Origin of the sequence: Nocardia sp. NPDC051750, assembly GCF_044453135.1 — a bacterium.
In the GTDB taxonomy this organism is placed as follows: domain Bacteria; phylum Actinomycetota; class Actinomycetes; order Mycobacteriales; family Mycobacteriaceae; genus Nocardia.
This window is the reverse complement of record NZ_JBITCK010000007.1, coordinates 555,463-613,133: the sequence shown is the minus strand read 5'-3', so window position 1 is coordinate 613,133 and position 57,671 is coordinate 555,463. Positions and strand designations below refer to the sequence as shown.

General features: G+C 68.1%; 45 protein-coding genes and 1 tRNA gene (2 of these 46 only partly in view). 23 read left to right on the top strand and 23 right to left on the bottom strand.

Going from position 1 to position 57,671, the window contains the following annotated elements:
- The 3 genes from ftsX to ACIA75_RS30660 form a co-directional block, all read left to right on the top strand.
- On the top strand, positions 1 to 554 hold the 3' portion of the coding sequence (gene ftsX, locus ACIA75_RS30670; protein WP_397110176.1) for a permease-like cell division protein FtsX. The gene continues 352 nt to the left of window position 1, outside the view; only the last 554 of its 906 coding nucleotides appear in the window; the start codon falls outside the window, past its left edge; it ends in the stop codon at positions 552 to 554.
- A 191-nt stretch (positions 555 to 745) separates the two neighbouring features.
- Entirely contained in the window at positions 746 to 2,155 is a 1,410-nt protein-coding gene (locus ACIA75_RS30665; RefSeq protein ID WP_397110174.1) for an acyl-CoA dehydrogenase family protein, read from the top strand.
- A 39-nt stretch (positions 2,156 to 2,194) separates the two neighbouring features.
- On the top strand, positions 2,195 to 3,421 hold the full coding sequence (locus tag ACIA75_RS30660; RefSeq protein WP_397110172.1) for an acyl-CoA dehydrogenase family protein: 1,227 nt from the start codon (positions 2,195 to 2,197) through the stop codon (positions 3,419 to 3,421).
- Positions 3,422 to 3,614: 193 nt separating this feature from the next.
- Here ACIA75_RS30660 and ACIA75_RS30655 read toward each other — a convergent pair whose 3' ends face one another.
- A complete protein-coding gene (locus tag ACIA75_RS30655; protein WP_397110170.1) occupies positions 3,615 to 4,970 on the bottom strand; it encodes a DUF1254 domain-containing protein in 1,356 nt (451 codons plus the stop codon).
- A 521-nt stretch (positions 4,971 to 5,491) separates the two neighbouring features.
- Here ACIA75_RS30655 and ACIA75_RS30650 point away from each other — a divergent pair.
- The 5 genes from ACIA75_RS30650 to ACIA75_RS30630 all read left to right on the top strand — a co-directional run bounded on the left by ACIA75_RS30650 (position 5,492) and on the right by ACIA75_RS30630 (position 12,068).
- Positions 5,492 to 6,127 carry a hypothetical protein gene (locus tag ACIA75_RS30650; RefSeq protein WP_397110168.1) on the top strand — a complete coding sequence of 212 codons (636 nt, stop codon included), beginning with the start codon at positions 5,492 to 5,494 and terminating at the stop codon, positions 6,125 to 6,127.
- A gap of 209 nt (positions 6,128 to 6,336) precedes the next feature.
- Positions 6,337 to 7,956, top strand: coding sequence for an acyl-CoA synthetase (locus ACIA75_RS30645; protein WP_397110166.1), 1,620 nt, complete (start codon positions 6,337 to 6,339; stop codon positions 7,954 to 7,956).
- Positions 7,957 to 8,129: 173 nt separating this feature from the next.
- Entirely contained in the window at positions 8,130 to 9,776 is a 1,647-nt protein-coding gene (locus tag ACIA75_RS30640) for an acyl-CoA synthetase (RefSeq protein ID WP_397110164.1), read from the top strand.
- Positions 9,777 to 9,906: 130 nt separating this feature from the next.
- Positions 9,907 to 10,470: a hypothetical protein gene (locus ACIA75_RS30635; RefSeq protein ID WP_397110162.1), complete on the top strand. Its 564-nt coding sequence runs from the start codon at positions 9,907 to 9,909 to the stop codon at positions 10,468 to 10,470.
- 152 nt (positions 10,471 to 10,622) lie between these two features.
- Complete coding sequence (locus ACIA75_RS30630) at positions 10,623 to 12,068, top strand: PepSY-associated TM helix domain-containing protein (RefSeq protein ID WP_397110160.1); 1,446 nt, start codon at positions 10,623 to 10,625, stop codon at positions 12,066 to 12,068.
- 165 nt (positions 12,069 to 12,233) lie between these two features.
- Here ACIA75_RS30630 and galK read toward each other — a convergent pair whose 3' ends face one another.
- On the bottom strand, positions 12,234 to 13,379 hold the full coding sequence (galK, locus tag ACIA75_RS30625) for a galactokinase (protein WP_397110158.1): 1,146 nt from the start codon (positions 13,377 to 13,379) through the stop codon (positions 12,234 to 12,236).
- Between the two features lie 384 nt (positions 13,380 to 13,763).
- Between galK and ACIA75_RS30620 the strand changes: the two genes are divergently transcribed.
- Positions 13,764 to 15,191, top strand: coding sequence for a diguanylate cyclase (locus ACIA75_RS30620; RefSeq protein WP_397110156.1), 1,428 nt, complete (start codon positions 13,764 to 13,766; stop codon positions 15,189 to 15,191).
- A 10-nt stretch (positions 15,192 to 15,201) separates the two neighbouring features.
- Here ACIA75_RS30620 and ACIA75_RS30615 read toward each other — a convergent pair whose 3' ends face one another.
- Positions 15,202 to 15,951 (bottom strand): DUF6319 family protein, encoded by a 750-nt coding sequence (locus ACIA75_RS30615; RefSeq protein ID WP_397110154.1) that lies wholly within the window; start codon positions 15,949 to 15,951, stop codon positions 15,202 to 15,204.
- Positions 15,952 to 16,110: 159 nt separating this feature from the next.
- Here ACIA75_RS30615 and ACIA75_RS30610 point away from each other — a divergent pair, with 159 nt between their 5' ends.
- Together ACIA75_RS30610 and ACIA75_RS30605 are read left to right on the top strand one after the other, a co-directional pair.
- Positions 16,111 to 16,920 carry a nuclear transport factor 2 family protein gene (locus ACIA75_RS30610; protein WP_397110152.1) on the top strand — a complete coding sequence of 270 codons (810 nt, stop codon included), beginning with the start codon at positions 16,111 to 16,113 and terminating at the stop codon, positions 16,918 to 16,920.
- A gap of 202 nt (positions 16,921 to 17,122) precedes the next feature.
- Entirely contained in the window at positions 17,123 to 18,124 is a 1,002-nt protein-coding gene (locus ACIA75_RS30605; protein WP_397110150.1) for a diiron oxygenase, read from the top strand.
- Positions 18,125 to 18,164: 40 nt separating this feature from the next.
- Here ACIA75_RS30605 and ACIA75_RS30600 read toward each other — a convergent pair whose 3' ends face one another.
- On the bottom strand, positions 18,165 to 18,893 hold the full coding sequence (locus ACIA75_RS30600; RefSeq protein WP_397110148.1) for a TetR/AcrR family transcriptional regulator: 729 nt from the start codon (positions 18,891 to 18,893) through the stop codon (positions 18,165 to 18,167).
- A gap of 537 nt (positions 18,894 to 19,430) precedes the next feature.
- Between ACIA75_RS30600 and ACIA75_RS30595 the strand changes: the two genes are divergently transcribed.
- Positions 19,431 to 19,613 (top strand): hypothetical protein, encoded by a 183-nt coding sequence (locus ACIA75_RS30595; RefSeq protein WP_397110146.1) that lies wholly within the window; start codon positions 19,431 to 19,433, stop codon positions 19,611 to 19,613.
- 54 nt (positions 19,614 to 19,667) lie between these two features.
- Here ACIA75_RS30595 and ACIA75_RS30590 read toward each other — a convergent pair whose 3' ends face one another.
- Positions 19,668 to 20,147, bottom strand: a complete 480-nt coding sequence (locus tag ACIA75_RS30590) for a hypothetical protein (protein WP_397110144.1) — start codon at positions 20,145 to 20,147, stop codon at positions 19,668 to 19,670.
- A 164-nt stretch (positions 20,148 to 20,311) separates the two neighbouring features.
- Here ACIA75_RS30590 and ACIA75_RS30585 point away from each other — a divergent pair, with 164 nt between their 5' ends.
- Positions 20,312 to 21,223 (top strand): helix-turn-helix transcriptional regulator, encoded by a 912-nt coding sequence (locus ACIA75_RS30585; protein ID WP_397110142.1) that lies wholly within the window; start codon positions 20,312 to 20,314, stop codon positions 21,221 to 21,223.
- Between the two features lie 36 nt (positions 21,224 to 21,259).
- Here ACIA75_RS30585 and ACIA75_RS30580 read toward each other — a convergent pair whose 3' ends face one another.
- A complete protein-coding gene (locus ACIA75_RS30580) occupies positions 21,260 to 21,700 on the bottom strand; it encodes a nitroreductase/quinone reductase family protein (RefSeq protein WP_397110140.1) in 441 nt (146 codons plus the stop codon).
- A 249-nt stretch (positions 21,701 to 21,949) separates the two neighbouring features.
- On the opposite strand from ACIA75_RS30580, the gene ACIA75_RS30575 reads away from it, so the two are divergent.
- Entirely contained in the window at positions 21,950 to 22,318 is a 369-nt protein-coding gene (locus ACIA75_RS30575; protein WP_397110138.1) for a hypothetical protein, read from the top strand.
- Between the two features lie 93 nt (positions 22,319 to 22,411).
- Here the strand turns inward: ACIA75_RS30575 and ACIA75_RS30570 are convergent.
- Positions 22,412 to 22,485: transfer RNA gene (locus tag ACIA75_RS30570), tRNA-Met, on the bottom strand.
- Between the two features lie 544 nt (positions 22,486 to 23,029).
- Here ACIA75_RS30570 and ACIA75_RS30565 point away from each other — a divergent pair.
- Positions 23,030 to 23,365: a transglycosylase family protein gene (locus ACIA75_RS30565; RefSeq protein ID WP_397110136.1), complete on the top strand. Its 336-nt coding sequence runs from the start codon at positions 23,030 to 23,032 to the stop codon at positions 23,363 to 23,365.
- Between the two features lie 119 nt (positions 23,366 to 23,484).
- Here the strand turns inward: ACIA75_RS30565 and ACIA75_RS30560 are convergent, their stop codons facing one another.
- Positions 23,485 to 26,481 carry a UPF0182 family protein gene (locus ACIA75_RS30560; RefSeq protein WP_397110134.1) on the bottom strand — a complete coding sequence of 999 codons (2,997 nt, stop codon included), beginning with the start codon at positions 26,479 to 26,481 and terminating at the stop codon, positions 23,485 to 23,487.
- A gap of 179 nt (positions 26,482 to 26,660) precedes the next feature.
- On the opposite strand from ACIA75_RS30560, the gene ACIA75_RS30555 reads away from it, so the two are divergent.
- Entirely contained in the window at positions 26,661 to 27,269 is a 609-nt protein-coding gene (locus ACIA75_RS30555) for a PPA1309 family protein (protein ID WP_397110131.1), read from the top strand.
- A 24-nt stretch (positions 27,270 to 27,293) separates the two neighbouring features.
- On the opposite strand, the gene ACIA75_RS30550 is transcribed toward ACIA75_RS30555, so the two are convergent.
- A complete protein-coding gene (locus ACIA75_RS30550) occupies positions 27,294 to 28,319 on the bottom strand; it encodes a PDZ domain-containing protein (RefSeq protein WP_397110129.1) in 1,026 nt (341 codons plus the stop codon).
- A 102-nt stretch (positions 28,320 to 28,421) separates the two neighbouring features.
- Positions 28,422 to 28,652 carry a mycoredoxin gene (locus tag ACIA75_RS30545; RefSeq protein WP_397110366.1) on the bottom strand — a complete coding sequence of 77 codons (231 nt, stop codon included), beginning with the start codon at positions 28,650 to 28,652 and terminating at the stop codon, positions 28,422 to 28,424.
- A gap of 143 nt (positions 28,653 to 28,795) precedes the next feature.
- Here ACIA75_RS30545 and ACIA75_RS30540 point away from each other — a divergent pair, with 143 nt between their 5' ends.
- Together ACIA75_RS30540 and ACIA75_RS30535 are read left to right on the top strand one after the other, a co-directional pair.
- Positions 28,796 to 30,925: an ATP-dependent DNA helicase UvrD2 gene (locus ACIA75_RS30540; RefSeq protein ID WP_397110127.1), complete on the top strand. Its 2,130-nt coding sequence runs from the start codon at positions 28,796 to 28,798 to the stop codon at positions 30,923 to 30,925.
- A 646-nt stretch (positions 30,926 to 31,571) separates the two neighbouring features.
- Positions 31,572 to 31,853, top strand: a complete 282-nt coding sequence (locus ACIA75_RS30535; RefSeq protein ID WP_397110363.1) for a WhiB family transcriptional regulator — start codon at positions 31,572 to 31,574, stop codon at positions 31,851 to 31,853.
- A gap of 122 nt (positions 31,854 to 31,975) precedes the next feature.
- Here ACIA75_RS30535 and ACIA75_RS30530 read toward each other — a convergent pair whose 3' ends face one another.
- The 5 genes from ACIA75_RS30530 to ACIA75_RS30510 form a co-directional block, all read right to left on the bottom strand.
- Entirely contained in the window at positions 31,976 to 33,295 is a 1,320-nt protein-coding gene (locus tag ACIA75_RS30530) for an ABC1 kinase family protein (RefSeq protein WP_397110361.1), read from the bottom strand.
- A 107-nt stretch (positions 33,296 to 33,402) separates the two neighbouring features.
- Positions 33,403 to 34,266 (bottom strand): TOMM precursor leader peptide-binding protein, encoded by an 864-nt coding sequence (locus ACIA75_RS30525; protein WP_397110125.1) that lies wholly within the window; start codon positions 34,264 to 34,266, stop codon positions 33,403 to 33,405.
- Positions 34,267 to 34,686: 420 nt separating this feature from the next.
- Positions 34,687 to 36,111 (bottom strand): zinc-dependent metalloprotease, encoded by a 1,425-nt coding sequence (locus ACIA75_RS30520; RefSeq protein ID WP_397110123.1) that lies wholly within the window; start codon positions 36,109 to 36,111, stop codon positions 34,687 to 34,689.
- Between the two features lie 209 nt (positions 36,112 to 36,320).
- A complete protein-coding gene (gene nudC / locus ACIA75_RS30515; RefSeq protein WP_397110120.1) occupies positions 36,321 to 37,271 on the bottom strand; it encodes an NAD(+) diphosphatase in 951 nt (316 codons plus the stop codon).
- A gap of 40 nt (positions 37,272 to 37,311) precedes the next feature.
- The gene (locus tag ACIA75_RS30510) at positions 37,312 to 38,382 is read right to left on the bottom strand and encodes a potassium channel family protein (RefSeq protein ID WP_397110118.1); all 1,071 of its coding nucleotides are present in this window, start codon (positions 38,380 to 38,382) and stop codon (positions 37,312 to 37,314) included.
- A 290-nt stretch (positions 38,383 to 38,672) separates the two neighbouring features.
- On the opposite strand from ACIA75_RS30510, the gene ACIA75_RS30505 reads away from it, so the two are divergent.
- Positions 38,673 to 39,086: a hypothetical protein gene (locus ACIA75_RS30505; RefSeq protein WP_397110116.1), complete on the top strand. Its 414-nt coding sequence runs from the start codon at positions 38,673 to 38,675 to the stop codon at positions 39,084 to 39,086.
- A gap of 153 nt (positions 39,087 to 39,239) precedes the next feature.
- On the opposite strand, the gene ACIA75_RS30500 is transcribed toward ACIA75_RS30505, so the two are convergent.
- Both ACIA75_RS30500 and ACIA75_RS30495 read right to left on the bottom strand, forming a co-directional pair.
- Positions 39,240 to 42,647: a UvrD-helicase domain-containing protein gene (locus tag ACIA75_RS30500; protein WP_397110114.1), complete on the bottom strand. Its 3,408-nt coding sequence runs from the start codon at positions 42,645 to 42,647 to the stop codon at positions 39,240 to 39,242.
- Entirely contained in the window at positions 42,644 to 46,843 is a 4,200-nt protein-coding gene (locus ACIA75_RS30495) for a PD-(D/E)XK nuclease family protein (RefSeq protein ID WP_397110359.1), read from the bottom strand. The genes ACIA75_RS30500 and ACIA75_RS30495 overlap by 4 nt, the downstream gene beginning before the upstream one ends.
- 171 nt (positions 46,844 to 47,014) lie before the next feature.
- Here ACIA75_RS30495 and ACIA75_RS30490 point away from each other — a divergent pair, with 171 nt between their 5' ends.
- From ACIA75_RS30490 to ACIA75_RS30475, 4 genes are all read left to right on the top strand, one after another.
- On the top strand, positions 47,015 to 47,782 hold the full coding sequence (locus ACIA75_RS30490) for an alpha/beta fold hydrolase (protein WP_397110112.1): 768 nt from the start codon (positions 47,015 to 47,017) through the stop codon (positions 47,780 to 47,782).
- 7 nt (positions 47,783 to 47,789) lie between these two features.
- Positions 47,790 to 48,086 (top strand): MGMT family protein, encoded by a 297-nt coding sequence (locus tag ACIA75_RS30485; protein ID WP_397110110.1) that lies wholly within the window; start codon positions 47,790 to 47,792, stop codon positions 48,084 to 48,086.
- A gap of 51 nt (positions 48,087 to 48,137) precedes the next feature.
- Positions 48,138 to 50,021, top strand: a complete 1,884-nt coding sequence (locus tag ACIA75_RS30480; RefSeq protein ID WP_397110108.1) for an NTP transferase domain-containing protein — start codon at positions 48,138 to 48,140, stop codon at positions 50,019 to 50,021.
- Between the two features lie 132 nt (positions 50,022 to 50,153).
- The gene (locus ACIA75_RS30475; protein ID WP_397110106.1) at positions 50,154 to 50,879 is read left to right on the top strand and encodes a MerR family transcriptional regulator; all 726 of its coding nucleotides are present in this window, start codon (positions 50,154 to 50,156) and stop codon (positions 50,877 to 50,879) included.
- A gap of 112 nt (positions 50,880 to 50,991) precedes the next feature.
- On the opposite strand, the gene ACIA75_RS30470 is transcribed toward ACIA75_RS30475, so the two are convergent.
- From ACIA75_RS30470 to ACIA75_RS30445, 6 genes are all read right to left on the bottom strand, one after another.
- The gene (locus ACIA75_RS30470; RefSeq protein WP_397110104.1) at positions 50,992 to 51,420 is read right to left on the bottom strand and encodes a type II toxin-antitoxin system VapC family toxin; all 429 of its coding nucleotides are present in this window, start codon (positions 51,418 to 51,420) and stop codon (positions 50,992 to 50,994) included.
- Positions 51,417 to 51,677, bottom strand: coding sequence for a CopG family transcriptional regulator (locus tag ACIA75_RS30465; RefSeq protein ID WP_397110102.1), 261 nt, complete (start codon positions 51,675 to 51,677; stop codon positions 51,417 to 51,419). The genes ACIA75_RS30470 and ACIA75_RS30465 overlap by 4 nt, the downstream gene beginning before the upstream one ends.
- A gap of 128 nt (positions 51,678 to 51,805) precedes the next feature.
- Positions 51,806 to 52,546, bottom strand: coding sequence for a respiratory nitrate reductase subunit gamma (gene narI / locus ACIA75_RS30460; protein WP_397110100.1), 741 nt, complete (start codon positions 52,544 to 52,546; stop codon positions 51,806 to 51,808).
- Positions 52,547 to 52,610: 64 nt separating this feature from the next.
- The gene (gene narJ, locus ACIA75_RS30455) at positions 52,611 to 53,291 is read right to left on the bottom strand and encodes a nitrate reductase molybdenum cofactor assembly chaperone (protein ID WP_397110098.1); all 681 of its coding nucleotides are present in this window, start codon (positions 53,289 to 53,291) and stop codon (positions 52,611 to 52,613) included.
- A gap of 31 nt (positions 53,292 to 53,322) precedes the next feature.
- Complete coding sequence (narH, locus tag ACIA75_RS30450; RefSeq protein ID WP_397110096.1) at positions 53,323 to 55,158, bottom strand: nitrate reductase subunit beta; 1,836 nt, start codon at positions 55,156 to 55,158, stop codon at positions 53,323 to 53,325.
- 241 nt (positions 55,159 to 55,399) lie between these two features.
- On the bottom strand, positions 55,400 to 57,671 hold the 3' portion of the coding sequence (locus ACIA75_RS30445) for a nitrate reductase subunit alpha (RefSeq protein WP_397110094.1). The gene runs 1,466 nt beyond the window's last position; 2,272 of the gene's 3,738 nt are visible here — the last part of the coding sequence; the start codon falls outside the window, past its right edge; it ends in the stop codon at positions 55,400 to 55,402.

Sequence of the window (57,671 nt, the reverse complement as noted above, 5' to 3'; positions counted from 1 at the left end):
CCGAATACGTGAGCGAGACCCCGCTCCCGGCCTCGCTGCGGGTCAAGATGACCGATGCGTCGCTGTACCCGACCATCTACGAACAGTTCTACGACCGTCCCGGCGTCGGCATGGTGCGCAATGACAAGGACATCGTGGACCGGCTGGTCAGCCTGTTCGACGGATTGCGGAACGCGGCGTTCGGTATGGCGCTGCTGCAGGCCGTGGCGGCGTTGTTGCTGATCGCGAACATGGTCCAGATCGCGGCCTTCACCCGCCGCACCGAGGTGCACATCATGCGCCTCGTCGGGGCGACCCGCTGGTATACCCAGTTGCCGTTCCTGCTGGAGGCCGTCGTCGCCGCGCTGGCCGGTGGCCTGCTCGCCACCATCGGCCTGGTCCTGGCCCGGCCCCTGGTCATCGACAGCGCCCTGGGTGACCTGTTCGCGAGCAATGTCTTCCCGCGGATCACCTACGACGACATCTTCACCACCGCGCTGATGGTGGTGCCGGTGGGCGTGGCGTTCGCCGGACTCACCGCCTACGCCACGCTGCGCTGGTACGTCCGGGAGTAACAGCCCGACCGGTTGAGCCTCGTCGACCGCCCGCCCCGGATCTCGGGGCGGGCGGTTCGGCCGTTCGGCCCGCGGCGTATCCGCTCACCAGGACGAAATCGCGACTCGACGCCGTTCTTACTCCGCAGTAAGATAGCCTTACTCCGCAGTAAGAAGCTGGGGCCAGACCCTCACCCCGCGCGAGAAAACAGGTGATGATGAGCATTCGAGACAGCGCTACCAAGCGGCGTCCGGACCACGGCGTCCGCCAGGAGAACGGGGTGGGCCTGCACCAACCCAAACGGGATTGGATGGGCGCCGCCATGCGGGTCATGTCGACGATCACCGGCTCGGAACTCGCCGAAAAGTACAACCTGCGCAAACAGATCGACCGGGTCACCTACGAGAGCACCAAAACCGGATTCCGGACCCTGGGTGCCGCGACCCGCGCGTTCAACAAGGTCGCCGGGGGCGGCGCGCCCAAACGCCTACCCGACAACGAGTCGAAGACCAAGGACTACTTCGATCTCACACCCACCGACGAACAGCAGATGATCGTCGAAACCGTGCGTGAGTTCGCGGCCGAGATCCTGCGCCCGGCCGCGCACGACGCCGACGAGGCCGCGGCCGCGCCGAAGGACCTGCTGGGCCGCGCCGCGGAGCTGGGCATCACCTTGATCAATGTGCCCGAGGAACTCGAGGGCGCGGCCACCGAACGCGGGGCCGCCACCAATGTGATGGTGGCCGAGGCCCTCGCGCACGGCGATATGGGTCTGGCCCTGCCGCTGCTGGCGCCCAGCGGTGTCGCGGTCGCGCTGTCCCAGTGGGGCACCGACGCCCAGCAGCAGACCTATCTGCCCGCGTTCACCGGCGAGAATGTGCCGCAGGCGTCCGTGGTGATCAGCGAGCCGCGCGCGCTGTTCGATCCGTTCACCCTGCAGACCAAGGCCGTCCGCTCCCCCAGCGGCTACCGGCTCAACGGGGTGAAGAGCCTGGTCCCGGCCGCGGCCGATGCCGAGATCTTCGTGGTCGGCGCCGAACTCGACGGCCGCCCGGCGCTGTTCATCGTCGAATCCGATGCCAAGGGCCTGTCGGTGGAAGCCGATCCGAGCATGGGCCTGCGCGCGGCCGGTCTGGGCCGGCTGGTCCTGGACGATGTGGCCGTCGGCACCGACGCGATCCTCGGCGAAGGCGACGCGAAGCAGCATGCCGCCGACTACCGCGACGCGGTCCAGCTGGCCCGCCTGGGCTGGGCGGCGCTGGCCGCCGGCACCGGTCAGGCCGTGCTCGACTATGTGATCCCGTACGTCAACGAACGGGAAGCGTTCGGCGAGCCGGTCAGCCATCGGCAGGCGGTCGCCTTCATGGTCGCCGATATCGCCATCGAACTCGACGGCCTGCGGCTCGTCACCCTGCGCGGTGCCGCCCGCGCCGAACAGGGCCTGACCTTCGCCCGCGAGGCCGCCCTGGCCAAGAAGCTGGCGACAGACAAGGGAATGCGGTTCGGCCTGGACGGCGTGCAGCTGCTCGGTGGCCACGGGTTCACCAAGGAACACCCGGTCGAACGCTGGTACCGCGACCTGCGCGGCATCGGCATCGCCGAAGGCATCGTGCTGGTGTAGTTCCCGGCCGCGGATTCATACCTTCCCAGGAGACTTCTCATGATCAATCTCGAACTTCCCAAGAAGCTGCGGGCCAGCGCCAATCAGGCGCATCAGGTGGCCGCGCAGATCTTCCGGCCCATCTCCCGCAAATACGATCTCGCCGAGCACGAGTACCCGGTGGAGCTCGACACCATGGCCGCCATGGTGGACGGTCTCAGTGACTCGGGCACCCAGAAGATCAGCGGCGCGGCCGGCGGCCGGTCGGACGAGGCCGAGGCGGCGCCCACCCCCGATACCGTCCCCAACGCCAACGGCGGCAATATGTCCGCCCTGCTCAATGCCCTGGAAACCTCCTGGGGCGATGTCGGGCTGATGCTTTCCATCCCGTATCAGGGTCTGGGCAATGCGGCGATTGCCGCGGTCGCCACCGATGAGCAGCTGGAACGCTTCGGCAAGGTGTGGGCCTCCATGGCCATCACCGAACCGAGCTTCGGCTCCGATTCCGCCGCCGTCACCACCACCGCCGTCCTGGACGGCGACGAATGGGTGCTCAACGGCGAGAAGATCTTCGTCACCGCCGGTGAACGCTCCACCCATATCGTGGTCTGGGCCTCGGTGGACCGCAGCCTCGGTCGCGCGGCCATCAAATCGTTCGTGGTCCCGCGCGACGCTCCCGGCCTGTCGGTGGCCCGGCTCGAGCACAAGCTCGGGATCAAGGCCTCCGATACCGCGGTGCTGCTGCTGCAGGACTGCCGGATCCCGAAGGACAATATCCTCGGCAGTCCGGAAGTGAACGTGGAAAAGGGTTTCGCCGGGGTCATGCAGACCTTCGACAACACCCGCCCGATGGTCGCCGCGATGGCGATCGGCGTCACCCGGGCCGCGCTGGAGGAACTGCGCACCATCCTCACCGGCGCGGGGATCGAGATCTCCTACGACACCCCGGCGAACAGTCAACATGCCGCGGCGGCCGAATTCCTGCGGATGGAGGCCGATTACGAGTCCGCCTACCTGCTGGCGCTGCGCGCGGCCTGGATGGCCGACAACAAGAAGCCGAATTCGCTCGAGGCCTCGATGTCGAAGGCGAAGGCGGGCCGCACCGGCACCGATGTGACCCTCAAGTCCGTCGAGCTGAGCGGCGCCCTCGGCTACTCCCAGCGGCTGCTGCTGGAGAAGTGGGGTCGCGATTCCAAGATCCTGGATATCTTCGAGGGCACCCAGCAGATCCAGCAGCTCATCGTCGCCCGCCGGGTCCTGAACAAGACCAGCGCCGAGTTGAAGTAAGCAGGTCAGACACGTAAACCGGTGTGGTCCGCAGAGGGGATCACACCGGTTTCGTGCTCTCGACGGGGAGCGTTCGTCGCCCTCATCAGCTCTCGTGCCGCCGGTAGGCCGTCATCGGAGGGAAGCTCCCATATGGTGGCAGCATCGTCGACGGCCTGGCGCCGTCCGCCCGGTCTGCGCCCGACTGCACGTGTCATCTGAGCACGGGGGGCGGTTCCCAGGTTCCGTCGAGGATGCTCTGCTCGGGCCAGTAGGCACGCAGGAAGAGGGCGAACTCGTCGTCGGGTGCGGGCAGCCAATTGTCGAGCAGATGCTGTTCGGTGGGACCGGTTCCCCCGACTGTCAGAGTGAGGGAGCCGTCGTCCCCGTAGGACAGGTCCTGATTCTTGGTGCCCAGCGAGTAGCGGTCCAGTTCGTGGGGATGGAAGAAATGGTGCTTGTTGTAGACCGTGAGCGACCAGAACCCGCGCACCGGCGGTAGACGACCGGCCGGGAACCGCACCGTATAGGTGTTCGTACCGTGCAGGCGCTTACCTGTGGCATCGAGATCCTGGTAGTAGTAGGCGGTTTCGTTGACGGTGTTGACGAAGATATTCGACTTGCCGATCGCGGTGCGCGACAGATAGTCGGTGCCGAAAGCCGCCCCGTTGCGCTGGGTCGTCCAGTTGTGGGCCACCGGGATGCCGATATTGCGGAATTCGAACAGTTCGGTGACCACGGCATCTGCTTCCTGCGCCGTCTGCCTTAATGCCTCGGCGACGTCCTCGTCGTGCTCAGCAGCGGCCAGCAGCGACCGGAACCAGTCGTACAGGGCCTCCTCGCCGGGCCTGGGCGGCACCTCGTCGAGGACTTCGCCGAGGGCGGCGAAGTACGTCTCCGGGTCCACCCACTGTGTTTCCCCCTGGTCACCGGTCGCGGCGTCACCGCCGAAGGACGGCGCGTGCGTCCAGTCGAAAACCTTCGCCGCGCCGTCGAACTCCGTCAGCGGATACATCCCGATCCGGTCGACCAGCGGGCCGATCTCCGCCCGATCGGCAGCGGTGTCGTCGAGGAATACACGCGGTATCACGACACCTGAGCGCGTGTCGTAGCGGAACACGCCGGTGATCCCGGCGGGCACATCACCGTCCCAGGACTCGTGCGCAAGCAGATAGAACCCGGGCGGTGTCCCGTACATCTTGCCGATCCGGACGAAGGAATCGGTGCGCTGATCGACCACCTGATACACCCAGAACCGGTCACCGAAATCGGGTACCTGCACCACCGAGGGTCCGCGTTCGGCGTCCAGGACACCGAAGCCGTAGACGACGTCCTGGTTCGGGCAGGCGACCACCCGTTCTTCCGGCCGGATGTAGTCGCGCAGCATCCCGAGGGTTCCCGGCGGCCCGGCCGGCACGATCCCCGCCAGTAACCCCGGCGCGGGCAGTTGCTCCATGAACACGCGCCGGTTGTGCATATTCACCAGCGGCCAGCCCCAGAGATAGGCGGCGCGGCCCACCGCCCGCGCATAGTCCGGTGTCATCATCTGATCGGCGAAACCACTGGACATCGGCGGCTCCCTCGCTGGCGGTCTCCGGTGACGGTCCGGGCCGACGATAGGCGCCCGGCGCACCCCGCTGCCTCATCCGAACTGGGTGAACCACCCGATTCCCGGCGTCTCGCCCTCCGGAAACCGGCCGAAACTATCAGGGAACCCTCGGCCGCGGCGCGGTTCTGTGGCCGCCGGTGTTCCCTGGAGCCGGCCGACGCCGGCGCGTGGTCGCGATCCGGATGCCGGACTACCCGGGCACCGAGGCAGTACGACAGTGCACGCCCATCCCGGCCGGCAGACGTCCGGGGCCCGGACCGGACGGGCTGAACCCGAGATTCGATGCCCGGCCCCCGCGCGGCGTTCTGGACAGGGTGCCGACCGGGTGACATGTTGGTGACGACCGATTTTCCGGTTGTTCGGCCGGCCGGGTTCGTACCCGCTCGACGCCCGGACCCGCCGGTACGTGTTCCACCATCTCCACCCCGCTGACCCGCCCCGGGCGACGTACCCCGGACAACGTATCTGCAAGGAGACTGGTTATGCGCACAATGGGCTTCGCCCGTCGGCTCCTCACCGCGCTGGCCGCGACGGCCGCGGCCACCACGCTGTTCACCGGACATGCCACCGCCGAGCCCGCACAGGTCGACTGGGTCTCGGCGACCCAGCAACTGCGCGCGGCCGCCACCGGCAACCCCGGCGCCGAGCGCGCCGTCGATACGCTGCTCGGCGACCCGCGGGTCGCCGACGCCGCGCGGGAGACCGCCTTGCCCGCGCAGCCGTTCCAGATTCCGGCCGAATCCAACGTCGGCCGTGGCGGCGGGCCGGGTATGTACGGGTCGGGCGTGGCGCTGAATATCGATGGTTTCCGGTTCGCCTTCTTCGGCGGCCCCGGCACCATCGCCCCCAATCAGACCGGGGCACGGCTGGACGTGGTCTGGCTGAATCTGTCCAACGGCCGCAGCGGGATGGAACCGCTCACCGAACATCTCGACATCATCGCCGACACCACCATTCGCACCCGGGTGATCGATCCCGGCCCCGGAATGGTCGTGGCCGCGGTATACGGCACCCTGTGGCATCGGTGGCCGGTTCCGGTGAGCCCGGAGCATCCCGATGGGTTCCAGTACGTGCGCGGCGAGATCACGTTCCCCTCGCTGGGCTCGATCTACAACTGAGCCGGTCGGCACAGCTCAGCGAAGGGGCACGCGTCGAATATTCGACGCGTGCCCCTTCGACAGGAGGTGGGAGCCACCGCGGCGGTGTCGTTTTTGTCCGGTGCGTACGTTGTGAGCAGACGCACTTTCACTGCTACGGTGAGCCCCGATATGCCGTTCGGAATCGCTAGGTCGAGTGCCGACGCGAGAATCTGTGGAGGTGTTCGAGGGTGAACCTGGCGCATGTGCTGGAGACTGTCAAGGCATACGGGCTGCTGCAGTCCAGTGGATTCATCGATCTGAAGAATCCGGGGGAAACCCTGCGGACACTGAAAGATTCCAAGACCTACATTCCGCAGGCCACACTGATCATGCATTCCGCCCGGATCGCACCGGAGGCGCCGGGTCTCGTCGACGAGCGCGGGCAGCTGACCTATCGCGAGCTCGACGAGCAGAGCACCAAGATCGCCAACGGCCTGCGCAAGGCCGGCCTCACCGAGGGCACCGTCATCGGCATCCTGGCCCGCGACCACCGCGGCCTGATCCTGTCCATGGCCGCCGCCGGCAAACTCGGCGTGAAGATCGCCCTGATGAACACCGGTTTCGCCAAACCACAGTTCGCCGAGGTCTGCGAACGGGAAAAGGTCAAGGCCGTCCTGCACGACAGCGAATTCCTGGGCCTGCTCGACGCCCTGCCGGCCGAGATGCCGCGATTCCTGACCTGGATCGACGAGGGCACCGAACTGCCCGAAGGCGCGAAGAGCCTCGACGACCTGATCGGTGAGAACGGTCTCGACGCACTGCCGGTCCCCAGCAAACCGGGCGGTTTCATCATCCTGACCAGCGGCACCACCGGCCTGCCCAAGGGCGCGCCCCGCGAGAAGGCGACCCCGGTGGCCACCGCGCAGTTCCTGGATCGGATGCCGTTCCCCAAGCGCGGCACCGTGGTCATCGTGTCGCCGATCTTCCACAGCACCGGCCTGGGCACCTGGCTGGTCAGTACCGGATTGACCAACAAGATCGTCATGCGCCGCCGGTTCGACGCCGAGGCCACCCTGAAGATGGTCTCCGACCACAAGGCCGAACTGCTCGTCGCGGTGCCGACCATGCTGCACCGCATGGTGGAACTGCCCGAGGAGGTCCGGGCGAAGTACGACACGTCCTCGCTGAAGGGGATCGTGCTGGCCGGATCGGCGCTCTCGCCGGAGCTCAGCATCCGCGCCGCCGAGGTCTTCGGACCCGTCGTCCACAACCTCTACGGTTCCACCGAGGTCGCCATCGCCACCGTGGCGCAGCCGGCCGATCTGGCCAAGGCTCCCGGTACCGTCGGCCGGCCCCCGCTGACCTGTGATGTGCGGTTGTACGACGACAACGACAAGCAGGTCACCGGCAGCGACGTCACCGGCCGGATCTTCGTGCGCAGCGGCGCCCCCTTCGAGGGCTACACCGACGGCCGGCACAAGCAGATCATCGACGGCTATATGTCCAGCGGCGATGTCGGCCATTTCACCGCGGACGGCCTGCTCATGGTCGACGGCCGCGACGACGACATGATCGTCTCCGGCGGTGAGAACGTCTTCCCGCAGGAGGTCGAGAACCTGCTCCTCGAACGCGAGGACATCTTCGATGCCGCCGTGGTCGGCGTCGATGATGTCGAGTTCGGCAAACGGCTGCGCGCGTTCGTCGTCCCCGAACCGGGCCACACTCCGACCGAGGACGAGATCAAGACCTACGTGAAAGAGAACCTGGCCCGATACAAGGTTCCTCGTGAAGTCGTCTTCCTCGACGATCTGCCGCGCAACCCGACCGGCAAACTGCTGCGCCGCGTCCTGGTGGAATACGAGGCCTGACAACACCTTCGGGCACCGAAACCGGGACATCCCACAAGGATGGACCCGGTTTCATTACTGTCCGAGACAATGTCGGCGCGCCGGCGGGCAGGGTTGCTAGGGTTGGCACAGCACTGGAGCTCGAAGAGGTAGACCGCCGGTCCCGGCGGTTACGCCGCGGAAGGTTGTCGCCGATGACACTATCGCTGCCCGGACCCGTTCGCAGGGCCGGCGATATCGCACTGGCCGTGAACGTGATGCGCAAACGCGGCCTGTTCGATCCGCTGCGGCTCGATCATGCGGCCCGGTCGATGATCAACGCGGGCAAGTACGGCCCGTTCGCCGGGGTGGTGATGCACGCCGCGTCGACCCGGCCCGACTCCCCCGCCATCGTCGACGAGAAAGGCGAACTCACCTTCCGCGAACTCGACGAACAGTCGAATGCCTTCGCCCGCGGACTCGTCGAGCGCGAGCTGCGGGCCGGCGATGTGGTGGCCATCCTGGCCCGCGACCATCGCGGCATGGTCCTGAGCATGCTCACCGCCGGCAAGCTGGGCCTGCGCGCGGTGCTGATGAACACCGGGTTCGCCAAACCCCAGTTCGCCGATGTGGCCGAACGCGAGAAGGTCAAGGCCGTCCTGCACGACAGCGAATTCTTCGACCTGATGAGCGCGATCCCGGCGACGATCCCGCGCATCCTGACCTGGGTCGACGACGGCGATAATGCCGACCCGTCGGTTCCGACGGTCGAATCGGTATCCGCCGGCCGGTCCACCGCGGCACTCGCCGCGCCCCGCACACCCGGCGGGATGGTCATCCTGACCAGCGGCACCACCGGCACCCCGAAGGGCGCCCCCCGCGACAAGGTGAGCCCCTTCATCTCAGCGCAGTTCATCGACCGGGTGCCGCTGCCCAGCAACGGCACCATGGTGATGGCGGCACCGATCTTCCACGGCACCGGACTGTCCCAGTTCAGCCTGGGCCTGGGCCTGGGCAACCGGGTGATCTTCCAGCAGCGGCGCTTCGACCCCGAACTCACCCTGGCCAATATCGAGCGCTACCGGGCGGATTCGCTGATCGTGGTGCCGACCATGCTGCAGCGCATCCTCGACCAGCCGCGCGAAATACTGGACCGCTACGACGTGTCCTCACTGCGGGTGATCTTCGCGGCCGGTTCGGCGATCCCGCCGGATGTGGTAACACGCACCGGCGAGTACTTCGGCGATGTGCTCTACAACCTCTACGGTTCCACCGAATGCGCGGTGATCACCGTCGCCACCCCACAGGAACTGCGGGCGGAACCGACCACGGCGGGCCGGCCCCCGGTCGGGGTGCGGATCGCGTTGTACGACGAGAACCGCACCCGGATCACCCGGCCCGGCGTCACCGGCACGATCTTCATCGACAACCCGCACGCCTTCAAGGGCTACACCGACGGCCGCACCAAGGAAAAGGTCGACGGGCTGATGTCCACCGGCGATGTCGGGCACCTGGACCGGAACGGTCTGCTGTTCATCGACGGCCGCGACGACGACATGATCGTCTCGGGCGGGGAGAACGTCTTCCCGCAGGAGGTCGAACACCTCATCGCCAACCGCCCCGACGTCCTCGAGGCCGCGGTGGTCGGCGTGGACGATCGCGAGTACGGCAAACGATTGCGCGCCGTGGTGGTCCCGGGCCCCGATTCGGCACGGGACCCGCAGGAGATCAAGGACTACGTCAAGGCGAATCTCGCCCGCTACAAGGTCCCCCGCGAAGTGATCTTCCTCGACGAACTCCCCCGCAATGCCACCGGCAAACTGCTCCGCAAACCGTTGACGGAACTGGACACCGGTAAATAGCCCCGGCCGCCAGGCTTCACAGTCCGGCCCACCTGGCCACCCGCGCGACAAGCCCATCGCCGGCCTTTCCGGACTGCACCGCACATCACCTTCACGAACCGCGCGCCGAAAACACAGATATCATCACCCGGTGCATATCAGGTTCGGCTCCACCCGTCCGGTGGACCATCGGGACGCCGCCCGCGTCCGCGGTGCCGTAGCCGGCCTGATCTCGGGCACCGTCGCGGTGGCCGCGCACGGCTGGGCCGCGCCCACCGCGGTGCCGGACAGTACGGCGATCATGCTGCTCGGTGCGACCTCCGCTGTCCTGGGTGCCCTGGTCGCCGGGTTGCGTCCACTGCGCACCGGCGCCGCCGGGCTCACTGCCGCCTTGGCTGCCGGTCAGTTGCTGGGCCATATCTGTCTCGGCTGGGGCTCCGGCCACCTCCATCACGGTGACCTGCAACTGACGCCCGCGATGATCGCGGCGCACATTTCGGCCGCCTGGGCAGCCGGTCTGCTGGTTCGGGGTGCCGAAGCCGCCTACCGAGGCGCCGCGGCAGCGCTCGCACGGGTGATCCCGCTGCTACCCCGGATACCTGCGGTCGCCGGACCGGTATCGCTGCGGATCGCACACAGGGACCGAGCGATACCGCGCATCATCGTCGTTGCTTCCGGCGGTACCCGGGCCCCACCTGTCGCCCTCCTGGCCTGATTTCCCTTCCGGCTGCGGTCCTCGCGCACTGTCGCGCCCTGTTCCGCGCCGGATTCCCACCCACCTCGGCAGCCCCTTCAGCGGACGCCGAGGTCTGCGCGTAGCCGCACTCTGCCGGCTGCGCCGAGCCAGCACAGGACGTAGGTAGAACCTTGAGCACCACCGAGGTCGCCGCGGCGCAGGAAACTGCTGCCCCGGTGACGAACACATCCGTGCCGGGTAAGGGCGCATTCCGTGCGCTCGCGCTCCGGCTGCACTTCTACGCCGGCCTCTTCGTCGGCCCGTTTCTCTTGATCGCGGCGTTGACCGGCGCGCTCTATGCCGTCTCCCCGACCATCGAATCCTTCGTCGACCGGGATCTGCTGTACACGCAGTCCCAGGGACCGGAGCGCCCCCTGTCCGAGCAGGTGGCCGCGGGAGTGGCGGTCCGGCCGGATCTCACACCGGTCGCGGTCGCTCCGGCCCCGGCACCGGGCGAAACGACCCGCGTTCTCTTCAGTGAACCCGGCCTCGGGGAATCCGACCGCCGGGCGGTCTTCGTCGATCCGGTCACCGCGCAGCCGGTCGGTGACTCGGTGGTGTACGGAAGTTCCGGGGCGCTGCCGCTGCGCGCCTGGATCTCGCAGGCCCACCGGCATCTGCACCTGGGTGAACCGGGCCGGCTGTATTCCGAACTGGCCGCCTCGTGGCTGTGGCTGATCGCCCTGGCCGGGCTGGTGCTGTGGGTGCGCCGGGTGCGGGCCCACCGGCAGCGCAATTCGGCGGCATGGCTCTTCGCACCCAACCTCACACAGAATGCGCGGGAGCGCCGGCTGAACTGGCACGGCGCGGTGGGCGTGTGGATCCTGCCCGTAGTGCTCCTGCTGTCGGCGACCGGGCTCACCTGGTCGACCTACGCCGGCGCCAATATCGAACAGTTACGCGAGAAGCTCAGCTGGACTACTCCGGCGGTCGAAACAGCCCTGCCGAATGCCGGGGCTCCGGCACATTCGGACCATGCCGGCCATCACGGCGGACCCGCGGCCACGCACACCGTCTCCGCGGACCGGATCCGGCAACTGGACGCGGTGTACGCGGCCGCCCGCGAGGCCGGCGTCACGCAGCCCGCCGAGATCACGATCCCGGCCGACGACGCCACCGCCTTTTCGGTCAAGGAACGGCGGGCATCCGGGACTCTCACCGTCGACGCGGTCGCGGTGGACGGGAGCAACGGCGCTGTCACCGACCGGTTGCCCTATTCCGAGTGGTCACTCATGGCCAAACTCGCGAACTGGGGTATCCAGCTGCATATGGGCCTGATGTTCGGGCTGCTCAACCAACTGCTGCTCCTGGCGGCCATGGCCGGACTCGGCACCGTGATCGTGCGCGGCTACCTGATGTGGTGGCGCCGCCGGCCGGTCGGTGCCGGAACCTGGCTCGCCGCGGGCCGGCCACCGCGGCGCGGCGCCCTGCGCCGATCGGCGAAACTCGCGATACCGACGCTGGCGGTCGCGGCGCTGATCGGCTGGTTCGCACCGGTCTTCGGCCTGAGCCTGCTCGCCTTCGTGCTGCTGGACATCGTCCTGGGTCAGGCCCGGCGACTCCGGGCAGCCACCTGATCCCACCCGAACGACCCACGCCGGGGCCGGCGACATGCTCCGGCCGGCCCCGCCCCGGCCCTACCTCCGAACAACGGTGCCGCCCGGCACCAACGACCGGTCCGGCCACACGGCACCAACGCGCCCGCAGCGTCTTCAGCGACCGGGCCGGTCGCCGGACGATAGTCACGCAACCGGCCCGGCTCCCGGAGCCGCGATCGCCTCGAAGGTCCGGGAGCGGGGAAAACCCATATCGGCGAGACGTTGTCGTACCGCCTCCTCGACCTGCCCCGCATCCGTGGTATCGACCAGCGCGATGATGCTGCCCCCGAATCCGCCTCCCACCATCCGCGACCCGTGGGCACCGGTTTCCTGTGCCGTATCCACGGCCGCGTCCAGTACCTCGGTGGATACCTCGAAATCGTTGCGCAGGGAGGCATGACCGGCACTCAGCAGTGGCCCGATCGCCCGTGGATCCTTGCCCTCGCGGAGCAATCCGGCGACTTCGCGCACCCGATCGTTCTCACTCACCACATGGTGTGCGCGCCGGTAGAGCACGGGGTCGGACAGCGCGGACAGTTCGTCGACGCTGCCGATATCTCGGAGCGAGGCCACACCGAGGGCGGTGGCGGCAGCGGCGCATTCGGCCCGGCGAGCGCCGTAGCCGCCGGCCGCGTGCTCATGGGTTTGCCCGGTATCGATGACCAGCAGGCGCAGGCCGGCCCCCGCCAGATCGAACGGGATCTGGTCGAAACCACCGGTTTCCGAACTCTGGAAAGCGCGGACATCCAGGAAGAGCGCATGTCCGGCGGTACACAGGATGGAGGCGGAGTGGTCGAGAATCCCGGTGGGGGCGCCCACGTAGTCGTTCTCGGCGGCCCGGGCGATATCGATCAGCTCCCGATCGCCGACTCCCGGCGCACACAGGTCCCGGACCGCCACCGCGGTGGCGCAGCACAGCGCCGCCGAGGAGGACAGGCCGGCGCCGGCCGGCACCGCGCCGTCGAACTCGAGTTCCAGCCCTTCGATCCGGTGCCCGCGGCGCCGGAACTCGGCGAGGACCCCGAGCGGGTACCGGGCCCAGCCAGGTACCCGCTCACGCTCGGCGGCCAGGGCCGCGGCCGGTAGTCGCACCGGTTCGCCCGGGCGCTGCCGGGAATCGACCCGGACGAGCTCGTCGGCGTGCCGGGCACCCTGGCAGGTGACGACCAGGGGTATCGCGATCGGCAGGACGAATCCGTCGTTGTAATCGGTGTGCTCGCCGATCAGGTTGACCCGGCCGGGCGCCGACCAGGCGCCGCTCGTATCGGTCCGCTCCGCGTGTGCTGTCACCGGACCACCGTACGAGCCCGGACCGGCCCCGGCGGATGCGCCGCCCCGGTACAAAACACCCGTTACGACGTTGTTGCGCCAAGACAGCGACAAATTCGGCCACTGCATGTCATCATCGGATCAATGGTCCAGTTTGGTGGCCGAACGCCCTGGCGCTCGGCTCGGACATCCCCTCGTACAGGAAGACTCGGTTTCGTCAGCCGCCGCTCGTTGGGCAGGTAGAGCACGACAGACAAGGATTTTCCGACCTGAAACGCGGCTCGATCTCACCGGGAATGGAGCGACCGACAAGGGGGGCTGATGATCATCAGCGATCCACAGCGTGCAGGACGGTACGGTTTTCGCGGGATAGGTTGCTGGGCAGTTCTTTCGGTGGCCGCGGGTTTGCCCATCACGATCGCCCTGGTCGTCGAGTCCCGGCTGCTGTCGTTGCTCGTGGCCGTTTCGCTCGCACTGGGTACCGCGGTAGCGATCGGTATCGGTGTCCGGCGGCACCGGCCGGCCGCACCGTGGCCGTGGTATCTGGTGGCGGCGGCGACCGTCCCGTTCGCCCTCGGCACCGTGGTGCGCGAACTGACGCCCGCCGTGTCCACCCCTCTCGACGAGATGTGCACCCTCACCGGCTATGTCGCCAGCGCGCTGGCGGCGGTGCTGTGGTTGCGGCCCCGCCGGGCCCGCGCGCATCCGGATATCCTGCTGGATTCGGGGTTGATCGGCCTCGGTGCGCTCCTGGCTTCCTGGATTTTCCTCATCGCGCCGGTTCTGCACTCCGGCGATGCCATGAATACGCTGACCGCTGTTGTTTTCCCGGTCTTCGATGCCCTGATGCTCACCCTGCTCGCCCATTCGCTGGCCACCTCCAGCCGTTCGGAAACCTCGCTGTGGCTCCTGCATCTCGGTGTGGCGGGCACCTTGCTGACCGATATCGGCTTCCGGCTGGCCGCCGCCGGTGCGGTGTCGGTGGATCCGGATGTGTTGCTGCTGCCGTTGCTCGGCGCCTATCTCGCGGTGGGCGCCGCGGCGCTGCACCCCACCATGTCGGCGCTGAGTACCCCGCGGGCTATCCGGCTGCACCATTCGCGCCAGCGGGCCAGCGTGATCGCGGTGGCACTGGTGGTTTCGTCGCTCGTCCCGGTGGCTCGAGCGCCGCTGCACCCGCTCGACCAGGTGATCGTCTCGATTGTGCTGGCACTGCTGCTGATCGGGCTGTTGATCCGCAGCGAGCGCGCCATCGGCCGCAGCGCGCGCAGCGAACGGCGCGCGCAGTACCAGGCCGACCATGATCCGCTCACCGGGCTGCTGAACCGTTCCGCGCTGCTCCGCGTCCTGCACCGCGACCACCGCGACTGGGCGGAACGCTCGCTGTGCCTGCTGTTCATCGACCTGGACGAGTTCAAGGCGATCAACGACAGTTACGGCCACACCGTCGGTGACGAATTGATCGCCGAGGCGGCGGGCCGGATCCGCGCCGCCGTGCGCCGCGACGATGTGGTGGCCCGGTACGGCGGTGACGAATTCATCGTGCTGGCGCCGCTGGACCGCGACGAGGCGACCACGATGGCCGAGCGCCTGCTGGGGATCTTCATGAAACCGTTCCTGCTCAGTATCGGCGAGGTGCCGCTCACCGCGAGTATCGGGCTGGCCTGCGGCGGGCCCCGCGAGATCGACGCCACCGTCGACGACCTCATCCGCGATGCGGACGCGGCCATGTACCTGGCCAAGCGCCGCGGATTCGGCTACATGTTCCACGACGCCATGCGGCATACCCCCGCGGAACCGATCGGCTGGAAGCCGCGGGAGACGGCCGTCTGAGCGAGCCGGCTCAGTCCGTGAGCTCCTCCAGCAGTTTGCGGGCCTGCTCCAATTCGGCCTGCAACTGCTGGACTTTGGCTTCCTGTGCGCCGCGCACCGACTCGAGCAGGCCCTCCACCACCTCGGCCACTTCGGGATGCAACAGTTTCGCCGCCTGGGCCACCGCCGGCCCCCCGACCGGGAGGGCACGCCCGGCGCGTTTCTTGCCGCTGGTCACATCGACGGTCCACTCCCCTTCGGCAGTGCCGTTAATGGTGACCGTGACCTCCGGCAACTTGGCCTTGCGGGCGGCCGGCGCCTTGGCTGCCTTGGCCGGAGCGGCCGTTCGTGGCGCCGTCGCCGGTTTCGCTTCGGCGACGGTCTTGTTCGCGGTGGCGGCCGAGGAATCGGGAGCCGGTTTCTTGTCCACGGCGGTGGGCGCGGGCTGGGACGCGGCGGTGGGCACGGGCGCTTCCTTCTGGTCGAGTGCGGATTTCGGCGCGGAGGCCGGCCGATCACGCGGTGGTTTGGTCAGTGTCACCTCGGTGGGCCCGAAGGACAGTACATCCTTGGAGCCGGTCGGGCGGATCTGCAGGAAATCGCCGTCGGCCGGATCACCGAGCGAGACGACCTTGCCGGAACGCCCCTCGGTGACCCCTACCGCGACGGCGGTGAACCACACCATCGGCGGACGTCCCGCCTCGATCTCGCTGGCGATCTGGTCGAGGTCGTTGTCGGACAGGGGTTTCGGCTTCGCGTTCGATGGTGTTCGCGACGGCATGGCGCACTCCGGGCAATCTCACTGTTTCGTCGAATAACTGCGTGCACAGATGATGCCGCACGGCACCGACATCTTCACACGCAGGCAGGGTGATACCTTCCGACGCCGATAGAACGTGTTCTATTATGGCCGCAATCCGGACACCCCCGAGGAGGCATCGTGCCGCTGGACCCGACCGCCACCGAGCTGCGGGATGCCGTACTGGCCTCCCCACGCGCGGTGGCCGCGCACGACCGGGCCGCCTGGGTCGGGCTATTCGCCCGCGACGCCGTGGTCAACGACCCGGTCGGCTCCGCCCCCCACACCGGGCACGACGCGATCACCTCGTTCTACGAGACCTTCATCGCCCCCAACGACATCGTCTTCGATGTGGCGCACGATTTCGCCGGACCCGCGACCGTACTGCGCGACCTCACCATCACCATCACCATGTCGACGGGCGCCCGGGTCCACGTCCCCATGCATCTGCGCTACGAGCTCACCGAGGAAAACGGCGCACTCCGTATCGAACATCTGGCGGCCTACTGGGAGCTGCTGCCGATGATCGGCCGGCTCATGGGAACCGGAATCGCGGGCCTCCGCGCCGGCACCCGCCTGGGCGGCCTGCTGCTGCGCAACCAGGGCGTGCGCGGGCTCACCGGTATGGCCCAGGCCTGTACGGGCATCGGGCGGACCGGTAAGCAGATCGCACATCGACTGTGCACGGCCGCGGCCGCGGGCGATACGACGACCGTGAACGAACTGGCCGGTGGCCCCGGCACCGTGCGGTTGTGGTCGGGGGAATCCGTCACACCCGCGGAACTCACGGCACGAGCGCGCGGCCTGCGTCAGGGGAAGACACTGGCGGCGGGCCGATCGGTCACGGTCAGCGGCGTTACCCCGGACGGTCCGGTGCTACTGATATTCGAATTCCAACCGGCTGCCCCCCGGATCGAAACAATCCGCGCATACACCGACACCGTGGGCTGACTCGGCAGCTCCGCCGGTTCCCACACCGGCACCGTCACCGCAGAACCGGTACCGAGTTCCCGGCCCGGCAATCGAGCGGCGCACCATCCCCCATGCTCAGAGCACGATTCTGCAGCTATCCGACGCCCGGCTATTTACTGAGACGCTGAGTCCCGGTAAATTTCCGTAGAGAGACATATGCCATATGCACGAGGAGGCACCGATGACGCCGTCGACTCTGCCGCGGACTCCGAAGCTGGACGCCCGGTACCGCGAGATGCTGGAAACGCTGTCCGAGGGCTCGGTGCACCGCCGGTTCGACCCCTATCTCGATATCGATTGGGACGCACCCGAATTTGCCCTCGACCCCGACGACCCCCGGTGGATCCTCTCCCCCGAGTACGACCCACTCGGGGCCACCCGCTGGTACCGGGAACTGCCGACCGAGAAACAGATCGAAATCGGCCGCTGGCGAGTCGCCAACGCCATCAAGGTGGGCGCGGCCTTCGAAACCGTGCTGATCCGCGGCATGATGCAGTACATCGCGAAACTCCCCAACGGTTCACCGGAGTTCCGCTACTGCCTGCACGAGATGACCGAAGAGTGCAATCACATCCAGATGTTCCAGGAGCTGGTGAACCGGATCGGCGACGACGTGCCGGGAATGCGGCCCATTTTCCGGGCGCTCTCCCCGTTCATCGGCGTAGCGGGCGGTTACGCCCATGTCATCCTGTTCCTCGGCATCCTGGGTGGTGAGGAACCGATCGACCACTATCAGAAGGCGATGATCCGCAACGGCGCCGATCTGCCACCGCTGGTGGTGCGGGCGATGGAGATCCATATCGCCGAGGAGGCCCGGCACATATCCTTCGCGGGCGAATTCCTGCGCGCGCATATCGCGAAACTCGATCCGATCTCGACCGCGCTGTGCGGGATCTCCTTTCCGCTCGCACTGCGCTGGCTGGCCGGGGAGATCATGGCACCGCCGCCGGAGTTCGCGCGCCGGTTCGATATCCCCCGCGCGGTCATCAAGGAGGCGTTCTGGCGCAGCCCGCACGCCCGCGGGATCCTGTCCGGCTACTTCGGCGATATGCGCACCCTCGCCGATGAGCTCGGGCTGATGAATCCGGTCACGACCCGGCTGTGGCGGGCGCTGGGTATCGACGGCGACCGGTCGCGCTACCGCAGCGAACCAGAACGCCGGATCCGGCCCGCAGTGGCCTGATGCGGTGAGCCGGACCGGCCGACGATGTCCGGTCCGGCGCTCACCCGGCGCCGGCCAGGTCGGCGACCACATCCGAAAGCTCTCGGTCGGGATCCACCGTAATCCCGACCGCGCGGGCGGCGCCGTCGAGCACATACCAGGCATAGCCGGCCAGATCATCGACCATTTCGGCCCGGGTACGACTGGGCCGGGGATCGGCAACCCAGGCAGCGAGAACCCCTTCGACCATGGTGACCACGGCGAAGGGCACGGGCTCCAGCGCCGCCGCATCGACTCCCACGATCTCACCGATCGCCTCGATCAGCTCACCCGACCGCGCCGATATCCGGCTCTTCAGGCTGCTGATCGCGTCGACCGCATCCGGGCCACCGGCCGGTGGCCCGGTACGCGCGAAGGCCGCCAGATTGGGATGGTCCCCCATCCAGTCCGCCACCGCCCGGACCGTGCGAGTGATGATCTCGCGGACCGAGCCCGCGGAGACATCGAGTTGCGCATCCAGAACGGCCCCGAGATCGTCGATCAGATACGACCGGATCCGCCGGTCCAAGTCTTCGCGACCACTGAACTGCCGGTACACGACCGATTTGGCCACCCCGGCCCGCTTCGCGATCTGAACCACCGGAATATCCGCGCCGAGCGGCTTCTCCTCGAGCAGTTCGACCGCGGCCCGCAGGATCGTGCGCTGCCGTTCGGTGTTGTGCTGCTCCCAGCGCGCCTCGTAGCCATTGACCGCCCCCTGGGTCCGCGACCGCGGCGAAGCCACCGACATGCCTGGCAGTGTACCCAGCAGGGTCGGCCCGTCGTCGGCGACCGAGAAACCACGCGACCCGTCGCCCGCGGGCGCGCCGCGGCCACTTCTTAACTGCGATTTCATCTGCTCCGCGTCCGTGCACCGGCAAATGAAAGAACATTTACGCATACATTAATGGCGGATTTCCCGCGCACATCCCGTAATACCCTCGGCATATTCTACAAACCGGTCGTTTTGTCGTTCATGATCATAATTGCAGCGTCGCGATACGACGGAATCCGTTCTCGCACAGATCTATCCACATTACCGTGCGTATGCCGGCGAACACCCGGCTTCGAATCACCGAAACCGGTGCAGCACGAATCCGTGTGCAATGTGATCGAAAAAGGCTAGAATTGCGGCACATTGGTACCGGGCGGGTCCGGCGATCTGCTGCCACAACGTTGCTCGGTCGCGGGAATTTCCGGCGAACCGGTTTCAGGGGGTGGCGAAAAGTCGAAGCAGCGTGTCCACACGCGGCGACCCGCCGGCGCACCACGCGTACAGGAGGCAAGGATGCCCGACAACACCGGCCCCGAGGAGAACGACGTGGAAACGACAGCCGAGCACACCCCCGTGATCTGGCCCGAACCCAGCAGGCTGGATTCCTGGTGGCGAGACATCATGACTGATCCCGGATCGGCGAGCCCGGCCGGCGAACCGGAACCGGCCCCGCCGACCCTCACCCGCAACGCCTGACCGCGCCTGTCCGGCACAGCCGGGCGTCGAGCGATCGCCCAGGCGCAGGCCCGCCTACCTCATCGGTCGAACCCAGCGCCGCAGGGCGTCGATTGTCGTTTCGGGTTCAGTGTTGAAACAGAACTTGATCCCCGGGGCCAGTTCGTTCACCACGTTCAGCAACCGCTCGAACAGAAGTGTGTGCTCCTCGGCCATGCGCACACCCGCCCCGATCATCGCCACCCCGAAGGTCTGCCCGTCCAGACAGTCCCGGACGGCGGCCTCGGCCGCGTCCGGCTCGGCGGCGACCTGGCAGCTGACGATATCGAAACCCGCGTCCCGCAGCGCCGCCTCCCCACGCGCGATCGCCGCCGCGAGCAGCTCTTCGGTCACCGTCGGATACTTATCGAAATCGACTGCACTCGGATGCAGCCCGACCGAGAGCACTCGGTCGCTGCGGGCAGACCCTGTCGTCATATCGACATCCCGTCCTTCGTTCGAGATCCACGCCGCCGCCGCGGCCACGACCGTCAGTGCCGCAAGCACCGCAGCCATGACTACCGCTTTCCGTGGATACCGGCTCGCAGAGGCTCCCGAGCCGTCCGGATTTCCGTTCACCCCCGCACTATCACCGAGCCCCAAGGTATTCGACCAGGACCGGTCAGGGGTAGGACCGGCAGTATCACCCCGTATCGGGCGCACCACGGCAGGATGGAGGAATGGACAGAGCCGAATTCGGCGCGGTGCTGCGGGCGGCGCGGGCCCGGATCATCCCCGCCGAGGTGGGTCTACCGGCGGGCAGCCGCCGGCAGGTGCCCGGTCTGCGACGGGAAGAGGTGGCGCAGCTGGCCGGGATCAGCGTCGCCTATCTGACCCGCCTGGAACAGGGCCGCGGACCCATTCCCTCGATCCAGGTCCTGGGTGCGCTCGCTACGGCGCTGCGCCTCGATACCGACGATCGTGAGCTGATATTCCACCTCGCCGGCTCCGTACCCCCGCCCGCAGCCCTCGTCCCGCGGCGGATTACACCGAGCGTACGAACCCTGCTGGAGCATCTGGCGGATCTTCCGGTGCTCGTACTGTCGGCCGCCGGCGATATCCTCGCCTGGAATCGGCTCACGACCGAGCTGCTCGGCGATTTCGCCCTGTTACCACCTGATCAGCGCAATATCCTCCGGCTGCGATTCCTGGGTTCCGGACTGCCCCGAATGACCACGGAATCGATGCGGGCGATCCCCGCAGAACACTGCGTCGGCAGCCTGCGCGGCGCCGGTGCCCGCTACTCGGCCGACCGCGAGCTGGCTCGACTGATCTCCGAACTGCGTGGCGGCAGCGACGAATTCCGGCAGATCTGGCGGGCGGGCAGCGCGCGCACCCGGCGATCCGGCGTGGTAACGATCGAGCATCCGGATTTCGGCCCACTGACCGTGCAGGGTGACACCCTGCGTCTCCCGGACACCGATCAGACCGTGATCATCTACACCCCCGCACCGGACAGCAAGGCCGCCGCCGTGTTCCGGCATTGGCGCGAAAATACGGAAATACCGGAGGTTCCGGCCTCCGGCAGAAACCCCGAGCCGGCTCCCCACCCCCGCCTCCGGGCCTTCGGATCGGTCCTCGAAGTCAACTGAGCATGCCGCCGAGGCCGGCCCGTATCCTTCAGGTGGCTACCCCGGATCGCTCGCGGGAGTGAGGCGAACCAGCGGGATCTCCCGGGTTGTTCGCTGCTCGTATTCGCCGTAGACCGGATAGTTCGCCACGATCCGGGTCCACAGCGGCGCGCGCTGCTCCGTCGACAGAACCTGCGCGGTCATCGGCCTCCGTGGCCCGTTGCGGAACGACACCTCGACCGCGGGGTTGTCCCGGAGATTCCAGTACCACGCGGGATTCGCCGGATCGCCGGCCCGGGAAGCGACGATGATGTATTCGTCGCCGTCGACGATCGGCGCGGTCAGCATCACCGATCGCGGCCGGCCGGACTTCCGGCCGATGGTGGTCAGCTCGAGTGCCGGCATCCCGAAGTACTCGGTACCCAGACGCCCGAAACTGAGGCGCAACAGCGCCCGGTGCACCGTATTGACGGCTCTCAGCGTGAAATTCGACGGCATGTCAGCTCATCCTCCGGGTCGCGGGCAGCGCGTCCAGCAAACCAGCTCGGGTCACCGTCCGGCAACGCTCGCGGTCCATCGTGACACTCGCTCGACGTCCGCACGCGATGGTCGCCGGGTGCCCTGCGGGGTGAGCCTCGGACCGAATCGCCGAACCCGTTCTCCCCGTGTGCGGTTCGCATCGGCACCGCCCTGCCACCACCGACAGAGCATTTTCGAACCGGCTCCAGGCGCAGGCGAATTACACCGATGCAATTCAGGAAGTTATTTCCGCTGCGGCCGAAACCGCTTGATCTCTTTTATTTCTCGATCCCGATTTCCGAAATACATCGCCACCGCCGCCACATAGCCACCTCGACCGAAGGTCGATTAGCTGTACATTTGCCCCCGCATGAGGCCTCCGAATCTCATCATCAGGCGGTAAAGCTCAGCCGACCGCGACTCGGCACAGGCGTACTCGATTTCGCGAGCGCGGCCGAGACCTCGCCGGCCGACCACAGACTCCACAACCGCGAGACATCCACGAAGACCGACCACACCCTGCCGTTTCAGTTGCCGGAAATCTCCACAGGAGCCGTCGAGCGCCGGAGGGTCCACGTCGCGAACTCCGCACCGTGAACGCAGGGATCATCGGGTGTATCGCGCCACGCGGAGGCGTGAACACAAGAAAAGGCCCCGGAGAGGACATCCTCTCCGGGGCCTTCCCGGTAGTAGCGGGGACAGGATTTGAACCTGCGACCTCTGGGTTATGAGCCCAGCGAGCTACCGAGCTGCTCCACCCCGCGTTGGGTGAACACAACATTACACACGGCCTCACGAATATGACAAATCACCAGGTCATCGACCTTTTCTTGTCTTTCGAACCCGCGCCCGGACCCGTCGGTGGCACATATCCACAACAAACCAGGGATCCACCGGCAACACGACACATCGAGCCCCCGCAACAGCGAGACCAAACGTTAACGGAGTGATTGCCCCCGATCTCGAACGCGATACGCGTGACACGAATTACGATTTTTCGGTGATCCCCGTCACATTTCGGCATGATCACGAGAGCGACCGGGTAGCGGAAATCGGGATTATGACCAGCAGTTTTCCACATATTCCCGGTTCTCGCCAATCCACATATTGATAGTTATCGATACGTGATCTGAGGAGATTTCTCCGTTACGGTCATTTGCAGGCCCCGACCAGACCGGGACGGGCCGGCCGAACCGGAGAACACCGGCAACCCTGTCCCACGGTTCGGATCAAACCCCGACACATCACCTGGGGACAGGGGCACGCAGCTTCCACGCGCTGCCGGTGGGCACAGGGAGGGATTCGCATATGACCAAGACCCGAAAGTTCAGCACCCGCGCCCTCGGCCTGACCGCTATCGCCGGGGCTCTCGTTGCCGTACCGTTCGGTCTTTCCACCGCCACCGCCTCTGCCGACTCGGGCAACTGGGACGCAGTCGCCCAGTGCGAGAGCAGCGGCGACTGGTCCACGAACACCGGCAACGGCTTCTACGGCGGCCTGCAGTTCACCCAGAGCACCTGGGAGGCCAACGGCGGCTCCGGTAGTGCGGCCAACGCCAGCCGTGAAGAGCAGATCCGCGTCGCGGAGAACGTGCTCGCGACCCAGGGACCCGGCGCGTGGCCGGTGTGCGGTTCGTACCTGTGATACGGCCCGGCGCGTAATCGAGCGCCGGTAACCCGCGCGTATAACGAAGAGGCGCTGTCATCCATCCGGATGACAGCGCCTCTTCGCGTTATCGGGGGGCCGCGGACCGGCCCGACCCGTTATCTACCGGCGTCCTGGTAGGCCTTGACCGCGGCCTCAAGTTCGTCGAGAGCCCGGCCGAACTCCTCGAAGTTTCCGGTGCGCATCGCGGTGCGCACCGCCTCGATCTTGCGGTTCAGCTCCGTCGCGGCGGCGTCCTGGGCCGCCGAGCCCGTACCCGCCGGGGGTGCGCTGCCGTTGGGGGTCCCGGTGCCCTGGTTCTCGGGCTGCTCCTCGGGTTCGGCCTGCGGTGGCGCGGCACCCGGGCTCGGCCGGGTGGCCGGATCACCGCCCGACGGCGTCGCCAGGGCACCGGCCCCGGGAAGCACCTGGTTCAGGGCGTCGGCCAGGGTCGAGCCGTACCCGACCTTCACGCTGCCGGCCTGGTCGCGATAACTCACCAGCACGCGCAGCAGCTGCGGGAACGTCGCCGTGTTCTGCCCCGTATTGCGCTCGTTGTAGAACGGTTCGACGTACAGGATCCCGCCGTCGGCGACCGGCAGCGTGAGCAGATTGCCGTATCTGATCTTGTTCGAGTTGGACAGCAGTGTCTTCTCCTGGGAGACCTGCGGCGCCGTCGTCATCGTGTTCTGTGTCTGTTGCGGGCCCTGCGTCTGGGTATCTGTCGGCAATTGCAGGATCCGGAACTTGCCGTAACCCTCCGGATCGGAGCGCACCGAGATATAGGAGGACAGGAACTGCCGGTTGTAACCCACCATCGCGCTGGTCAGGTTGAACACCGGCTTACCGGTCTCCGGATCGCCCAGCAGTACGTAGTACGGCGGCTGGCTGGCCGACACGCCCTCGACCGTCGGGTCGGCGGGCACCGACCAGAACGCGTTGTTGGTGAAGAACTCGCGCGGATCGTCCACGTGGTACTTGGTGAGCATCTCCCGCTGGACCTTGAACAGATCTTCCGGATAGCGGAAGTGCGCACGCAGCTCGGGGCTGATCTCGCTCTCCGGATTCACCGCGTCCGGGAACACTCCGCGCCAGGCCTTCAGGACCGGATCGGAGGGGTCGGTCTCGTAGAGCTCGACGGAGCCGTCGTACGCGTCGACGGTGGCCTTCACCGAGTTGCGGATATAGCTGACCTCTTTGCGCGGGAGCAGCCGGCCGGTCCGCTGGTCGATACTGTCCTCGAGCGCCCCCTCGAGCGAGGTTTTCTGGGCGTACGGGTAGTTGTCCAGCGTGGTGTAGGCGTCCACGATCCACTTGACGCGACCGTCCACGACCGCCGGATAGGCGTTGCCGTCCGGGGTGAGCCAGGGCGCTACCTTCTGCACCCGCTCCCGCGGCGAGCGGTTGTACAGGATCTTCGAGTCGCCACTGATCGCCGAGGAGAAGAGGATATTGCGCTCGGCGTACTTGGCAGCGAAGGCCAGCCGGTTGAACCAGTTGCCGATCGGCACGCCACCGGAACCGTCATAGGTGAACCGTGCCTGGTCGGTGTCGTACTCGCGCGGTTCCCCGCCCTCCGTGTTACCGACGATGGCGTAGTCGGGGTCGGACTGCGAGATCAGCTCACCGTAGTAGATCCGCGGCTGATCGACCTTGATCCGCTGCTGATCCTTCGGCGTGAACAGATCGCTGACCAGGAAGATCGGGTATCCGGAGTCGCTGCTTCCCCCCGCGGCGTTGGCGTCCTCGGACTGCGGCCGGTTCACCCGGTTGGCGGGGGCGGCGACGAAACCGTTGCCGTGGGTGTAGACGGTGTGCTTGTTGATCCAGTCGGTCTGGTTACCGCTCAGGGTGGCGGGGGACAACTCGCGCGCCGCGACGATGTAATCCTGGACCTGGCCGTTCAGCTCGTACCGGTCGATATCGAGCTCCTCGGGGAACCCGTAGAAGTTCTTCAGCTGCCGGAGCTGGGTGAACGTCGGCGACAGAATGTTCGGGTCGAGCAGCCGGGCGTTGCCGATGGTGGCATGGTCCACCGGCACGTTCACCGGGTTCTTGCTGCTTTCGCCCTTGTAGTCGACGTACTCGATCTTGTCGTCGGTGATTCCGTAGGCGTCCCGGGTGGCATCGATATTGCGCTCGATGTACTCGCTTTCCTTCTCCGCCGCGTTCGGGCGCACCGAGAACTGCTCGACCATGAGCGGCCATACCGCCCCGACCAACACCGACGACAACACCAGCAGCGCCGCCGCCATCGCGGGCACCCGCAGATCACGCAGCACGATCCCGGCGAAGAAGGCCACCGCGCAGATGATCGCGATGGACATCAGAATCAGTTTGGCCGGCAGCACCGCGTTGATATCGGTGAAGGAGCCGCCGTTGAAGGTGGGTTCCTTACGACTGCTCATCAGCAGCTGATACCGATCGAACCAGTACGCCACGGCCTTGAGCAGAACGAAGATTCCGGCCAGCGCCGCGAGCTGGATCCGCGCGGGTGTGGTGAGCACACCTTCGCGTCCGGTCAGCCGCAGGCCCCCGAAGATGTAGTGCGTCACCAGATTCGCGAAGAACGCGATCACGACGGCGACGAACAGCCAATTCAGTATCATCCGGTAGAACGGCAGATCGAAGGCGTAGAAACCGACGTCCAAACCGAACTGCGGCTCCGTCTGCCCGAACGATCCGCCGTGCAGGAACAGTTGCACGGTGACCCAGTTCGACTGCGCCACCAGACCCGACAGCACGCCGAGCAGGCCCGGGATCCCGAGGCCGAACAACTTCAACCGGGTCAGCACCGTGGTGCGGTAGCGGGCGATCGGATCGCCGGCACCGGAGGTGGGCACGAACACCGGCCGGGACCGGTAGGCCAGCAGCAGCGCCAGCCAGACGATCGCGCCGACAAGGACCGCGACCGCCACGAAGATCGCGAACCGGGTCAGCAACACGGTCGTGTAGACGTCGCGGAATTCGACCTCCCCGAACCACAACCAGTTCGTATAGGTGTCGATGAGCCGGGGCCCTACCAACAGCAGTGCGGCCAGCACCACCGCCGCCACCAGCAGCGAACGGCTGCGCCGGGACAGCGAGGGTAAACCGGCTTGGGGGCGCATGCCCACGATGCCACTCTCCAGGGTCCGGCGGCGGGCCAACCGGTGACGCCACCGGCCGCTGCGCCGCAGTCCGAATTGTTGCGGTCGGGTCCGTACGGACCTTCAGCGCCCACTTTACGGAAAACGGACATCTTCGCGACCGCAGGGTTCGGCGGTGTCGCGGCGGCGGATGCGAGGATGGATCGGTGAGCGCCGACCTGCATGCCGAAATCGTCCTTGCCCGTTCCGTCCACGAGGTCGCCGAGTTCGTGGACGCCGAAGGCTGGGGCAGAGCTCCGCAGATGTTCGCGCTGGTGCGAACCGCCGATCTGGTCGTTGCCGAACCGGCGCTCATCGACGAGGTCGACACCGCGAACGAACTGACCCCGGTCGCGCAGGACCCGCTGCCCGACGAAGTCACCGCCGGGACGATGCCGCTGGACGAATTCCTGGCGACCACCAGTTGGCCCCCCGCGGTGGCCGGCTGCATCCTGGTTCAGGAGATCGTCGTCCTGCCACCGGATGCCGAGGAGGATCTCGACGACGCCCTCACCCCGCTGCTGGCCGACGCCGACGCGGCCGATGCCGCCGGCCGGGCCGCCGCCCACGCTCATCCGGGCCGGCGCGATGCCCGCCTTTTCGCCGCCGCACTGCGTACCGGAAACAGCCTGTGCCTGCTACAGCTGCGGCCCGAGGACGAGGACGAATCCGGCGCCGAAGCCGATCTGGACCTGCGCACGTATCCGAATCTTGCGCCGAATCTGATCGAGGCGCTGCGGCATACGCTGGACGAGTCGGAGGACTCCGAGTACTGACAACCGGAGCGGAGGCGGAGCTTCTTACCCGCAGCTCGGTGCCGCACCGCCCGCCGAGATGTCTTCGAGTGCCTGCACGGCACCGGCCAGCGTCTCCACCCGTACCAGGCGCAGCCCTTCGGGGACCCGCTGGATCGCCTCGGCGCAGTTGCCCGCGGGCACCAGGAACGTTTCCGCACCCGCGTCCCGGGCGGCCATCATCTTGTACTGGATCCCGCCGATGGCGCCGACCTTGCCGTTCTCGTCGATGGTGCCGGTGCCGGCGACGAACGAACCGCCGTCCAGATCGCCTGGACTCAGCTTCTCGACCAGCGCCAGACTGAACATCAGCCCGGCGGAGGGCCCGCCGATATCGGGGAGGTAGAACTCGACCTGCATCGGCGGTGCCGCGGCTTCGGTGGTCGTCAGGCCGAGATAGCCCTTGGTCTCGTCGTCGGGCCGCGCGCCGAGCGTGACGTTCACGGTCTGTTCGGCACCGTCGCGCCGGATGACCATCGACAGCACCGTGCCCGGCGCCTTGTTCGATACTTCCGCCACCACATCCTGCGGGGTGGAAATCGGCGTGCCGTTCACGCTGACGATCTGGTCGTCGGGGCGCAGTACCTCATGGGCCGGCGCCTTGTCCCCCACCTCGTGTACCAGCACCGCGGTAGGCAGGTTCAGCTGGCGCATCGCCGCGACCTCGGCATTGCTCTCCGAGGTCGAGAACTCCTCCTCATTCGACTTGTCGACTTCCTCGCGGGTCAGCCCGGGGGGATACACCTCGGCGCGCGGCACGATCCCGTGCCGCCCACTGACCCAGAAGCCGAGCGCCTCGAACAGTGTCAGCCCGTCACGCATCGCGATCGTGGTCATATTGAGGTGACCCGCGGTGCGGTCCACCTCGGCGCCGGTCACCCCGACTATCTCGCGACCCTCGTATTCGCCCAGCGTGTCATGGGTGGGCCCGGGACCGAGCGCAACAAACGGCACGGTGTACACGCTGCCGATCACGCCGAGCAACACAACGGGAACCAGAGCGACCAGGAGCGTGATGATCCGACGATTCACTCGGTCAACACTAGCGATCCGGACCCGCCCGGTGCGGACAGGCACGCGCGTGGCGCCCCGCACGACTGCCCGGCGCCCCGCTCGAACGGCACCGCGGTGACCTCACGCCAAACGCGCGAGTGCCTGCTTCACATCGGCCAGCGACGGGTTCGTCGCGGTCGAACCGTCGGCGAACTTCACCGTCGGGACCACATGGTTTCCGTTGTTCACACTGCCCACGAACTCCGCCGAGGCCGGATCCTCCTCGATATCGATCTCCACCCAGCTGATCCCCGCCTCTTTGAGCTGGGTCTTCAACCGGCGGCAGTAGCCGCACCAGGTGGTGGAGTACATGGTCAGATCGGGTGTCGAATCACTCACGAAAGAAAGCAACGCCGCCACAGCGTCCGGTGTTCCGCGTCGAGCCGGCATTGTCCTCCGGACCGTCGCGGCACACGGCTCGGAGGGCGCGAACCCCACCTGTGCACAATGGACGGGTGACCGCCGTCGATCTCTCCGCGCTGGATCCGGAGCAGGCCGCCGCGGTCCGTGCACCACGCGGGCCGGTATGCGTGCTGGCCGGGGCCGGCACGGGCAAGACGCGCACCATCACCTACCGCATCGCGCATCTGGTGGCGGCCGGACAGGTCCGTGCCGACCAGGTGCTGGCCGTCACCTTCACCGCGCGCGCCGCGGGAGAACTGCGGGCCCGGCTGCGCACTTTCGGACTGGGTGAGACAGCGAACACAGTTCAGGCCCGCACGTTTCACGCGGCCGCGTTGCGCCAGCTGCGGTACTTCTGGCCGCAGGTGGTCGGCGAGGTGCCGTGGCGGATGCTGGACAGCAAATTCCCGGTGGTCGCACAGGCCGCGAATCAAGTAGGGCTCGCTTCCGGCACCGAAAGCGTGAAAGACCTGCTGGGCGAGATCGAATGGGCCAAGTCCGCACTGATCGCGCCCGAGGATTACGCCACGGCAGCCGCTACCCACCACCGGGACATCCCCTTTCCGGCAGCGCGAATCGGGGAGGTCTACGCGGCCTACGAATCGGTCAAGACCACCCCGGAGGGCCTGCTCCTCGACTTCGACGACCTGCTGCTGCACACCGCCGCCGCGCTCGAGGGCTATCCGGCGGTCGCGGACGAATTCCGCGAACGCTACCGCTGTTTCGTGGTCGACGAATACCAGGACGTCACACCCCTGCAGCAGCGGGTACTCGATGCCTGGCTGGGCGACCGGGACGATCTCACGGTGGTCGGCGACGCCAATCAGACCATCTACTCGTTCACCGGGGCCAGCCCCGCGTACCTGCTGGAGTTCTCCCGCCGCTATCCGGACGCGACCGTGGTGCGGCTGGAACGCGACTACCGGTCCACCCCCCAGGTCGTCGATCTCGCCAACCGGGTGATCGGCATGGCGAAGGGCCGGATCGCCGGGACGCGCCTGCAGCTGATCGGACAGCGCGCCGACGGCCCGGATCCGGAGTTCGCCGAATACGCCGACCTCCGCGAGGAGGCCGCGGCGGTGGCACGGCGCATCGAAGAACTGCTGGCCGGCGGTACCGCCGCCGCGGAGATCGCCGTGCTGTATCGGATCAACGCCCAGTCGGAAGCCTATGAACAGGCGCTGACCGAACGCGGTATCGCCTATCAGATCCGCGGCGGTGAGGGTTTCTTCCAGCGGCCGGAGGTCCGGCAGGCGGTTCAGGAACTACGCAAGACGGCCGCCCGGGACGACCTTCCCAACTCATCGCGGCAGGGAAAACAGCTGGTCACCCTGGTGAAGGCGGCGCTGGCGCAGATCGGGCTCACCGCCGCCGAACCGGCCGGGGCGCAGGCTCGGCAGCGCTGGGAATCGCTGGTCGCGCTGGTACGGCTCACCGAGGAACTGGTCGATCAGGACCCCGGGCTGGACCCGGCCGGCCTGCTGCGCGAACTCGCCGCGCGGGCCGAGGCGCGTCACCCTCCGACGGTGCAGGGCATAACCCTGGCCTCACTGCACGCCGCCAAGGGGCTGGAATGGGACGCGGTGTTCCTGGTGGGCCTCACCGACGGCACACTGCCGATCACTTATGTGCTGAACGGCGACGGATCGGTCGCCGACCAGGCCGCGCTCGAGGAAGAACGTCGGCTGCTCTACGTGGGAGTGACGCGCGCCCGGATCCATCTGCGGATGTCCTGGGCCTTGTCCCGCGGTGACGGAGACCGCCGCAACCGCCGCCGCTCCCGGTTCCTCGCCGGCCTCGTGCCCGAGGAGTCCCCGGCGTCCCGGATCGCCGCGCCGGCCCGGCCGGGGGGCGATGCGGCGCGTCCGGTGTGCCGCGTCTGCGGACGAGTGCTGCTCGATCCGGAAACTGTTCTGCTGCGCCGATGCAAGAACTGCGTGGGCGAGCCGGACCTGGAACTCCTTGGCGCGCTCCAGGATTGGCGCCGGGAGAAGGCCGCGGAACTGGCAATGGATCCGCGCGGGATCCTCGGGGTGAACACGCTCACCGCGATCGCCGAACAACTCCCGGAGGACGAAGCGGGACTGGCCGCGCTCGGCGTGGGCGAGAGCAAGGTGCGGCAGTACGGCGCGGAGGTTCTGGCGATCATCCGGTCCCGGCGCCGCGCCATCTTTCGACCGTAGCGCAAAACCGCAGGTAGAAAATAGGTTGTCGACTCCGGCGAGATTGCATAAGGTGGGAATCGCGCTCGGGAGGGTACATCCACGCGCATCATTGGAATTCGGATCACGAGTACAGGAGGGAGGCAGACAGATGAACGGCACAACGAATTACGGAATCGTCACCGTAATCCCGAATACGCGCTTGTCGGCTGCTTCCCGGGGGTTCCTCGCTCTGCAGGGGACCGGCCTGTCCTGCATCGATCGTTTCGGTGCGCAGCCGCGCATGCGCTATTCGCATCAGCCGAACATCGTCGAACCGCAGGACCAGTCCATCGCGATCTGGCACCCGGCAGCTGCCTTCGCAGCTGGCGGCTCCCTCGTCATCGATCCCGCCGCAGCACCCGCGGTGGAGACCGATAAGCGAGCGGAAAGCCTCCGCAAAGGACACCAAGCGACCGTGAACAGGCGGCCCAACCGCCGACCAGGTTAGGGGAACCACCCCACACCTCCTGGCCACGGGTCGCAGATGCGAAACCGTGGCCATTTTTCTGGCCTTCAGCTCACAAGGCATCGGTTTCGCAGCACGAACACCGAACCGCTGCACAACAAGCTGAAGGAGAACGACGTGGTCACCACCACCCAGAGCTGGCCGACGGCCACCACTGATGTGGCGTGTCGCACCGTGACGACCGATCCCGGAGCTCAGCCACTGACCACCCTGCCCTGCCGGGCGGGTGACCCGGATCTGTGGTTCGCCGAGAGCCCGATCCAGCTGGAGCAGGCCAAGGCGCTGTGCGCCTCCTGCCCGATCCGTAAGGGCTGCCTGACCGCAGCCATCGATCGGCGGGAGCCGTGGGGTGTCTGGGGTGGCGAGATCTTCGATCAGGGGGTCGTCATCGCCCGCAAGCGCCCGCGGGGACGGCCGCGCAAAGTCGCCAGCTGTGTCTGACCGGGGCCGCGCGTCCCACCCACCCGAGGATGCGCACCGGCACCGGAAACGAGCCGCTCATCGCTTCGCCGATGAGCGGCTCGTTCGCGTTCGGGGTGGGAATTGTTGTGCTGAAAGAGTTTTCAGGCGCTATCGCGTTCTTCCCGGAAGCCGGGCAGCCAGGTCGCGGCCAACTGCATGAACGGAACCTCGGCGTCGAGCTGGGCACAGATGCCGATCGATCCACCCAGCACCCGGAAGATCATCACGTATTCGGCGGGCAACATCATCGCCCGCGCGGTTTTCATCTCCGGCGCGGAGTAGTCGGTGGCCTTGCCGGCGACCCGCTGCATCCAGCGACGGGTGAAATGAAACGATTCGGTGCGGATGGGATCGGTGAACGGACGCAGATATTCCTCGATCTCCTGCTCGGTGAGGGTGCGTCCGGGCAGGACCCAGCCGTTGGCATGCAGCATTTCGGTGAGTTCGCCGTACTCTTCGGCCACCGCCAGCGCGAGGATCCGGCCCAGGAGTTCGGGAAAGCCGCCCGGCAGCGGTGCGCACGCACCGTAGTCGATCACCGCGAGCTTGCCTTCCGGGGTGATCATGAAATTGCCCGGATGCGGATCCGCGTGCAGCAGACCCGCCGTATCGGGAGCGGAGAAATGGAAGCGGCCCATCAGTCCGGCCACCCGGTTACGCAGTACCCGGGTGCCCTCGGGATCGGCCTGACCGGCCGCGATAATGGCGGAAACCGGTGTGCCGTCGAGCCATTCGCTGACAATGACCTTCGGCGCGCTGGCCACCACATGGGGCACCACGAACTCGGGATGCCCCTCGTAGGCCTTGCTGAAGGCCCGCTGATTCGCCGCCTCGTTGCGGTAGTCGAGTTCCTCTTCGGTGCGTTCGGTGATCTCGGCGAGCAGCGGTTTCACATCGGCGCCGGGGATTACTTTCGCGAACAGGCCCGTCATCCGATTCAGGGTCCGCAGGTCGGCGCGCAGCGCTTCGTCCGCGCCCGGATACTGGACCTTCACCGCGACCGAGCGGCCGTCCGACCACACCGCCTTGTGTACCTGGCCGATACTGGCCGACGCGGCCGGGGTGTCCTCGAACGATTCGAAACGTTTGCGCCAGTCGGTGCCGAGTTGCTGATCGAGCACCCGGTGCACCGTCGCCGCGGGCATCGGCGGGGCCGCGGCCTGCAATTTGGTGAGCGCCTCGCGATAGTGTTCCCCGAACTCCTCGGGCACCGCGGCCTCCATCACACTCAGTGCCTGGCCGAACTTCATTGCGCCGCCCTTGAGCTCACCCAGCACGGTGAACAGCTGTTCGGCCGCTTTCTGGTTCAGCTCTGTGTTGATCTCCTTGCGATCGCCACCCGCGAGCTTCTTGCCGAAACCGACAGCGGCGCGACCCGCTACACCGAGCGGAATCTTGGCTAACTTCGCATTGCGGGACATGGGCCGGCGCACGATCTCAGACACTCCCCCATCATGGCCGACGGACAGGCTGATCTGCCACGGAAAACCGGAGAGAATTAGCACCACACCAAGAACTGTGACAGTCATCACAGAAACTCCGGAGTCCGGGCCGGGAGGCAGCCACAGCGGTCGTGCGGGACCCAGGGACGGCGGTACAGCTGGTGGGAATCGAGGTCGAGTTCGAGCGTGCCGTTCAGCGTCTTCAGCCGAGAGTACGGCTCACAGGCGATGATCGTCTCGAGTTCGCCGAGTGCCAGCGCGGCCACCGCAGCGATCCCGGCGGGACTCGCGTGACCCATCCGGCCGAGCAGCTGCGCGGCCAGCCGCGGCCATTCGATATCGCGCTCCGCCCGCGCGAGATCGGCACAACGCAGACAACTGGTCTCACCGGGCAGGACCAGCGGTCCCACGATCCCCTTACCGTCACGCAACCGGACGGCCAGATGTGCGATCCCGGCCCGAACCAGCTCCCGGACCAGGCACGGATCCGGGACCAGCGCGTCCGCCAGGATCACCAGATCCGCCGGCGCGACCGTACGGGTTGTTGTGCCGCGCGGGTCCCGCGAGCGGGCCGGCCGGATACCGAGCACCCGCAGCCCGGAGCTGATCGCGTCGGCGAGCGGGCCGATCCCGTGGACGCGGATGGATTGCACGTACCCTGCCGGGTGCGAAGGATGAACCACCAGGCCCGCCGCGTCGAGCACGTCGAACAACGCTGTCGCATGCTGCGGCTCGAGACCGAGCGCACGCGCCTGCCAGACGATCGCGGGCCGGCTGTTCAGTCCGTCGAGTAATCGGAGAAATCCGAGGATCTGCTGCGTATCGAGCCCCGGGGCGTCACACAGTACGGCGGTATCGGGGTCCCAGCCCAACTGGACCTGGCCGGTCGAGCGCACCAGGATCGGAACCCGGGGATGCAACAGCGGGCCGCGTGGCCGAAGCGTCGTCATGCACGAAGTATGCGATCACGGATGCGGCCCAACAGGTTCCAGAAGGCAGTTGTCCACAGGGTCGCGGCCTGTGGACAACTGCCATTTTCCGAGGTAGCGGCCCGTGTGCGGCATCACTAGAGAGGTCGGCGCGAATTCGGCACACAGTGCGGCGCGCGGGGCGGCAGGAGAGTGCACCGCTGCGGGCCTCATGCACCGAACGCCTTCGGCACAAGTGGGGCACGCGGGCGGCACAAGTGCACCGCTGCGGGCCCACGTGCGCCGGACACCGTACAGGACGGCCGGATACCGCGGCCGCCCCGGAAGCACCTACCTCAGGCCGCGCCGGGCAGTCCTCCGACCCGGCCGGACAGCGCCCCTTTTGCGGGCAGCACGTGGAGGGTTGCGGGGCCGGGAGCGACCGTCCGGTTCGTGGTTCGGTTACTCCTTGCCGGGCCGCGGCTCCTCCGGGCCCGATTCGTCCGCGTCCTGATCGCCGGAATTCGCCGCACCGCCCGCATCGGCCTGTGCGCGTTCCGCGGCCTCGGTGGCGGCCAGCTGCGCCATCGGGTCGTCGAAGGCGCCCGCGCCGCCGCCGATCACCGAATCGATGAACGCGGCGGGGACGTCGAGATCCGCGGCGTCCGGTAGCAGATCGGGGTGCGCCCAGACACCGTCGCGCGCGGCGATACCGGCATCGTCGGTCAACCGCTGCCACAGTGTGGCGGCCTCACGCAGCTTGCGCGGGCGCAGTTCCAGGCCGACCAGTGTCGCGAAGGTCTGCTCGGCGGGGCCACCGGTGGCGCGGCGGCGCCGCAGTGTCTCGGCCAGTGCGCCGGCTCCGGGCAGCCGTTCACCGACCGCCGCGGACACCACCACCTGGACCCAGCCCTCGATCAGAGCGAGTAGGGTCTCCAGCCGATCCAGTGCCTGTTTCTGCTCCGGTGTGGTCTGCGGTTCGAAACTGCCCTGGGCGAGAATCTCCTCGAGCTTGCTCGGATCCGTCAGCGCCGAGGGGTCGAGGTCACGGGCCGCTTCCTCGAGCGCGGAGAAGTCCATCGTGATCCCGCGCGCGTAGTCCTCGACGGCACCGAGAACCTGTTGCCGCAGCCACGGGACATGCACGAACAACCGCTGATGCGCGACCTCGCGGGCAGCGAGGAACACCATGATCTCGCTCTCCGGCTGTTCCAGCCCCTCGCTGAACTGCGAGATCGCGGCGGGCAGCAGGGCGGCCGTTCCGGCCGGGCCCAGCGGCAGTCCGATATCGGTGCCGGTCAGGACCTCTTTGGCGAGCTGCCCCAGGGCCTGGCCCAGCTGCGAACCGAAGGCGAGCCCGCCCATCTGGCCCAGCATCCCCATCATGGGCCCGGCCATTTCGCGGGCTTCCTCCGGCAACCCGGCGGTCCACATCCCGGATATCTGCTGGGCGACGGGGTCACACAGGCGCTGCCAGGTGGGCAGCGTTTTCTCGATCCAGTCATTGGCGGTCCAGGCGACCGTGCTCGTCGCGCCGGCCGGGAAGGTCGTCGCATCGTCGAGCCACAGTTCGGCCAGATGGGCCGCGTCGGCGACCGCGGCGGCACTCCCGCTGGAGACCGGAGTAACGGTTTTACCCAGCTGCTGGCGCGCCAGCTGCTTGGCCACGTCGTAGTTCACCGGACCGGAGCCACCGCCGGTCACGCCCTGCCCCATACCGCTGAGCATCTGGCCCAGCGAGGTGAGCATCTGGCCCAGCGCCGCGGGATCGAAGCCGGCGCCGCCCGCCCCGAAACCCAGCGGATCGTTGCCGCCACCCGGCTTGTCACCGCGGTGACGATCGTCGTCCTCGCCGCCCTGCGAGAATCCGAACGGGTAATCGCTCATACCGTCTCCTCCGCACCGGATCGGCCGCATGCCGGCTCACCCGCCGGGACGACGTCCGGGCGGTGTCCGGGGAGCGCGCGCGAACCGAACCGGCCGGCCGGCGCATCGTGAAGCTGCATGTTGTCCATAGTAGGCGCGACGAACCGGCCGGTCCGCCACCCCGGGGCGGCTTCGCGCTCGGTGAACATGGGGCACGTCCGGTGCACCGCTCAACCCAGGGGGGAATCGTCGGCGGCGGCCCAGGATTCCACGATCGTGCGGGCGATGGACACCGACCCCGGCAACAGCAGTGTGTTCGTCTCACTGCCGGCACCGGCATCCAGACCCGCTCCCGGACGGGCCGGCCAGCCACCGGCCGCCAACGCCGTGCGCACCTCGTCGCGGGTGAACCAGTGGGCTTCGGCGATCTCGCCGTCGGAGAACACCAGCGGCTGCCCGGGATCGGCGAGCGCAGCGAAACCGAGCATCAGCGACCGCGGGAACGGCCACGGCTGACTGCCCAGATAGCGGATATCGCGGACGTCGAGTCCGACCTCCTCGCGCATCTCCCGCTCGACGCAGCGTTCGAGCGATTCCCCGGCCTCGACGAAACCGGCCAGCAACGAGAACATGGTCGGCGGCCAGCTGTGCTGACGCGCCAGCAGCACCCGGTCGGCACCGTCGTGGATCAGGCAGATCACCGCCGGATCGGTGCGCGGGAAGTCCTCGCGTCCGTCCTCGGTGACCCGGGACCATCCGGCCTTCGCGGTCACGGTGGGGCTACCGTCCGCACCGTGGAACACGGCGCCCGCATGCCAGTTGATCAGGGCGAGCGCGGTGGAGAGGACACCGGCGGTGAAATCGTCGATCGAGGTATCGGCCAGCTGACGCAGATCCCGCAGTTCACCGGCGAGCTCACGGTCGCGCACCGCCCACAGATGCACACTGTCGCGGACACCCAGGAAAACGGCGTCCGGGCTCGGTTCGGCCGACAGATCCGTGGCGGGCTCCCACACCAGCGCCCCCGATTCGTAACGCACCGCACCGCGCCGGCCGACCCGGAGCAGCCGGGCGGTGGCCCAGCCTTCCTTCAGCGCGTGCGCCTCGTCGCGCAGGTGATCGGCGCGGTCGAGCGCCGAACGGGACAACAGAGGGATCTGGTTGAGCTCGAATACCGACACGTCCCGAGACTATCGCGGCCCGATGAGCGACGCGCCGGGGTCAGCGAGCCCGGCGGATGTACAGCAGTTTGTCCCCGGTTTCCAGCGCGTCGACCGTCGGATCACCGACCCTGATCAGCTCACCGGCACGCACCACGCCGAGCACGATATCGCTGAGATGACGCGGGGAACCGCCGACCTCGCCGGGTTCGACCTCACGTTCGGCGACCGCGAAACCGTGCTCGGGCGTGAGCAGATCCTCCATCATCTCCACAACGCTCGGCGTCGTGGTGGCGATACCGAGCAGCCGGCCGGTGGTCTCCGAGGACACCACAACCGAATCGGCGCCGGATTGGCGCAGCAGGTGGGTGTTCTCCGATTCCCGGATCGAGGCGACGATCTTGGCCTTCTTGGTGAGTTCCCGGGCGGTGAGCGTGACCAGGACCGCGGTGTCGTCCCGGTTGGTGGCGACGATCACCGAGGCGGCGTTCTGCACGCCGGCCAGTCGCAGCACATCGGATTGGGTGGCCGTCCCGTGCACGGTGACCAGACCCGCGGTCGAGGCCGCCTCCAGGCTCACCGCGTCGGTATCGACGACGACGATATCGGCGGGCTGCACGCCGTCCCCGAGCATGGCGTCGATAGCGGTGCGGCCCTTGGTGCCGTACCCGACGACGACGGTGTGATTACGCACGGTGCGCCTCCAACGCTGGATCTTCAAGGCCTGGCGGGAACGTTCGGTGAGCACCGCCAGGGTGGTGCCGACCAGGACGATGAGGAACAGCACGCGCAGCGGGGTGATGACGAAGATGTTCACCAGCCGGGCCGAGTCGGTGACCGGGGCGATATCGCCGTAACCGGTCGTGGACAGCGACACGGTCGCGTAATAGAACGCATCGAGCAGGCTCACCGAACCGTCGGCGTTGTCGTTGTAACCGCTACGGCCGAGATAGACGACCATCGCGGCGGTACACAGCAATCCGATCGCGAAGAACACCCGGCGGCTGAGCGAGATCCAGGGGCTGTTCTGTACCTCCGGGATGCGCAGCAATCCGACCAGCGCGAAGTCCGGGCGCTCGGGCCCACCGCCCAGCCGCCCCCGCCCACCCAGCTGGGCGAACCGGGCGCTCACCGGGGCTACCACCGGCCACTCCGGGTATCCGTCACCCTCAGTCCCTCCGACACAGCTCGGGAGCCTACCCGCTCGCCCGCCGTCGAGTCGGTCGCGCGCCCGGCGCTCGGCCGAGTGAATGCCGGGCTGGTCTTCGTCTACGGTGCCGCCGCAACCTCCCATATGGCCGCAGGCGACGGCCTCCCGCGTACCTCCACCTCTCGCACCGGCATGTGTGGTCCGCAGATGGCCGCGCCTCCGCTGCGTCGATCGGATGGGATTTGTCTCACCGAGCCGATTAGGGTGACGGCATGGCAGTCGATACACCCACCGGTACCACCGATTCCGGCCGCACCCCCGCGCTGCGGCTGGCCGCGCTCCTCCTGGGCGCCGGGGTCCTGCATTTCGTGACGCCCAAATTCTTCGATTCCATCGTTCCCGCCCAGCTGCCCGGGAAGGCGCGCTCCTATACCTACTGGTCCGGCGTGGCCGAAATCGGCGTGGGGACCACCTTGTTGATCCCACGGACCCGGCGGCTCGGCGGCCGGCTGGCAGCGCTGCTGTTCATCGCGGTGTTCCCTGCCAATATTCAGCACACGGCGGATTCGGTGAGCAACCCGAAAGCGCCGTGGGCGCTGAAGCTGATCTCGGTGCTGCGCCTGCCTCTGCAACTGCCGTTGATCACCCAAGCGCTGGCGGTGAGCCGCCGGACACCGCGGCGCTGACCGGGCCGCAGCCCGCGCGGTGCTCGCCGGCGGCGCGGCCGCAAGCCCCGTTCTCGGCATCGCACCGGCCGTCGCAGTCGGCCGGTATTCCCCATGTCCGCCGCTGTGGCCGCAAATATCGGAGCCGCACCGCAGCGGGCATTCCGGACCCGGTCAAGGCTGCCGACCGTTCTCCCCGGTCTGCCCCGCGTTGTCCGCGGTCGTCTCCGTGAGCAGCGCCGTGAGTTCGTCCGGGCCGGGCAATCGATCCGGGGCGACCGTGCGACCGCTGCGCACATAGTGGAACGCTGCGCCGACTCGGCGCAGCACCTGCTCCTCGCTTTCCCCCGTGCGAGCCGCCAGCAGGCGGGCCCAGGCCACTCGGTACACCGCCAGCTGCATCGCGACCGCCGGTTCGTCGGCGGGGCCGGGTTCGGCGCCGGTCTTCCAGTCCACCACGGTCCAGCGGCCGCCGGGTTCGGCGAAGACAGCGTCCATCCGGCCGCGGATGACGATGCCGGCGAGGGTGGTCTCGAACGGCACCTCGATCTCCAGCGGGCGGCGCACGGACCAGCGGGAGGACAGGAAAGCCTCTTGCATCCGGGCCAGTTCGGCGTCGGCCGCGGCGCCGGCGTCGGCCGCGCCCGGCAGATCGTCGAGGCCGGGCAGCTGATCGGTGGCGAACCAGCGCTGCACCCAGGCGTGGAATGCGGTGCCGCGGCGGGCCAGCGGATTGGGCGGATACGGCAGTGGGCGACGCAGCCGGGCCGCGAGTTTGCCGGGGTCGGCGCGCATTTCGACCAGGGCCGTGGCGGGCAGCTGGCTGGGCAGTGCCACCTCGGCGACAGTGGCCGCACCGGACCGGTATTCGGCCAGCAGGGCATCGACATCGGCGATCCAGCCGTCCGGATCGTCGTCCGATTCCGATTCCGATTCCGATTCCGGCTCACCGGCGGCCAGTGCGGCAAGGGCACTGTGGACCAGCGCGGCGCCCTGCTCGATATGAACGCGGCGGGCACCCAGCGGGTCGTCGGGCCAGGGCGCGGTATCAGGGGTCGTGGCCAGCGGGTTGGGTTCGCCCGGTTCCGGTTCCGGCGCCCAGTGCGCGATCTGCACGCCGCTGTCCGGCAGTTCGGCGGCGGCGCTGAGTTCGAGCAGGAACTCCGAGGGGCCCTTGGGTTTGTCCCCGGATTCGGGCCAGTGGTGAGCCGATACCAGGAGCACACGTTCGGTCCTGGTCAATGCGACGTAGAAGAGCCGCCGGTCCTCGTCCAGCCGGCGCCGCTGCAGGGCTTGTTTGTGCGCGGTCAGACAGCGCTGCAGGTCGGCGCGGTCGGTGCAATCGGACAGATCCAGCACCGGGACCCCATCCGGCGAATCGGCGGTGGCGCGGTCACCGCGCAGTGCGGTCGGCAGTTCGGCCAGCGCACCCAGCCAAGTGTTCACCCCGCGGGTCGACGGGAACACATCCCGGGTGACATGAGGTACCGCGACCACCTCCCATTCCAGCCCTTTGGCCGCGTGCACGGTGAGCACTTGGACACGGTCCGGCGCGACCTCCACTTCCCCGGGTTCCAGGCCGTTCTCCACGGATTCCGCGGCCGCGAGGAAGGCGAGCAGACCGCCGAGGGTGGCCCCGGTGTCGTTCGCGTAGCCGGCGACGACTTCGGCGAAGGCGTCGAGATGTTCGCGCCCGGCACCCGACCCGGCCAGGGCGCGGCGCGCCTGGGCCTCGACACCGACCCCGAGGGTGCGCTCCACATCGGCGACCAGTTCGGTCAGCGGCTGCCCGGCTCGTTCCCGCAGCATCGCCAGCTCCCGGCCCAAGACGGTGATGCGGCGATATCCGGCGGACGAATACCGTTGCGGTGGACCGGGATCGGCGATGGCATCGGCCAAGCCGGCCCGCTCGGCGGGTTCGGGAGCCACCTCCCGTAGCGCGGCGGCCAGGGTCGCGGAATCGGTGATATCGCCACCGGGGTCATGGCCGATCGACAGCTCCCGGGCCCGCCGGGCCAGTGCGGACAGGTCGGCCACCCCGAGCCGCCAGCGGGCGCCGGTGAGGATCCGCACGGCCGCGCTCCCGGCCGCGGGATCGGCGATCAGCCGCAGGGTGGCGACAATATCGGCGACCTCCGGGGTAGCCAGCAGCCCACCGAGGCCGACGATCTCCACCGGTAAGCCCTGGGCGCGTAACTGTTCCGCGAGTTCCGCGGCATCGGCGTTACGGCGGATCAGGACCGCGGAGGTGGGCGGGGGCCGCTGCGCTTCATGAGCCCGCGTCCATTCGGCGGCGATACGCTCGGCGATCCAGCGACGTTCATCGGCGACCGTGGGACACAGTGCGAGGGCGAGATCGCCGGTTTCGGCATCGGGTTTCGCCCGCAACGGGTCCACCGTGACCCCGCCGCTCGCGCGGGCCGCGGCGCGTAGTGGTTCGACGACCAGGTTGGCCAGCTGGAGTGCCTCCGGCGGATTGCGCCAGCTGGTGAGCAGCGGAAGCACCGGTGCCGGCTGGTTCGGCGCCTCCGGGAAATCGGTGGTGAACCGGGGCAGGTTCGCCGCCGACGCGCCGCGCCAGCCGTAGATCGACTGCATGGGGTCGCCGACCGCGGTCACCGCCGGCGGTCTGGGTTCGGTGCGCCGCGGACCGCTGCGCTCGGCCGCATACCCGGCGCCGAACAGCGCGGAGAGCAGGATGCGCTGCGCATGACCGGTGTCCTGGTATTCGTCGAGCAGTACCAGCCGGAAACGCGCACGCTCCGCAACCGCGACCTCACGATGTTCCGCGGCCAGCCGCGCCGCCAGCGACATCTGCGCCCCGAAATCGAGCGCCCCGCGCTGGTGCAGTGTCTCGCGGAGCTGCCGGACCAGGGGCAGCAGCGCGACCCGTTCCCGCTGGGCGCGCAGAATTCCCAGCAGCTCCTTGTTCGGGCCGCCGCGCTGGCGCGGGCCGGGCGGCAGGGTGTGGACGAGTTTTTCCAGCTCGGTATGGGCCTCGGCCAGCTGCTCGGGTTCCACCAGATGCTCGGCGAGCTGCCCGGACAGCGCGAGCACCGCCTCGGTGACGGTCAGCGGGGACCGGTCGGTGTCGAGGTCACCGTCCCAGGTACGGACTACCTGATGCGCGAGCTGCCACAGCTGGGTTTCGGTGAGCAGTGCCGCCGACGGCTCCACCGGCAGCAGCAGCCCGTGCTCGCTCAGCAGGCGGCCCGCATAGGAGTGGTAGGTACTGATCTCGGGCTCCGCACCGGTCAGGGTGGTGCGCAGCTCGCCGGTAGGGTCGAGATCGCGCAGCAGCCGGGATCCGGCCAGCCGGGCCAGCCGGGTACGGATCCGGGCGGTCAGCTGCTGGGCGGCCTTACGGGTGAACGTGAGGCCGAGGACCTCCTCCGGTGTGACGAGACGGTTGGCCACCATCCAGACGACCCGGGCCGCCATCGTCTCGGTTTTCCCCGCCCCGGCACCCGCCACCACCAGCATCGGGCCCGGCGGCGCGGCGATCACCGCGGCCTGTTCCGCGGTCGGCTGGGGCAGACCGAGCGCGTCGGCCAGGTGCCCCGGTGTGACCCGGGCGCTCACTCGTCGGTCACCTGACGCCCGGCGTCCTGGACCGGGCAGCTGTTGCGCACCGCGCAGTGGCGGCAGCCGTCGTTGCGAATGGCCAGGAAACCGGGGCCCGCGGTACTCGCGGCGGCCGTATGGATGGTCTCGCGCCAGGTATCGAGCGCTTCGGCGTCGAGCGCCGGCTGGGCGCGTTCCTTCGCGACCCCGCTGGCCGCCGGGAGCCCGACGTACACCAGCCGGGCGCCGCCGGGTTCGGGGTCCGCGGCGGTATCGTCCAGCGCGCCCGCCGCGGCCGCGACCTGGTAGGTGGCCAGCTGCGCGTGCTGCGCGGCGTCGGCCTCGCTGACCGGGTTCTTTCCCGTTTTCACATCGACGATCACGAACCGGCCGTGGGCGTCCCGTTCCAGCCGGTCGATCCGGCCGCGGATCCGGACGTCGGGTCCGCGGTCGCCGCCGGGCAGCACGCAGTCGACGGCTACTTCGATACCGGCCTGGGTGAGTTCGGCGCGGGTACTGCGCACCCACGCGACGAACGCGTCCAGCATGGCCTCGGTACGACGCAGCTCCTGGCGGGAGTGCCAGCTGGAGTCCGGGTCGATACTCACCCAGCTGCGGGCGAGCTCGGACCGCACCTGGTCGAGCGGAACCCGGCCGGCCAGCGCTTGGACCAGGGTGTGCACGAGTGTGCCCTTGACGGCATGCGGGTTGTCCCCGTCCGATCCGCCGTGCCGTTCCAGCGCCCACCGCAGGGGGCAGGTGCGCAGCAGTTCGACCGTCGAGGGAGACAGGGCGATCGGGCCGTCGTCGTCCCACAGTGTTTCGGTGGTGCTGAGTTCGGCGACGCCGTACCAGTCACCGGGGGCGGTACCGGGTATCCCTGCCAGGGCGAGACGGGCCAGCTGGCCGGCGGCACGGCGCCGCCGTTCGTCGCCCGCGCCCGGATCGCTGACGGCCGCACGCAACTCGGCCACCAGCGCGTGCAGCGCGAGCACCCGGCCCGGCTCGGCGACCGGGAGCGCGCCGGGTTCCCCGTCGGATTCGCCGCCGAGCAGTTCGGCCAGGAACCGTGACGGCACCAGATCCCGCTCCCCGGTCACCGATTCGACCGCGGTGACCAGCAGTGATCGCCGCGCCCGGCTACACGCGAGGAACAGCAACCGGCGTTCCTCGGCCAGAATCGGTGCGCTGCGACTGACCCGCTCGGTGATCCCGGCGACATGATCGACCAGGGCCTCGGTCTGCAACAGGGTGCCCCGCGGGCGCGGATCGGGCCAGATCCCCTCCTGCACCCCGGCGACCGCGACGACCTCCCATTCCCGCCCGGCGGCCGCGTGCGCGCTCAGCAGATCGATGGCTTCGTCCTGCCGCGAGGGCGTCGCCCGGTCCTGCGCGATCTGCTGCTGGGTCAGGTATTCCACGAACCCCTCGATGGTCGCGCCGGGCAGCCGGTCGGTGTAACCGGCGGCGGCGTCGAACAACGCGACCGCGGCGTCGAGATCCCGGTCGGCCTGCATTCCGGCCGCGCCTCCGCGCTCGGATTGCGCCAGCCAGCGTTTCTCCAGCCGCGACCCGGTCCACAACGCCCACAGCACATCCTCGACGCTGCCGCCGTCGCGCCGGACCCGGCGGGCACGGTCCAGGGCGCGCACCGCCCGGTTCAGCGGTGCGACCTCGACGTCCGTGAGCCCAGCGAGGATCCGTTCGTCGCCCGCACCGAGAAGCAGTTCCCGCAGAACGTCCATCGAGGGGAGGTCGGCGACCGGACCGGCGACCTCCACAGGCGCGGTGCCGCCGGAGTCGTCCCCGCGGACAGCGCCCGCCCCACCATCACGATCGGCGGAGGTCGAGCGCACACCCACACGGCTGTCTCCACCGACGGATCGGACAGTGCGCAGGGCGTGCGCTGATTCCTCAGCACCTGGCTCGGTGACCGGCACCGGCCGGCCGGTGATCACGCCCGGAGGCGTAGCCGAGGCTGTCGGTCCGGGCGCACGCTCGGCAGCGCCATCGCCACTCGAGGAAGAGACGACAACGGGCACATGTCCTGTGGTCACGTTGCGATCCGGGCCGGGCCGGCCGGCGATATCGCGTCCTGGGTCGGCGTTCGGGCCCAGCTCGGCGGGGTCGGGCGGAAGTTCGTCCTCCTCGTCCGGAGGTTCCGGTGGAAGGCCGTCCCAGCGATCGGTGGCGAAGTAGTCGTCGTCCAGGCCGAACCACTCCGCGTCCGCGGCATGGCGATCGGCGTCGCGGTACGGATCGTGGTCCGGGAAGTCGTCCGGGCGTTGTGCCTGCGGTGACTCGGGATCCGGCGGCGGGTCGTCCCACGGTTCGGGCGAGTCGCCCCACGGTTCGGGCGGGCCGGCCGAATTCGGAGCCGGATCGGCGGGTTCCGGCGTGGTCCGGGCGAGTTCCAGGGTGGTGCGCCGGATACCGCGGCGCAGCCGGCGCAGGCTGATCTGATCGGCGCCGCCCAGCGGACCGCCCAGCAGGTCCAGCGCGTCGTCGGGGCCGAACAGCGATCCGGTGGATCCACTTCCCCGGCGTGCGGGCTCGCTCGCGAGCACGGCGCGCAGCGCGAGCAACATCCAGGAGGCGCCGCGCCGGCGGGCCAGCGGGGTGTCGTTCACCGGCTGCCGGACCGGCACCCCGGCGGCTAGCAGCGCCCGGCGCAGGGGTGGTAGCAGCAGCGGCACCGACCGTACGATCACCGCCATCTGCGACCACGGCACACCTTCGGTGAGGTGGGCACGCCGCAACTGGTCCGCGATCAGCGAAGCCTCCTTGGCCGGGCTGCCGAGCACCCGCACCCGGACCTGCGCGACCGGTCCGGATGACTCCGGCTCCTGTTCGCCGCGCTCCGCGGGACCCAGGTCGGCGAGGGTGGTGCGATGCGCGGCGCTGCCGGGCAGGCGGGACGCGATCCGCGCGGCGGCCGTATGGACGGCGGGACCCGAACGGTGGTTGGTGTGCAGCACGATGCGCCGCGCCGCCGGGACCTCCAGGTCGGTGAGGAATCGGGCGTCGGCGCCGCGGAAGGTATAGACGGACTGGTCCGGATCCCCGGCGATCACGGTGGTCCCGGCGCCTTCGGCGAGGACCCGCACCAGCATCGCGGCCTGCGGGTCCAGATGCTGCGCGTCGTCGACCAGCAGGCAGCGCAGCCGGGCGCGTTCGGCGGCCAGCAGATCGGCGTCACCGGCCAGCGCGTCCAGTGCCGCCCCGACCAGCTCCGCGGCGTTCAGCGCGGGCGCCGAGGCCTCCGGTGCCGCCACCCCGACCGACCAGCGCAGCAGCATCGCCTGTTCGTAGCGCTGCGCGAACCGTCCGGCCGCCACCCAGTCCGGCCGGTCCTGCCGCCGGCCCAGGTCGATGAGATCTTCCGGGCCGAGGCCGCGTTCGGCGGCACGCAGCATGAGGTCGCGTAGTTCGTCCGCGAAACCGGCCAGGCTCAGGGCGGGCTGGAGCCGCGGAGGCCACAGGTCAGCGGCTCCGGCGGCGATATCGGTCAGGTCGCCGCGCAGCATTTCCCGCAGCACCGCGTCCTGTTCGGCACCGGTGAGCAGCCGCGGCGGCGGATTCCCGTGCCGGGCCGCCTGCCGGCGCAGGATCCCGAACGCGTACGAGTGGATCGTGCGGGCCAGTGGTTCGCGGGTCGCCCCGGCGATCGCCACGTCGGACCAGGCCCCCCCACCGGGGTCGGCCCCGGGGACGGCATGCGTGTCGGCTTCGCTGGCGGCGGCGCCGGGACCAGCTCCCCCGGCTGCCTCGTCAGGACCGGATCCGGTAACTGCGTCGTGACCGGCTCCGGGGACGCCCTCGCCGGGCCCGGCAACCCGCAGAGGCTGCCGGTCGGCCCCGAACAGGTCGGGGTCGGTCCCGGTATCGGACAGGTCGGTAGGCGTCTGGCCGGTGAGGGGAAACAGCGCCAGATCGGCGGGGCCGTCCGGGTCCGGGCCGCTCGCGAAGACGGGAGCGCAGACGTCCCAATAAGCCAGGCGCTCCGTGAGCGCGTCCCGCGCGGCGGACGCGGCCCGCTTCGAGTGGGTGAGCAGTAACACCGATTCCGGGTCCGCGCCGTCGGCAATCCGCGCCGCCGCGATATCGATCAGCAGCGCCGACTTCCCGGTGCCGGGACCGCCGAGCACCCGCCACAACCGGCCCGTTCCGGGTTGCGTACCGGTTGCCGGCGGGCCGGCGAACAGCGCGCGAATACCAGCGCCCCAGGTCCGAGCCCGGGGAGCCGATGTTCTCCGGCGCACCAGCCGCACCGGCCTATCCGAACGCACCACGACCGCTATTGCAACAGACGGGGCCGACACCGCCGGTACCACGCCGGACCCGCGGGCGCTGCGGGTGCGCGACCCGACGATAAGAATGTCATCGTGTCCACACTGCATGTTCACCGATTCGGCCCGGCCACCGGCCCGGTGCTCCTCGCCCTGCACGGTCTCACCGGTCACGGCAAACGCTGGGCAGACCTGGCCCGGTTGCTGCCCGATGTCCGAGTGATCGCTCCCGACCTGCGCGGACACGGCCGCTCCACCGCGCTGCCGCCCTGGGACTTCGAAACGATCGTGGCGGATCTCGCCGAGCTGCTCACCGCGGAGACCGACGAACCGGTGGTGGTGGCGGCGCATTCGTTCGGCGGCGCCTGCGCGCTGCACCTGGCCGAACGCCATCCCGGCCTGGTCCGCGGGCTGGTCCTGCTCGACCCGGCCGTCGCACTGGACCCGGCATGGCTGCACGACCTCGCCGGGGCCACCCTTGATTCCCCGGACTACACCGACGTCGAGGAGGCCCGGATGGACAAGCTGGCCACGGGCTGGGGGGCGGCCGAGCCCGCCGTCTTGCAGGCCGAGCTCGACGAACATCTGGTGCCGGCGGGGAACGGACGGGTCGGGTGGCGGGTGAGTCTGCCGGCACTGGTCGCCTACTGGGGTCAACTGGCCAGGGAGGCCGCCAAGCCCCCGGCCGACCTGCCGACCGTTCTGGTGCGCGCAGCAAAAGTCGACCCACCGTTCCTCACCGCGCCGGTGCAGGCCGCGCTCGCCGATCGGCTGAACCTCACCGTCGAGGAGTGGGACTGCGAGCATATGGTCGCCCAGGTCCTCCCGGAGCGGACCGCGGCCCTGATCCGCGCGGCACTGTAGGCCGGCGATGGTCACCACCGATGAGCAGATCGAACGCGTCCGCGAACTGGTCGCGTCGATCCCGCCGGGACAGGTCGCCACCTACGGCGATATCGCCGCGGCGGCGGGGTTGTCCACACCGCGCACAGTGGGCTGGATCATGCGCACCGATTCCGCCGATCTGCCCTGGCATCGGGTGCTGGGCGCCTCCGGGCGACCCGCGGCTCACCTCGCCGGCAAACAGCTCCGGCTGCTCATGAGCGAGGGGGTACCGGTCGAGGACGGGCGGGTCGACCTGCGCACCGCACGCCACATCTTCTCCTGACCGGTCCACCGACCGGCCGCGTCGTCCCAGACGGCGAATAGCATGAGCTGTATGCCGAATTCTGCGCCCGCCCCGGACGTGATCGTGCTCGCCGGGGGCCGGGCCAGCCGTATGGGTGGCGTCGACAAACCGGGCCTCGTCGTCGGCGGGCGTTCCATGCTCGACACCGCCCTGGCCGCGGTAGCGGGGCTGGGGCGCACCGTGGTGGTGGGGCCACCACGCCCGGACCTCGCCGCGTCCATCGTGCAGACCCGCGAACCCGAACCCGGCTCCGGCCCGGTGGCGGCAGTCGCCGCCGGACTGGCTGCCCTCGGGGACGAGCTCCCCACCCACGTGGTGATTCTCGCCGCCGACCTGCCGTTCCTGACCGATGCGGTGATCGGCGAAGTGCTCCGGCACCGTGCGGATTTCGACGCCGTTTTCGCCGCCGATGCCGCCGGACGACCGCAATATCTCATCGGCGTGTGGCGGTACGAGGCGCTCGCCGGCCGGCTGCGTGAACTCGGCAGCGTGGTCAACCAGCCGATGAAAGCGCTGGTGCCACGGCACACGAACATCGTCGCGCTGGCCGGCGTCGACGATTGCGATACGCCGGGCGATCTCGACGCCGCCCGCGCGGCGCTCGCCGGCGCCCCGGTCCGCACCCCAGGCCACCACGGGCCGCTCGCGGCCGAGTCCCCCCGGAACGTTTCCACCCCCGGTGCTTCCGGGATATCGATCTCCGGAGCCGAAACCCCGCGGCCTGCCGAAACCCGGACACCCGCTGACAGCACACCTCTCCCGCTGGATCGGGCCCGAGAAATACTGTGCCAGAGCCTGTCTCGGTTACCGGAACATCAGTGTGCGCTGAGTACGGCGCGCGGCGCCGCACTCGCCGCCCCGATCACCGGGCTCGGCGCGCTGCCCCGCTTCGATGTCTCGGCGATGGACGGTTACGCCGTCCGTGGAGACGGCCCCTGGGAGCTGCGCGCCGATATCGGTTTCGCCGGCGGACAGCGCCCGAACGGCCTGCTCCCCGGCGAGGCGGTACGGATCGCCACCGGCGCCCAGGTTCCCGACGGCACGACCCGGGTCCTGCGCGACGAATTCGCCCGGTACGACGGCCGGCTGCACCGGATCCCGGAAACCCCGGAGCGTTCCGATATCCGCCGCCGTGGCGAGGACCGCACACCCGGGGACGTGATCGCTCCGGCCGGTACCGCCGTCACCCTCGCGCTGATTTCGGCCGCCGCCGCGGTCGAGGTCACCACAGCGGCGGTACGCGGGCCGGTCCGCGCCCGAATCGTCATGACCGGTGACGAAATCCGCAGCACCGGCCCGCTGCAGGCCGGACAGACCCGGGATTCGATCGGCCCCGTCCTGCCGGGGCTCCTCGAGCCACACGGCGTGCGGACCGTCGACCAGGTCCATCTCCGCGATACGGCCCACGGTTTCGACCAGGTTCTCGCGACTGCCACCGATTGCGATCTCCTCGTCGTGGTGGGCGCGACCGGCGGTGGCGCCGCCGATCAGCTCCGCGGTGCCCTCGACCGCGCCGGATCCCGAATCCTGGTCCCCCGTCTGTCCCTACGCCCCGGCGGTTCCACGGTCGTGGCCGAAATAGATTCGACAACAACAGTTCTCGGCCTGCCGGGCAATCCGTTCGCCGCGGTCGCCACCCTGCTGGCCCTGACCCCGGCCCTCGTCGCCGGCCGCACCGGCGCACCCCCACCCCCGCAATTGATCGGGCCATTGCACAATGCCGCCGAAATCGCCGGCCCGGTGGCCCGGATCGTCCCGGCCCGGTATGCCGGGCCCCCGGCGGGCGGCTGGATCGGCGATACCTCGATCCGCACCGCCCACCTGGGCGGATTGATCGACCGGGACGGCCTGGTCGTCGTCCCTGCCGACGCCCGAGACGGTGAATCGGTCGAGTTCATCCCGATGCCCCACTGATCCGCCGCCCTGGATCCGATATGCCCCGCTACGCCGACCGCGGGACACTTGACTATGCCGTAGCGGCACAGTTCACGCTGGAGTACCCGCTCGGCGCGCACGTGCCGGCAGAGCCGATCCGAGGAGCTGATCATGTCCTGGAGTACTCGTGAACTCGCCGAACTCGCCGGCACCAGCGTGCGGACGGTGCGGCACTATCACGATGTCGGACTCCTCGAACAACCCGAGCGCCGCAGCAACGGCTACAAACGCTACGGCGTCTCTCACCTGTTGCGCGTGCTGCGCATCAAACGCCTGTCCGATCTCGGCATACCTCTGTCGCGGATCGCCGGAATGGGGGATGACGAATACCCGCACGAATCCCTGCTCGCCCTGGACGCCGAACTGGCCGCGACCATCGAACGTCTCCAGCGCATCCGCATGGAACTCGCCCTCATCCTCCGGCAGGGCACACCCACCGATCTCCCACCCGACCTGGCCCCGGTCACCACGGAATTCAGCGAAGCCGACCGCGCCTACACCGTCATCATGAACCGTGTCCTCGGCCCGACGGCACTCGGTTCGCTACGCGAAATGCTGACCTCCATGAGCCCCGGCGACCCCACGATGGCCGAATTCGACAATCTCCCGGCCGACGCCGACGAGCAAACCCGCGCCGACCTGGCCGAACGGGCCCTGCCCTACGTCCGGAAACTGCACGCCACCTACCCGAACCTCGCCTCGGTCGACGACTCACCGGTCGGCCCCCAGCGCGCGACCCAGGCACTCGCCCTGGCCCTGAAAGACCTCTACAACGAAGCCCAGTTCGACGTCCTCATGCGCGTGAACCGCCTACTCACCACGTCCGAACAGGACTGACCGGCAAAGCAGGACCAGTTCAACTGGTCACCCGATAGGTATCGCAGTGTGAGCGCCTCGTACAACCCCACCAGGGTCGCCGCGCCCACGATCTCACCGGGCGCATGCGCTACTACCGAAGCGGATTTACCCACTTCACACCGGTGAATCTGCCGAAATCTGTGTCGTTGGAGTGGATTTCACCCTGATTCTCGATTGCGTAGGCCGCGATCTGGGCATCCGTTGTCAGATTCCCTGCCGTACCGATCTCGATCAGTAGATTCAGGGCGATTCGCAGATGACTCGGCCCCGGGACCAGGAGGTCGACATTCGGCTGCGCCAGCCAGCTGTCGAGGTACCCGACAGCATCCGCGACCGGCAACGGGGACTCGAGCACACGTCCGCTGGTACTGATCCGCAGAAAGCCGAAGAGGGCTGGTTGGGTCAGCCCTACCCGGGTCGGGCTATTGAGTGTCTCCTCCAGCCACCCACGGGCGCGCGCATGCTGCGGGAAGCCGGAGACCACCGCATAGAGTAGGAGGTTGACGTCAGGGATTATCACGAAGTACGCCGTGAGTTCTCGATGATCGCCTCGTCCTCCATTTCGTCGGCCAACTGATTGAGCCTCGACGGATCGAACCCTGGGCGCAGGGCCGATTCGTGTGGAGTCAGTCGGTACGGTTCCCCCGGGGTCACCCGCGGTTTCAGGGCACGCCGAAGTGCATCATTGATTATCTGCTTCCGCGAGACGTGCTGACGGCGGCTGGCGGCCTCGATCAACTCGGTCACGTCGTCGTCGATGGTCAGGGTGGTCCGCATAGAGACATCATGATGCCTCTGAATTCTGATGTCAAGATGCTTGATGTCAGAAGACAGGTCTCGAATTACCGCCGACTGAGCAGCTGAACCCGTTCTTGTCCGAGCAGCCCCCTGCACCGGCGTCTTGCTCAGTGCCAGCGTTCCGGGGTGACCGGGGCTTCCCAGGCGCGGGCGTAGCGGCGTTTGTCGGGGCCCGCGATTTCCTTGCTGCGGTAGACGACGTAGGGGCGGACCAGGTAGCCGACGGGGGCCGAGAACATGTGCACCAGGCGGGTGTAGGGCCAGACCGCTATCAGGGCGAGGACGAACAGGCCGTGGGCTTGGAAGGTCCAGGGGGTGCCGACCATCAGTTCGGGTTGCGGGCTGAGGGTGAACAGGCTGCGGAACCACGGGGAGACCGTTTCGCGGTAGTTGTAGGTGCCCCAGAGGAGGTTGCTGCCCATGGTGTTCAGCATGCCGGTGAGCAGGGCGCCGGCGAGTAGGAAGTACATAAACTTATCGTTGGTGGTGGTTGCTTTGCGGACGGCGGGGACAGTGAAGCGGCGGTAGAGCAGAATGCCGATGCCGGCGATCACCATGAGACCGGCCACCGAGCCCGCGCTCACCGACACCAGGTGGTAGACGTGTTCGCTGATACCGACGGCCTCGGTCCAGGATTCGGGGATCAGCACTCCCAGCACATGACCGAAGAACACCCCGAGCATGCCGAAGTGGAACAGCGGACTGCCCATCCGGAGCAGGCGGGATTCGTAGATCTGCGAAGAGCGGGTGGTCCAGCCGAACTGGTCGTTGCGGTAGCGCCAGATATGGCCCAGCACGAAGGACGTGAATGCCACATAGGGCAGGCTCATCCACAAGAACGTAGTCAATGCGCCCTCCTCGGAGCAGGTTCATGTGGTCCGCGGGCGGCGGAGTGCATGCGGAGGTATCGCATCATCGGCGGCCTTCCGATCGGTCCGGCATCGTCGGGTCCATGGCGAAGGGTTCCAGGCCGACCTCTTCCTCGGGCGGGCCCTGCGCGGCGAGTTCGGCGATCTTGCGCCGGTCCGCGGTGGTCGGCGGGGCCAGCGTCGCCACGACGGCGGCCAGGAGTCCGGCATAGGGTGAGCCGGCGTCGGACAGCGACAGTCGGAGCAGCTCTATCACCGGGACGTGTTCGCCGAGCAGGCGTTCGCCGCCGATCGGGTCGACGGTAGCGGCGAATTCCAGCAGTACCGGCAGGTGATCGGGGAGTTCGCTGTCGCCGAGTTCCACGCCGGCGTGCCGGTAGGCGTGCTTGAACCGCAGCAGCGCCATACCGCGTTTGCGGGTGTCACCGTAGGCATAGAACGTGAGGTGCAGGCTGGCGCGGCGGCGCATATCGAAGGTTTCGACGTAGTGCGCGGCCAGGTCCAGCTGCGGGGTGTTGCGCAGGTGGTCACAGAAGTCCGACAGGTGGGTGCGGACCGGTTCCGGCAGTTCCCCCACCGCCTCGGTGACCTGGTCGAGCATGGTGATCGTGGCGGCGGCGGGATAGTCGAGCAGCAGGGCGGCGGTGCGCCAGACGAGCCGGCGGTCCCGTTCGCTCATCGCGACGGTGGGTTCGGGGCGGCGGCGGAGTTTCAGGAGGGCCATCGGGTACTCCGCTCGCAGCTGATCGTGTACGTCACCGACCGGCCTCCGAAGGCTCCGGCTGCGGCGCGGTATCGCCGTTGCCCGTCACGGAACCGTTACCGGTCGTTCCGGCGCCCTGACTCATATGTGCGTCGACGGGAAACCCGTTGCCGCTGTTACCGTTCGATCCCCCGGCGGCGTGTCCGTTACTACCGGAACGTCCATTGCTGCGCCCGTTCGATCCGGAACCGTTTGCCCCGTGTCCGTTCGCCGCCACCCCGGCCGATCCGTTCGCGCCGACCGGAATCAGTCCCTCGGTACTCTTCCCGTCCCAGTTGAGCAGGTTGATCCGGCCTGCTTTCTCTTCCGGCGCAGCATCGTTGGAATCGGTGAGATGGAACTTCTCCACCATCTGATCGAAGGCGGTCATTCCCGGACCACCGTCGTTGTCGAGGCTGCAACCCGTGGCGAGCGAATCCAGTTCGTGGGCCCGGGCGCCGGCGCCGGTGGGGATCACATAGCGGTGCTCGTATTTCGCGATGGCGAGCAGCCGGTACATGGCCTCGATCTCCTCCGGTTCCAGCCGCACCGAGGGCGCGATCGCCGGGTCCGGTTCCTGACCGAGGTTGACCGACCGCATGAACGCACGCATACCGGCAAGTCGCTGCAACGCTGCCCGCACCGGGCCCACATCACCGGCGGTGAAGAGTTCGGCCAGGTACTCCACCGGAATCCGCAATGCGTCGATGGCGCCGAAGAGGTTCGCGTGGTCTTCGCCGTCGTGCCCGGTTCCGGACAGGACATCCACCACCGGCGACAGCGGCGGCACATACCAGACCATCGGCATGGTGCGGTATTCCGGATGCAGCGGCAGTGCGATCTGGTAGTCGACGATGAGCTTGTATACCGGCGAATCCTGCGCGGCCTGAATCCATTCCGGCGAGATCCCGGCGCGTTCCGCCTCGGCGACCACGCGCGGGTCGTGCGGGTTCAAGAAGACCCCGAGCTGACTCGGATACAGATCTTTGTCTTCGGTGACCGAGGCCGCCTCGAGGACCGCGTCCGCGTCGTAGAGCATGACGCCGATATAGCGCAGCCGGCCGACGCAGGTTTCCGAGCACACGGTGGGAATGCCGACCTCCACACGCGGATAGCAGAACGTGCATTTCTCGGCTTTGCCGGTTTTGTGGTTGAAATAGATCTTCTTGTACGGGCAGCCGGTCATGCACTGCCGCCAGCCGCGGCATTTGTCCTGGTCCACCAGGACGATGCCGTCCTCGGAGCGTTTGTAGATCGCGCCGGACGGACAGGACGCCGCACACGACGGGTTCAGGCAGTGCTCGCAGATGCGCGGCAGGTAGAACATGAAGGTCTCTTCGAATTCGAGCTTGACCTGCTCGGAGACCCGGGCCAGCAGCGGATCCTTGCCGACCTGCTCCGGCCCGGAACCCAGATCGTCGTCCCAGTTCGCACCCCAGGTGACCTTCGTATCGTCACCGGTGATCAGCGATTTCGGCCGGGCCACCGGGGTGGTGTCGATGGCCGGGGAGGACAGCAGATTGTCGTATTCGTAGCTCCAGGGCTCGTAATAGTCCTCGATGGTCGGCAGGTCCGGGTTGGCGAAGATATTGAGCAGCCGCTTCAACCGCGACCCCGACTTCAGGGTGAGCTTGCCGCGCTTGTTGAGCGTCCAGCCGCCCTTCCATTTCTCCTGATCCTGGTACTGCCGCGGATAACCCTGGCCGGGCCGGGTTTCCACATTGTTGAACCAGACATATTCGGTACCACCGCGATTGGTCCAGGCCTGTTTACAGGTGACCGAGCAGGTGTGGCAGCCGATGCATTTGTCCAGATTCATGACCATGGCCATTTGCGCCATCACACGCATAGCTGGACCGCCTCTCCGGGAATTTTGCGCGCGGCTCCGAGTCGTCGACAGTCGGGTACGCGTGCCTGCGGTTGAGTACCGGAAACGATTTCGGGCGTACCCGGCGAGTTACCCGGACCGCACGAAATCAGTTGTCGCCGTGGTGGTCCAACGGAAGGGTCCATGTCAGCGTCCTTTCGACATGATCGGGGGCGCTACGTGGTAACACTGCGCTGCCTCCTCCGCGCCTGACCCGCCCATGTCAGTACTCCACCTTCTGGCTGCGGCGGCGGATGGTGGTGACCTCGTCGCGCTGGTTACCGGTGGGGCCGTGGTAGTTCAGGGCGAACGACTGCTGGGCGTAGCCGCCGATGAGATGCGTGGGTTTGATCATGATCCGGGTCAGCGCATTGTGGATACCGCCGCGTTTGCCCTTGCCCTTGAAGGCGGCGCCGTCTCCCGCGGTTCCCTCGATCCGCGGGACATCCACCGCCCGGTCCTGCGCGTGGTACATGAACACGGTGCCCTCGGGCATCCGGTGCGAGACGATGGCGCGGGCCACCACCACCCCGTTACGGTTGATCGCCTCGATCCAGTCGTTGTCGGCGACCCCGATTTTCGCGGCGTCCTTCTCCGACATCCAGATCGTCTGCCCACCCCGCGAAAGGGTCAGCATGTGCAGGTTGTCCTGGTAGGCGGAGTGGATCGACCATTTGGAATGCGGGGTCAGATAGCGGACGGTGACGCCGTGATCGCTCACCTCGCCGACCCCCGGTTCCGCGAACAGGGCGGTCATATCCAGCGGCGGACGGAAGGTCGGCAGCTGTTCGCCGAGCTCGATCATCCAGTCGTGGTCCAGGTAGAAATGCTGGCGGCCGGTGAGCGTATGCCACGGTTTGAGCCGTTCGGTGTTGATGGTGAACGGCGAATAGCGGCGGCCGCCGGTTTCGCTGCCCGACCATTCCGGCGAGGTGATCACCGGAACCGGCCGGGCCTGGGTGTCGGCGAACGTGATCCGCTTGCCCTCGTGTTCGGCGGCCAGATCGGCCAGTTCGGTACCGGTCCGGCGTTCGAGGGCATGGAAACCCTCCACCGCCAGGCGACCGTTGGTTGTACCCGACAGCGCCAGGATCGCTTCGGCGGCATGGCTGTCCTTGGCCAGTGACGGCCGGCCCTGCGCCACCCCGGACACGATGGTCCCGTTCATCCCCGCGAGATAGTCGACCTCGGCGCCGGGATGGGTGGTGACCCCCTTCGTGGTGACGCCGAGCGAATCGACCAGCGGACCCAGCGCGGCCATCTTCTCCGCGATTTTCGGGTAGTCCCGTTCGACGACCACCAGTTTCGGCATGGTCTTACCCGGGATCGGTTCGCACTCCCCGGCTTTCCAGTCCAGCACCCGGCCACCGGCCTGGGCCATGGCGTCGGGCGAATCGTGCTGTAGCGGTACCGCGACGATGTCCTTGCGCACGCCGAGATGTTTCTCGGCGAGCCAGGAGAATCCGCGGGCGATCCGGTGGAACGCCTCGAAATCGGTTTTCGCCTCCCACGGCGGCGAGATGGCCGGGGTGAAGGCGTGCACGAACGGGTGCATATCCGTCGAGGACAGATCGTGTTTCTCGTACCAGGTGGCGGCCGGGAGCACGATATCGGAGAACAGCGTGGTGCTGGTCATCCGGAAGTCCAGCGACAGCAGCAGATCCAGTTTGCCGGTGGCGGCTTCGTCGCGCCAGACGAGTTCCTCGGGCCGGATCCCGGTGGTGTCGTCGGTCTGCAGATTGGAGTCCGCGCCGAGCAGATGCCGGTGGAAGTATTCGTTGCCCTTGCCGGAGGAGCCGAGCAGGTTGGCCCGCCACACCGTCAGCACCCGGGGGAAGTTCTCCGGGGCGTCGGGATCCTCGCAGGCGAAACGCAGATCGCCGGATTTCAGCCCGTCGACCACATGGTCGGCCGCCGAGCGTCCGGCGGCTTCGGCCTCGTCGGCCAGGTCCAGGGGATTGCGATCGAAGGTCGGGTATGACGGCATCCAGCCCAGCCGGGTCGCCAGCGCGATATTGTCGGCGGCCGTGCGGCCCGCGAACTTGCCGCTGCCCAGGGGCGAGGAGAAGGCGTCGGCGGTGAACGGGTCGTAGCGCCACTGGTCGTTGGTGAGGTACCAGAAGATCGTGCCCTGCATCTGCCGCGGCGGACGCTGCCAGTCCAGTCCGAAGGCGAGGGTCGACCATCCGGTTACCGGGCGGCATTTCTCCTGGCCCACATAGTGTGCCCAGCCGCCACCGTTCACACCCTGGCAGCCCGTGAGCAGGGTCAGGGTGAAGAAGGAGCGGTAGATCTCGTCGGAGTGGAACCAGTGGTTGGTCCCGGCGCCCATCAGGATCATCGACCGGCCGCCGGATCGCTCGGCGTTATCGGCGAACTCCCGCGCGATCCGCCGGGCTTGAACAGCGGGGACGCCGGTGATGGCCTCTTGCCAGGCGGGTGTGTACGGCTCGGTGGCGTCGTCGTAGCCGGTGGGCCAGGTACCGGGCAGGCCC

Excerpts from the sequence above, each read along its gene's own strand:
- ACIA75_RS30545 (WP_397110366.1), bottom strand. The coding sequence starts at position 28,652 with ATGTACTCCACCACCTGGTGCGGCTACTGCCGCCGGTTGAAGACCCAG.
- ACIA75_RS30600 (WP_397110148.1), bottom strand. The coding sequence starts at position 18,893 with ATGTCGGTGGCTTCGCCGCGGTCGCGGACCCAGGGGGCGGTCAATGGC.
- ACIA75_RS30615 (WP_397110154.1), bottom strand. The coding sequence starts at position 15,951 with ATGCCGTCGCGAACACCATCGAACGCGAAGCCGAAACCCCTGTCCGAC.
- ACIA75_RS30565 (WP_397110136.1), top strand. The coding sequence starts at position 23,030 with ATGACCAAGACCCGAAAGTTCAGCACCCGCGCCCTCGGCCTGACCGCT.
- ACIA75_RS30595 (WP_397110146.1), top strand. The coding sequence starts at position 19,431 with ATGCCCGACAACACCGGCCCCGAGGAGAACGACGTGGAAACGACAGCC.
- ACIA75_RS30480 (WP_397110108.1), top strand. The coding sequence starts at position 48,138 with ATGCCGAATTCTGCGCCCGCCCCGGACGTGATCGTGCTCGCCGGGGGC.
- ACIA75_RS30580 (WP_397110140.1), bottom strand. The coding sequence starts at position 21,700 with ATGCCGTCGAATTTCACGCTGAGAGCCGTCAATACGGTGCACCGGGCG.
- narH (WP_397110096.1), bottom strand. The coding sequence starts at position 55,158 with ATGCGTGTGATGGCGCAAATGGCCATGGTCATGAATCTGGACAAATGC.
- ACIA75_RS30585 (WP_397110142.1), top strand. The coding sequence starts at position 20,312 with ATGGACAGAGCCGAATTCGGCGCGGTGCTGCGGGCGGCGCGGGCCCGG.
- ACIA75_RS30505 (WP_397110116.1), top strand. The coding sequence starts at position 38,673 with ATGGCAGTCGATACACCCACCGGTACCACCGATTCCGGCCGCACCCCC.
- ACIA75_RS30590 (WP_397110144.1), bottom strand. The coding sequence starts at position 20,147 with ATGGCTGCGGTGCTTGCGGCACTGACGGTCGTGGCCGCGGCGGCGGCG.
- ACIA75_RS30525 (WP_397110125.1), bottom strand. The coding sequence starts at position 34,266 with ATGACGACGCTTCGGCCACGCGGCCCGCTGTTGCATCCCCGGGTTCCG.
- ACIA75_RS30640 (WP_397110164.1), top strand. The coding sequence starts at position 8,130 with ATGACACTATCGCTGCCCGGACCCGTTCGCAGGGCCGGCGATATCGCA.
- ACIA75_RS30575 (WP_397110138.1), top strand. The coding sequence starts at position 21,950 with ATGCAATTCAGGAAGTTATTTCCGCTGCGGCCGAAACCGCTTGATCTC.
- ACIA75_RS30475 (WP_397110106.1), top strand. The coding sequence starts at position 50,154 with ATGTCCTGGAGTACTCGTGAACTCGCCGAACTCGCCGGCACCAGCGTG.
- narJ (WP_397110098.1), bottom strand. The coding sequence starts at position 53,291 with ATGGCCCTCCTGAAACTCCGCCGCCGCCCCGAACCCACCGTCGCGATG.
- ACIA75_RS30485 (WP_397110110.1), top strand. The coding sequence starts at position 47,790 with ATGGTCACCACCGATGAGCAGATCGAACGCGTCCGCGAACTGGTCGCG.
- ACIA75_RS30660 (WP_397110172.1), top strand. The coding sequence starts at position 2,195 with ATGATCAATCTCGAACTTCCCAAGAAGCTGCGGGCCAGCGCCAATCAG.
- ACIA75_RS30520 (WP_397110123.1), bottom strand. The coding sequence starts at position 36,111 with ATGAGCGATTACCCGTTCGGATTCTCGCAGGGCGGCGAGGACGACGAT.
- ACIA75_RS30655 (WP_397110170.1), bottom strand. The coding sequence starts at position 4,970 with ATGTCCAGTGGTTTCGCCGATCAGATGATGACACCGGACTATGCGCGG.
- ACIA75_RS30530 (WP_397110361.1), bottom strand. The coding sequence starts at position 33,295 with ATGTCCCGCAATGCGAAGTTAGCCAAGATTCCGCTCGGTGTAGCGGGT.
- ACIA75_RS30650 (WP_397110168.1), top strand. The coding sequence starts at position 5,492 with ATGCGCACAATGGGCTTCGCCCGTCGGCTCCTCACCGCGCTGGCCGCG.
- ACIA75_RS30605 (WP_397110150.1), top strand. The coding sequence starts at position 17,123 with ATGACGCCGTCGACTCTGCCGCGGACTCCGAAGCTGGACGCCCGGTAC.
- ACIA75_RS30465 (WP_397110102.1), bottom strand. The coding sequence starts at position 51,677 with ATGCGGACCACCCTGACCATCGACGACGACGTGACCGAGTTGATCGAG.